At 65.1% G+C, this 57,671-nt stretch carries 48 protein-coding genes (1 of these 48 running past the window's edge); 35 read left to right on the top strand and 13 right to left on the bottom strand.

Annotation, left to right across the window (positions count from 1 at the left end; all coding sequences use genetic code 11):
* On the top strand, positions 1-219 hold the final stretch of the coding sequence (locus VN706_10055) for a hypothetical protein (GenBank protein ID HXT15959.1). The gene continues 276 nt to the left of window position 1, outside the view; only the last 219 of its 495 coding nucleotides appear in the window; its start codon lies beyond the left edge, outside the window; the stop codon is at positions 217-219.
* A 20-nt stretch (positions 220-239) separates the two neighbouring features.
* Here the strand turns inward: VN706_10055 and kaiC are convergent, their stop codons facing one another.
* Complete coding sequence (gene kaiC / locus VN706_10050; protein HXT15958.1) at positions 240-1,835, bottom strand: circadian clock protein KaiC; 1,596 nt, start codon at positions 1,833-1,835, stop codon at positions 240-242.
* Between the two features lie 9 nt (positions 1,836-1,844).
* Positions 1,845-2,237 (bottom strand): circadian clock protein KaiB, encoded by a 393-nt coding sequence (kaiB, locus tag VN706_10045; GenBank protein ID HXT15957.1) that lies wholly within the window; start codon positions 2,235-2,237, stop codon positions 1,845-1,847.
* 71 nt (positions 2,238-2,308) lie between these two features.
* On the opposite strand from kaiB, the gene VN706_10040 reads away from it, so the two are divergent.
* Both VN706_10040 and VN706_10035 read left to right on the top strand, forming a co-directional pair.
* Positions 2,309-4,009 (top strand): ATP-binding protein, encoded by a 1,701-nt coding sequence (locus VN706_10040; protein HXT15956.1) that lies wholly within the window; start codon positions 2,309-2,311, stop codon positions 4,007-4,009.
* A gap of 93 nt (positions 4,010-4,102) precedes the next feature.
* A complete protein-coding gene (locus VN706_10035; protein HXT15955.1) occupies positions 4,103-4,609 on the top strand; it encodes a YMGG-like glycine zipper-containing protein in 507 nt (168 codons plus the stop codon).
* 39 nt (positions 4,610-4,648) lie between these two features.
* On the opposite strand, the gene VN706_10030 is transcribed toward VN706_10035, so the two are convergent.
* Positions 4,649-5,011, bottom strand: a complete 363-nt coding sequence (locus VN706_10030; protein HXT15954.1) for a four helix bundle protein — start codon at positions 5,009-5,011, stop codon at positions 4,649-4,651.
* A gap of 154 nt (positions 5,012-5,165) precedes the next feature.
* On the opposite strand from VN706_10030, the gene infA reads away from it, so the two are divergent.
* On the top strand, positions 5,166-5,387 hold the full coding sequence (infA, locus tag VN706_10025) for a translation initiation factor IF-1 (protein ID HXT15953.1): 222 nt from the start codon (positions 5,166-5,168) through the stop codon (positions 5,385-5,387).
* 105 nt (positions 5,388-5,492) lie between these two features.
* Here infA and VN706_10020 read toward each other — a convergent pair whose 3' ends face one another.
* Complete coding sequence (locus tag VN706_10020; GenBank protein ID HXT15952.1) at positions 5,493-7,997, bottom strand: SMP-30/gluconolactonase/LRE family protein; 2,505 nt, start codon at positions 7,995-7,997, stop codon at positions 5,493-5,495.
* Between the two features lie 118 nt (positions 7,998-8,115).
* On the opposite strand from VN706_10020, the gene VN706_10015 reads away from it, so the two are divergent.
* The 5 genes from VN706_10015 to VN706_09995 all read left to right on the top strand — a co-directional run bounded on the left by VN706_10015 (position 8,116) and on the right by VN706_09995 (position 16,987).
* Positions 8,116-9,210, top strand: a complete 1,095-nt coding sequence (locus VN706_10015) for a porin (protein HXT15951.1) — start codon at positions 8,116-8,118, stop codon at positions 9,208-9,210.
* A 17-nt stretch (positions 9,211-9,227) separates the two neighbouring features.
* Entirely contained in the window at positions 9,228-10,145 is a 918-nt protein-coding gene (locus tag VN706_10010; GenBank protein ID HXT15950.1) for an ABC transporter ATP-binding protein, read from the top strand.
* A complete protein-coding gene (locus tag VN706_10005) occupies positions 10,142-13,867 on the top strand; it encodes a M1 family aminopeptidase (GenBank protein ID HXT15949.1) in 3,726 nt (1,241 codons plus the stop codon). The genes VN706_10010 and VN706_10005 overlap by 4 nt, the downstream gene beginning before the upstream one ends.
* A gap of 76 nt (positions 13,868-13,943) precedes the next feature.
* On the top strand, positions 13,944-14,306 hold the full coding sequence (locus VN706_10000) for a PadR family transcriptional regulator (GenBank protein ID HXT15948.1): 363 nt from the start codon (positions 13,944-13,946) through the stop codon (positions 14,304-14,306).
* Positions 14,303-16,987 carry an ABC transporter permease gene (locus VN706_09995; protein HXT15947.1) on the top strand — a complete coding sequence of 895 codons (2,685 nt, stop codon included), beginning with the start codon at positions 14,303-14,305 and terminating at the stop codon, positions 16,985-16,987. The genes VN706_10000 and VN706_09995 overlap by 4 nt, the downstream gene beginning before the upstream one ends.
* Positions 16,988-17,037: 50 nt before the next feature.
* Here the strand turns inward: VN706_09995 and VN706_09990 are convergent, their stop codons facing one another.
* On the bottom strand, positions 17,038-18,024 hold the full coding sequence (locus VN706_09990; protein ID HXT15946.1) for an L-threonylcarbamoyladenylate synthase: 987 nt from the start codon (positions 18,022-18,024) through the stop codon (positions 17,038-17,040).
* A gap of 176 nt (positions 18,025-18,200) precedes the next feature.
* Between VN706_09990 and VN706_09985 the strand changes: the two genes are divergently transcribed.
* Genes VN706_09985 through VN706_09975 form a run of 3 tightly spaced genes read left to right on the top strand, consistent with a single transcriptional unit; the run spans position 18,201 to position 21,105 of the window.
* A complete protein-coding gene (locus VN706_09985; GenBank protein ID HXT15945.1) occupies positions 18,201-19,937 on the top strand; it encodes a M28 family peptidase in 1,737 nt (578 codons plus the stop codon).
* Positions 19,934-20,551 (top strand): nicotinamide riboside transporter PnuC, encoded by a 618-nt coding sequence (gene pnuC, locus VN706_09980; GenBank protein HXT15944.1) that lies wholly within the window; start codon positions 19,934-19,936, stop codon positions 20,549-20,551. Before VN706_09985 ends, pnuC begins: the two co-directional genes overlap by 4 nt.
* On the top strand, positions 20,548-21,105 hold the full coding sequence (locus VN706_09975) for an ATP-binding protein (GenBank protein HXT15943.1): 558 nt from the start codon (positions 20,548-20,550) through the stop codon (positions 21,103-21,105). Before pnuC ends, VN706_09975 begins: the two co-directional genes overlap by 4 nt.
* Positions 21,106-21,140: 35 nt before the next feature.
* Here VN706_09975 and VN706_09970 read toward each other — a convergent pair whose 3' ends face one another.
* Positions 21,141-22,532 carry an MATE family efflux transporter gene (locus VN706_09970; GenBank protein ID HXT15942.1) on the bottom strand — a complete coding sequence of 464 codons (1,392 nt, stop codon included), beginning with the start codon at positions 22,530-22,532 and terminating at the stop codon, positions 21,141-21,143.
* Between VN706_09970 and VN706_09965 the strand changes: the two genes are divergently transcribed.
* From VN706_09965 to VN706_09950, 4 genes are all read left to right on the top strand, one after another.
* Positions 22,531-23,817 (top strand): hypothetical protein, encoded by a 1,287-nt coding sequence (locus tag VN706_09965; GenBank protein HXT15941.1) that lies wholly within the window; start codon positions 22,531-22,533, stop codon positions 23,815-23,817. The genes VN706_09970 and VN706_09965 overlap by 2 nt on opposite strands.
* A gap of 5 nt (positions 23,818-23,822) precedes the next feature.
* A complete protein-coding gene (locus VN706_09960; GenBank protein HXT15940.1) occupies positions 23,823-25,031 on the top strand; it encodes a hypothetical protein in 1,209 nt (402 codons plus the stop codon).
* A gap of 197 nt (positions 25,032-25,228) precedes the next feature.
* The gene (locus tag VN706_09955) at positions 25,229-25,585 is read left to right on the top strand and encodes a hypothetical protein (protein ID HXT15939.1); all 357 of its coding nucleotides are present in this window, start codon (positions 25,229-25,231) and stop codon (positions 25,583-25,585) included.
* 17 nt (positions 25,586-25,602) lie between these two features.
* On the top strand, positions 25,603-27,183 hold the full coding sequence (locus VN706_09950) for a S41 family peptidase (protein HXT15938.1): 1,581 nt from the start codon (positions 25,603-25,605) through the stop codon (positions 27,181-27,183).
* A gap of 7 nt (positions 27,184-27,190) precedes the next feature.
* Here VN706_09950 and VN706_09945 read toward each other — a convergent pair whose 3' ends face one another.
* Genes VN706_09945 through VN706_09935 form a run of 3 tightly spaced genes read right to left on the bottom strand, consistent with a single transcriptional unit; the run spans position 27,191 to position 28,106 of the window.
* The gene (locus VN706_09945; GenBank protein ID HXT15937.1) at positions 27,191-27,457 is read right to left on the bottom strand and encodes a DUF5985 family protein; all 267 of its coding nucleotides are present in this window, start codon (positions 27,455-27,457) and stop codon (positions 27,191-27,193) included.
* Entirely contained in the window at positions 27,454-27,714 is a 261-nt protein-coding gene (locus VN706_09940; GenBank protein ID HXT15936.1) for a DUF5985 family protein, read from the bottom strand. The genes VN706_09945 and VN706_09940 overlap by 4 nt, the downstream gene beginning before the upstream one ends.
* Positions 27,711-28,106 carry a hypothetical protein gene (locus tag VN706_09935; protein ID HXT15935.1) on the bottom strand — a complete coding sequence of 132 codons (396 nt, stop codon included), beginning with the start codon at positions 28,104-28,106 and terminating at the stop codon, positions 27,711-27,713. Before VN706_09935 ends, VN706_09940 begins: the two co-directional genes overlap by 4 nt.
* Before the next feature lie 90 nt (positions 28,107-28,196).
* Between VN706_09935 and VN706_09930 the strand changes: the two genes are divergently transcribed.
* Complete coding sequence (locus tag VN706_09930) at positions 28,197-28,901, top strand: hypothetical protein (GenBank protein HXT15934.1); 705 nt, start codon at positions 28,197-28,199, stop codon at positions 28,899-28,901.
* On the opposite strand, the gene VN706_09925 is transcribed toward VN706_09930, so the two are convergent.
* Positions 28,879-29,280 carry an RNA-binding S4 domain-containing protein gene (locus VN706_09925; GenBank protein HXT15933.1) on the bottom strand — a complete coding sequence of 134 codons (402 nt, stop codon included), beginning with the start codon at positions 29,278-29,280 and terminating at the stop codon, positions 28,879-28,881. The two genes, VN706_09930 and VN706_09925, sit on opposite strands and share 23 nt — an antisense overlap.
* Before the next feature lie 75 nt (positions 29,281-29,355).
* Between VN706_09925 and VN706_09920 the strand changes: the two genes are divergently transcribed.
* From VN706_09920 to VN706_09895, 6 genes are all read left to right on the top strand, one after another.
* Positions 29,356-30,801, top strand: a complete 1,446-nt coding sequence (locus VN706_09920; protein HXT15932.1) for a serine hydrolase domain-containing protein — start codon at positions 29,356-29,358, stop codon at positions 30,799-30,801.
* 98 nt (positions 30,802-30,899) lie between these two features.
* A complete protein-coding gene (locus VN706_09915; GenBank protein HXT15931.1) occupies positions 30,900-31,319 on the top strand; it encodes a hypothetical protein in 420 nt (139 codons plus the stop codon).
* Positions 31,320-31,540: 221 nt separating this feature from the next.
* A complete protein-coding gene (locus VN706_09910; GenBank protein HXT15930.1) occupies positions 31,541-32,242 on the top strand; it encodes a TetR/AcrR family transcriptional regulator in 702 nt (233 codons plus the stop codon).
* Entirely contained in the window at positions 32,239-33,630 is a 1,392-nt protein-coding gene (locus VN706_09905; protein ID HXT15929.1) for a TolC family protein, read from the top strand. The genes VN706_09910 and VN706_09905 overlap by 4 nt, the downstream gene beginning before the upstream one ends.
* A 30-nt stretch (positions 33,631-33,660) precedes the next feature.
* A complete protein-coding gene (locus VN706_09900) occupies positions 33,661-34,791 on the top strand; it encodes an HlyD family secretion protein (GenBank protein HXT15928.1) in 1,131 nt (376 codons plus the stop codon).
* Between the two features lie 40 nt (positions 34,792-34,831).
* Positions 34,832-36,481 carry a DHA2 family efflux MFS transporter permease subunit gene (locus VN706_09895; protein ID HXT15927.1) on the top strand — a complete coding sequence of 550 codons (1,650 nt, stop codon included), beginning with the start codon at positions 34,832-34,834 and terminating at the stop codon, positions 36,479-36,481.
* Between the two features lie 64 nt (positions 36,482-36,545).
* Here the strand turns inward: VN706_09895 and VN706_09890 are convergent, their stop codons facing one another.
* Complete coding sequence (locus tag VN706_09890) at positions 36,546-37,658, bottom strand: alanine racemase (protein HXT15926.1); 1,113 nt, start codon at positions 37,656-37,658, stop codon at positions 36,546-36,548.
* A 31-nt stretch (positions 37,659-37,689) separates the two neighbouring features.
* Between VN706_09890 and VN706_09885 the strand changes: the two genes are divergently transcribed.
* From VN706_09885 to VN706_09865, 5 genes are all read left to right on the top strand, one after another.
* Positions 37,690-38,091 (top strand): RidA family protein, encoded by a 402-nt coding sequence (locus VN706_09885; GenBank protein HXT15925.1) that lies wholly within the window; start codon positions 37,690-37,692, stop codon positions 38,089-38,091.
* A gap of 271 nt (positions 38,092-38,362) precedes the next feature.
* Positions 38,363-38,863: a Spy/CpxP family protein refolding chaperone gene (locus tag VN706_09880; protein HXT15924.1), complete on the top strand. Its 501-nt coding sequence runs from the start codon at positions 38,363-38,365 to the stop codon at positions 38,861-38,863.
* Positions 38,864-39,144: 281 nt separating this feature from the next.
* Complete coding sequence (locus tag VN706_09875) at positions 39,145-40,443, top strand: GGDEF domain-containing protein (GenBank protein HXT15923.1); 1,299 nt, start codon at positions 39,145-39,147, stop codon at positions 40,441-40,443.
* A 60-nt stretch (positions 40,444-40,503) separates the two neighbouring features.
* Positions 40,504-42,777 (top strand): S9 family peptidase, encoded by a 2,274-nt coding sequence (locus tag VN706_09870; GenBank protein HXT15922.1) that lies wholly within the window; start codon positions 40,504-40,506, stop codon positions 42,775-42,777.
* 273 nt (positions 42,778-43,050) lie between these two features.
* On the top strand, positions 43,051-45,333 hold the full coding sequence (locus tag VN706_09865) for a transglycosylase SLT domain-containing protein (GenBank protein ID HXT15921.1): 2,283 nt from the start codon (positions 43,051-43,053) through the stop codon (positions 45,331-45,333).
* A 19-nt stretch (positions 45,334-45,352) separates the two neighbouring features.
* On the opposite strand, the gene VN706_09860 is transcribed toward VN706_09865, so the two are convergent.
* Positions 45,353-48,535: a hypothetical protein gene (locus VN706_09860; GenBank protein HXT15920.1), complete on the bottom strand. Its 3,183-nt coding sequence runs from the start codon at positions 48,533-48,535 to the stop codon at positions 45,353-45,355.
* Between the two features lie 276 nt (positions 48,536-48,811).
* Here VN706_09860 and VN706_09855 point away from each other — a divergent pair, with 276 nt between their 5' ends.
* Positions 48,812-49,471: a hypothetical protein gene (locus VN706_09855; protein HXT15919.1), complete on the top strand. Its 660-nt coding sequence runs from the start codon at positions 48,812-48,814 to the stop codon at positions 49,469-49,471.
* 27 nt (positions 49,472-49,498) lie between these two features.
* Here the strand turns inward: VN706_09855 and arfB are convergent, their stop codons facing one another.
* A complete protein-coding gene (gene arfB / locus VN706_09850; GenBank protein HXT15918.1) occupies positions 49,499-49,945 on the bottom strand; it encodes an alternative ribosome rescue aminoacyl-tRNA hydrolase ArfB in 447 nt (148 codons plus the stop codon).
* Positions 49,946-50,088: 143 nt separating this feature from the next.
* On the opposite strand from arfB, the gene VN706_09845 reads away from it, so the two are divergent.
* From VN706_09845 to VN706_09820, 6 genes are all read left to right on the top strand, one after another.
* Complete coding sequence (locus VN706_09845) at positions 50,089-51,786, top strand: ATP-binding protein (GenBank protein HXT15917.1); 1,698 nt, start codon at positions 50,089-50,091, stop codon at positions 51,784-51,786.
* Positions 51,783-53,156: a sigma-54 dependent transcriptional regulator gene (locus tag VN706_09840; GenBank protein ID HXT15916.1), complete on the top strand. Its 1,374-nt coding sequence runs from the start codon at positions 51,783-51,785 to the stop codon at positions 53,154-53,156. The genes VN706_09845 and VN706_09840 overlap by 4 nt, the downstream gene beginning before the upstream one ends.
* Positions 53,153-54,751 (top strand): hypothetical protein, encoded by a 1,599-nt coding sequence (locus VN706_09835; protein HXT15915.1) that lies wholly within the window; start codon positions 53,153-53,155, stop codon positions 54,749-54,751. The genes VN706_09840 and VN706_09835 overlap by 4 nt, the downstream gene beginning before the upstream one ends.
* Positions 54,748-55,533 carry a glycosyltransferase family 2 protein gene (locus tag VN706_09830; protein ID HXT15914.1) on the top strand — a complete coding sequence of 262 codons (786 nt, stop codon included), beginning with the start codon at positions 54,748-54,750 and terminating at the stop codon, positions 55,531-55,533. Before VN706_09835 ends, VN706_09830 begins: the two co-directional genes overlap by 4 nt.
* Positions 55,530-57,341 (top strand): tetratricopeptide repeat protein, encoded by a 1,812-nt coding sequence (locus VN706_09825; protein ID HXT15913.1) that lies wholly within the window; start codon positions 55,530-55,532, stop codon positions 57,339-57,341. Before VN706_09830 ends, VN706_09825 begins: the two co-directional genes overlap by 4 nt.
* A gap of 125 nt (positions 57,342-57,466) precedes the next feature.
* Positions 57,467-57,671: prepilin-type N-terminal cleavage/methylation domain-containing protein (locus VN706_09820; GenBank protein ID HXT15912.1), on the top strand; the 205-nt coding region annotated here is incomplete at its 3' end.

Genomic DNA, 57,671 nt, shown 5'->3' with positions numbered 1-57,671 from the left:
GTGGTCTTCGCCGTGTATCCTTCGACCGCGACGACCGAGCGTTCGCCGTTGCGCGAGCCATACACGAAGGGCTGGCTGGCCTTCGACTGCGGAATGGAGACGCGTCGCCTGGCGCCGATTCCGGAGGGCTGGTCCGAGTTGGCGGACGCGGAGCTCGTCGCGCTGTGCACGCGCGCCGAAGTCGCGCCGCGACGCAAAGGACGCGGCCCGACTACCTGACTACTCTGTGACGCGCGTTCTCAGGAGCGCGGGTTATCGCTTCGACGGCGGCGTGCGCCTGAATCGGGAGCGGGCTCGCCGCGCGGGCGGTCGGAAGCTTCTGCGTCGAACTGCGACCAGATTCGCTCGAGATCCCCGGGCGAGATGTGGACCGGTGTGCCCGCGAGAATGCCGGTGACGTTCCGGAACGGGCGGCCAAGGTGCATGCCGTTCCGGTCGATGTTGAACTCGCGAATGCCTTTGTCGTGCGCCGAGCCGCGCATCTTGAGGACCGTCAGGCCGCGGCGCATGTCGCCGAACATCTCGACGTAGCGAAGCAGGATGATCGAGTCGGTCAGCGTGGAGATGTGTCCTTCCGTGATCGACGCGCCGCCCATCAACGTCGGCGTCGTCGACGTGAAGAGGCCCGTGATCTCCTGATGCTTGATGAACGACGTCAAGCCGATGACGAATTCGCGATACGCTTTGATCGAGCCCACGCGCTCGAGAGCCGACAAGCTGTCGAGCGCCACGCGCTTCGGCTGGAATTGCTCGATGATGCCCTGGATGTTGAGCAGCCAATCCTCGAGCGTCGCCACCTCGGGGTAGTCGCACACGAGACGCAGCGACCCATCGCGCTCCATCTGCTCGAAGCTCACGCCCCAGCCGCGCGCGTTGCGGAACAACTGCTCGCGGCTTTCCTCGAACGCGAGCAGGAGACAGCGCTCACCGGCGTCGGCGCCGCCCTTGAGGAACTGCGTCACGGTGAGCGTCTTGCCGGTCCCGGTGGCGCCCGACACGAGAATCACGGAATCGCGGAAGAAGCCGCCGCCGCACATCTCGTCGAGCTCCGCGCTGCCCGACGAGATGCGCACGTCGGATGAGCGCTGCTTGAGCTGAATGGCCGACAGCGGGATGATGACCAACCCGACGCCCGGCACGATGGTGAATGGATATTCACCCTTTTGGTGGTCGGTGCCGCGGAACTTGAGAATCTCGATCGTGCGGCGGCGCGTTTCGTCTTCGAGGACGTTGCGGAGCACCATCACGTTGTCGGCGATGAACTCCTCGACGCCGAAGCGGGCGATCGGCCCGTAATCCGACGTGCGCTCCGCCGTCAGAATTGCCGTGACGCCCAGGGCCTTGAGCGCGGATGCGATGCGGAACAGCTCTCGCCGCACCATCGACTGATCAGAGAACTGTGTAAACACCGCGCCGATCGAATCGACGGCGACGCGCTTCGCGTTGACTTTGCGGACCGCATGCTCGACGCGCGCGAGCAGCGCGCCGAGATCGAACGCGCCACTCTCGACGATCTCGACGCCCGGATCGGGTGAGGCGTCAACGAACGCGAGGCGGCCCTGCCGCTCCCACTCGGCCAGGTCCCAACCGAAGCTCCGCATGTTCTTGCGAATGTCTTCAGCGGATTCCTCGAACGTCACGAAGACACCGGGCTCGTTCTGGTCGCGAATGCCCGACGCGAGAAACTGGACCGCGAACACCGTTTTGCCGCTGCCCGCGGTGCCGGCCACCAACGTGGTCCGGTTGATCGGGAGGCCGCCCTTCGCGATGATGTCGAAGCTGGGAATGCCGGTACGGAGCTTCTCGATCGGCTCCATGGAAATCGGATTGCTCATTCTGAATCGTCAGTCGTTGGCGGGGCCGTCGAGCGTCGGACGCACCTCGAGTCCGAGCAGCACTTTGTCCTTGTCGGACAGATCGCCGATCACGCGACGCAGCGGCGGCGGCAGCTGTTTGATCAGCGTGGGCGTCGCGAGGATCTTGTCATCCTCGGCGACCTGCGGATGCTCGAGCACATCGATGATCTCGAGCGCGTATTGGCCGTGCAGCTCGAATTCGCAAATGCGGCGCAGGTTGGCGATCGCCGTTTGTGCGCGGCTGCTCGATCCGCTGACATACAGCTTGAGAACGTATTGGTTCAGGAGGTCCCCCGATTGACGGCCGGCCGGGCCGGCGAGGGTACAAACTCGCCGCCGTCGAGCGGTGACGCCAGACCTCCGGCGCGAAATGCCGCGCAAAAACCGCCTCAAGCGTGGGGCACACTCTTTGAATTACTGGGCTCCGCGAACGTAGCCCAAGGTTCATCGGAATGGAGCAAGTGAACGAGCAGCGTCCGGCACCGGGTGCCCGTCGAGGAAGAAGGTCCGATCAGGAGCGCTTGCGTGAAATCGTCGAGCGCATCGCGGACGGGATCATCATTGTCGGTCTGGACGGAGTCATTTGTTTCGCCAACCCGGCGGCGGCCCGTCTCTTCGGACGTCCAACGGAGTCGCTCGAAGGCACGCCGTTCGGATTTCCCGCGGCGGCGGGTGAGACGGCGGAAATCGAAGTCGTTCAACCCGGCGGCGGCATCGTCGCGGCCGAGCTGCGCGTCGTCGACATTCAGTGGCAGGGGCAGCCGACGCGACTCCTGTCGCTGCGTGACATCACCGACCGCAAACGCGCCGAGGAAAAAGCGCAGCAACTCGAGCGGGAGCGGATCGCGCGTGCCGAAGCGGAAGCCGCGAGCCAGGCAAAATCCGAATTCCTCGCGGTGATGAGCCACGAGCTGCGTACGCCGCTCAACGCGGTGATCGGCTACTCGGATCTGCTCGAGCTTGGGATCTCGGGGCCGCTCAATGCCGACCAGCGCCAGCAGGTGTCGCGTATTCGAACGAGTGGCCGGCATCTCCTTGGACTGGTGAACGAGGTGCTCGATCTCTCGAAGGTCGAGGCCGGGCGTCTCTCGGTGCAACTGACGATCGCGCGCGTCGGGTCGACGGCCGACGCGGCCCTGTCGCTCATTCAGCCGGTCGCGGAATCGCGCGGGATTCGGCTGACGGCACAATGCCTTGGCGACGTGGACGCGATGTACGAGGGCGACGAGGATCGGGTCCGGCAGGTGCTCGTGAATCTGCTCAACAACGCCGTCAAATTCACGGAAGCCGGAGGCGCGATCACCGTGGAGTGCGGTGTGACCAAGCGTCCTGATTCCGAGGCGCGGCTCGTCGGCGGACCGTGGGTGTTTCTGCGCGTGACGGACACCGGCTGTGGCATTCCCCGCGACCACTTGCTCACGATCTTCGACCCGTTCGTGCAGGTCGAGTCGGGGCACACGCGGCAGAACGATGGATCTGGTTTGGGTCTCACGATCAGCCGCCGGCTCGCGCGGCTCATGAAGGGCGATCTCACCGTCAGAAGCGAAGTCGGCGTCGGCTCGACGTTCACCTTGTGGCTGCCGACGGCCTCGCAGTTGGCCCGTGACAAGTCGAAGCTCGTTGCTGAGACACCGGACAGTCCCGCCCGCCTTGCGGGTCTCGCCGAAATCGGCGAGGCGCTGGTGCGCGAGCTGGAGCCGTTGCTCAGCGCGTTCGTGAATCGGCTGCGCAACGAATCCTTCACGCCGCGGGTGTCGTCGCTTGGCTTCGCGCAGATCGCGGATCACATCGGCACGTACGTGGCGGACGTGGGTGCGCTGCTGATCGCGCTGGATGAAACGTCGGGGCAGCCGTCGACGCTGATCGCCGACGGCGGCGACATCCAGCGTCTGGTTGCCGAGCGGCACGGCGCACAGCGGGCGCGGCTGGGCTGGACGCACGAGATGCTCAAGCGGGAATGGAAGATTCTGAACGAGGAAATCGAACGCGCCATTCGGCGGCGCATGCACGCCGTACCGGACGCGACCGTGGTTGAAGCGCTGTCGATCGTGCAGCGGTTCATCGAGCAGTCCGAAGAGATCAGTTGCCGAGCGCTTGGCCGGACGCTGCAGGAAGCGAACGAGACCGTTGTTCGCGCCGTCGCGCGCGCCTGAGCTCGTCGAAGTGCTCTGTCTCGGTACAGTTGGCACGAGCCGTGCCTTCCAAAGGCACAATTGCACCTTCGTCCCACAAGGGGAGGCCCTCTCATGAACCGAAGTTTCTCGGCCATCGCGCTTGCCGTGCTGGTGACGGCCGCCGCGTGCGGCCGAAACAACAATCGTCCCGCGGACACCGCGCTGAACACCGACCTGTCGCTGGCGGCGCAGCAGAAGAATTTCCAGCCGTTGGACAGCATTTCGGCGGCGGAGCGCGCGCAGGGACTCGCGGCAGCGCCGGCAACCACCGCGCGCACGTCGAGCGGTGAGGTTTCCCGTGCGCCGGTCACGCATACCGCGACGCGTCATCGTTCCAGTGGTTCGTCGAGCAGCGGCAGCGTTGGATCGAGCAGCGGCAGCTATACGCCGGCACCGGCTCCGAGTCCGACGGTCGTGAAGCACACGCAGCGTGATGCGGCGATCGGCGCCGCGGCGGGCGCAGTGATCGGCGCGACGACGAGCCGCAGCAAGGTGAAGGGTGGCATCATCGGCGCCGCGGTTGGTGGTATTCTCGGCGGCGTGATCGGGAATAACGTCGACAAGACGAAGAAGCCGTAGCGCGTTGGGCGTTGGGCGTTGGGCGTTGGGCGTTGGGCGTCAGAGCGGACGGTCGCGGATGTTCCGTCGAAGATTGGTCAGCATGCCGCCGAGGTGGTCGGTCAATTCGAGTACGTCGTCGAGATCGCCGAGTTCGACGTACTCGAGTCGCACCGCCGCCTCGAGCTGTGTTTCAATTTCTGCGACGGAGCCGCGAGCGACGGTGAGGAAATGTCGCCGGTCCGCCGCCGTATCGCGCTCGGTGCCTTCGGCGATGCATGACGGAATCCGTAGCGCTGCTTTGCGAAGTTGAAACGTCAGGCAAAACAACTCTTCGCGCGGAAACCGACGAGTGAGGCGGTAGATCTCTGTGATGAGATCCATCCCTTTCTGCCACGCTTCGATCTTGCGGAAAGCCCGCATTCCACGTTGGCGAGGGCGCACGGATGATACTGCACGCGTCGTTGCGTCCGTGTGCTACCATTTCATTCCGCACGACATCACTAGCGCCCAACGCCCATCGCCCAACCCCCATCGCAGTCGCGCTAGCTCATCCTTGCGGGTATACTTCTCCCCCATGGCCAAGGAAGAACCAATTCAGCTCGAAGGGCAGGTCACGGAAGTGTTGCCCAATGCAACCTTCCGCGTTCAGCTCACCAATGGACACAATGTGCTCGCCACGCTCGGCGGCAACATGCGCCGGTTTCGCATTCGCGTGCTGCAAGGCGATCGCGTGACGATCGAAGTGTCGCCGTACGATTTGACGCGCGGGCGAATCATCTTCAGACACAAGACGTGAAGTAGTCTGTCATCCTGACGCTGAGCGCAGCGAAGTGAAAGGACCCCTTACCGCCACGGATAGGGGTCCTTCGTCGCTACGCTCCTCAGGATGACCTCAGGGGTCTTACGGACCCTTCAGCTCCTTCGCGCTCGCGCGCCGCGTGCCCGGATACGGCACATCCGGCCCCTTGATGGCCTTCCACAAAATCTGATTGAACTTCGCGTCGTCGACCGCGTCCTCGACGTGGAGGTCGAGATGCGCGGATTCCTTCGCACCCGGCGCATTGCGCTGATTCACCTCGTCGAGCGACTGCGCCGGCGTGAGCGCGACATACGGCCGCACATCCGGCGTGCTCGCCCACACGTCATGCAGCGGCCGGCCGAAGTAGTCGAAGTGCGACATCGATTGCAGGCCCAGGATCTCCTCGATCGTGCGCAGCACATCGGTGGTGTTCGTGAACCGATGCTCGACGCCCGGCCGGTTGTACGCCGACACGACGAAGAATGGCGAGCGGTGACCATCGACGTGATCGGGACCATTCTGCGCGTCGTCTTCCAGCACGAACACGACCGTGCTGCCCCAGAAGGGCGAGCGACTCAGCGCCTCGATCATGCGGCCGAGCGCCAGGTCGTTGTCGGCGAAGTGGGCGCGCGGCGTCGGCGCACCGACGGCGGCGCCCGACGTGTGATCGTTCGGCAGGCGGACGATCTCCAGCGCCGGCATCGAGTTGGTCTTCGCGTACTCCTGCAGCTCGGCAATCCAGATGTCGGCGCGGTGCTGGTCGCGAATGCTCAGATTGAAGTTTGGATATTGGGGATTCGACGTCGCCACGAGCGCGGGCTTGACGCCGCGATAGACCTGAGGTCCTCGCCCGTCGCCTTCCTCCCGCTCGGAACGCGCGCGCGTCTCCGGCTGCACGAACTCGCCGTAGTTCCGCAGCGTGATGCCTTTCTTGACCGCGAGATCCCACAGGTAGCCGGCGGCGGGCTCGTTGACGTCGTCGTTCGGAATGCTCGCCGTGCCGAATCCGTGATTGGTCCCTTCGTAATCGTACGTGCGGCCGCGCGCCGAGTAGTTCGACTGCACGGTCTTCTCGAGATAGTCCGTCGCGTACGCGGCCGTCGACCAGTTGTGGCCGTCGGCGCTCACTTCGGCGTTCACGAAGAAGCGATCGAACAACCCGAATCGATCGGCGAGCGCATGGTGGTTTGGCGACACGCTCGGACCGAAGAACATCAACGACGAATCGCCGTCGCCTTGCCGGTCGTCGCCAAGAATCTGATCGTAGGTGCGATTCTCTTTGATGATGTAGACGACGTGCTTGAACGGCGGGTACTGGAAGGTCTTCGCATGCGCGTTCCATCCATTCGCCTTCGTCACGCGCGCCGTGTACGACGCGAGCGCCGGACCAACCGTTTCGGCAAGCGGAACGCGCATGTAGCCACCGCGTAACGTGGCGAAGATGTGTGTCGATCCGCGTGCCTGATTCACCAGCGCGGACTGCGGCTGCGGTCCAGTCGGGTTGGGACCCGAGCCTTTGCCTTTCGCGCTGATCGCGACGAGCGCATCGCCAACCGGCATGACCGCGGTCGGATACCAGCCCGTTGGAATGCGGCCGGCGAGACGATCGTCGCCGTGCGCATTCGAAACACCCGAAGTGGCCGCGGAGAGATTGATGACGCCGATCGCGTTCGCGTCTCCTTCCGCGACGAAGAGACGCGTGCCGTCGGCCGACAACGAGAGCGCATTCGGCGTTGCCCCTTCATCCGGACCCGACGGTGGCGGATCCGCCAGCCGAGCGACCACCATTCTCGAGCGCGTGTCCACCACCGCGACTTGATCGGTGCTTCCCGAAACCACGAACAGCCGGGACGCATCGGCATTCAACAGCAGGGATGACGGATGCCGCGCGACAGTCATCATGCCTTTCGCCGCGAGCCAGCCGTTCGTCGTCGTGGAGAACTGCGCGACCGTATTGCCGCCCCACGTCGAGACGTACACGTTGCCGGCGGCATCGGCGACGACGTCGTACGGATAGGAGCCTGTCGGAAAACGCTGCACGACTTCGCCGCTCGACAGGTCGATCACCGCGAGCGAGTCCGCGAGATTCTCGGCGACGTACAGCATCGTTCCATGCGGATCGACGGCGATGCCGGCCGGATACCGTTTGCCCGGCGAGCGCGGATTCGGCTTGTGTGCCAACACGAGGCTGTCACGCAACGTCGCGGCGCCGTTCGCCCACGCGTAGCGATAGACGACGTCCTGATTGCCGCCCGAGGCGTACAGCGTCCGGCCATCCGGCGAGAAGGCAAGGCCGACGAACGCCGCGGGTTGCCGAAGGTCTTGCAACACGCGGCCGGATGCGACGTCCACGACTTGAATGCCTTGCTTCGCGTAGCCGCTCATCGACAGGACGACGCGATCGCGTTCCGGTGCCAGCCGCATGGTCAGGACCATCGGTCCGACTTCGGCGAGTGGCGCCGCGGGATCGAGGTGAACGCCCGTCGAAAGACGCGAGCCGAGTGTGGTGGACAGCGAGTCGGTGCCGGGCGCGGACTGGCCGGAGCGCTGGCAGGCGGGAAGGGCCGAAAGAGAGGCGAGCGCGAACGAAAGAGCCAACCGGCGCATTTCAACCAGGCGAGTCGAGAGTGTGATGGGTCGCGGTGAGAGCGTTTGCCTCGTAAGATACTCCTCGCCAGCCCGAGCGCACCCCGGTGCGCTCCCTTCAACGGAAATCAATTCGTTCATGATCATCTCGTTCATCCACGCGCCCATGCGATGGGCGCGCGTGTTGGCTCTTGGCGTATCGTGCAGTCTCGTGAACGCCGCGGCAGTCGCGGCGCAGGACTCGACGACGCTTCGCACGCTGCCCCCGTTTGAGAATCACGGCTTCATTCAGGTTTACTATCGCACCGGCGATCCGTTGACGAAGGACGGGTATCGACTGCGTAAAGTCGATTTCAAGTTCAACGGGATCCTCACGCCAAAGCTCCGCTGGCGCGTCACCTTCGACGCGGCCAAGGTGATTTCGCTCAACACGGCCACGGGCGACGTCGCGGACACCGCCGTCGTGACCAACGTCTCGGTCGATCAGAAATCGCGCATCCTGCAGGACGCGGCGCTCACCTACCTGGCGAATCGCTACCTGTCAGTCGACATCGGACAGCAGATCGTGCCGCTCGGACTCGAGGCGACGACCTCGGCGTCGTACCTCGAGACGATCGAGCGCGCGAACTTCGAGGCCGAGCGATCTCGTGCGGTCGGACTGGGCGACGTGCGCGACATCGGCGTCTCGGCGAACGTCGCGCTCCCGGCGGGATTCGAGGGGCACGTCGGCATGTTCAACGAGATGGGCGACGATCAAGGCAGCACCGATGCCAACGATCAAAAAGCACTGCTCGCGCGACTCGTCTATCACGTGCCGCTACTGCCGGGATTCCAGTTCGGTGGAACCGGCGGATTCGAGGGCGGCCCCGTTGCGCAAATGAAGCAGCGGGCGGCGACCGAAGTGCAATACCGCAATTCGCTCGTGACGCTACGCGCCGAAACGATGGCCGCGCGCGACGGCCTCCTGCGTCGCTTTGGGTGGTATTCACTCGGCGCATTGCGTCCGACGAAAGACGTGCAGCTCGTCGCACGCTACGATTCATGGGATCGAGATCGCACGGCTGAGACCACGCTCTCGAACGCGTTCGAGCGGCAGATCACGGTTGGCGCGAGTTATCTCGTCGAGAGCGGCCTGGCGAAGATATCGCTCAACGTCGTGCGCCAGACCTTTCCGAACATCACGACCGTTCCCGACGGGACCTTCGCTCTGCTCGCGTTTCAGGCGCTCTGGTAGCGCCGGGAGTTCGCACAATGGAATTGCGCATCGAGGGCCTGTCGAAGACGTACGAGAACGGCACGCGCGCTCTGAACAACGTGTCGTTGACGATTCCACCCGGCATGTTCGGGCTGCTCGGACCGAACGGTGCAGGGAAGTCGACGCTGATGCGCATTCTCGCGACGCTACAGGAAGCCGATGCGGGTTCGGCCCGCCTCGGCGACATCGATGTGTTGCGCGACAAGCAGGTGGTGCGCAGTCGCCTGGGCTACTTGCCGCAGGAATTCGGCGTGTACCCGAAGGTCACGGCCGAGGATCTGCTCGATCACTTCGCGGTGCTCAAGGGCATCACCGATCGTGCCGAGCGACGGCGCATCGTCGACGCGCTCTTCGAGCAGACGAATCTCGAAAGCGCGCGCCGGAAGCAGCTCGGGAGCTATTCCGGCGGCATGCGCCAACGGTTCGGTATCGCCGTCGCGCTGCTCGGCAACCCGAATCTGATCATCGTCGACGAGCCGACGGCCGGACTCGACCCCGCCGAACGCGTGCGCTTCCTGAATCTGCTCGCCGAGCTCGGCGAGAGCGCGGTGGTGATTCTCTCGACCCACATCGTGGACGACGTGAGCGATCTGTGTTCGCGCATGGCGATCATCGATCGCGGCGAGATTCGCCTGGAAGGCGAGCCCGCGGCGGCGATCGCGAACGTGCGGGGCAAGATCTGGGTGCGCGCCGTGCCGCGCGCCGAGTTGAACGACATGCAGCGCGACTACTCGGTGGTCTCGACGAAACTGGCAGGCGGCAAGACGGTGGTGCGCGTATTCGGTGAGTCGCAACCCGGGCCGGAATTCGAGCCGACGATGGCGACGCTCGAGGACGTGTACTTCGCGGCGCTGAGGCAGCAGTTGACGGCGGGGGCCGGCGCGGTCGCCGACAGCGCGCCGGGCGTGGCATGACCGCCTACCTCGCGATCGTCCGCTGGGAGGTTCGCTACTATCTGCGGCGAATCTCCACGTGGGTGTATTTCGGCATCTTCTTCGCGATCGCGTTCCTGTTCATGCTGATCGCCGGCGGGGCGTGGGACCAGTTCAACGTGGCCTTGGGCAGCGGCGGCAAGGTGCTGGCGAACGCGCCCTACGCGCTCGCGACGCTCATACCAATTCTCTCATTGTTCGGCGTCTCGATCACGGCGGCGCTCGCCGGCAACGCGTTGTACAAGGATTACGAGTACCGCATGGACCCGCTGTTCTATACGACGCCGGTGAGCAAGGCGGCGTTCTTCGGCGGGCGGTACACCGGCGCGCTGATCGTGAACATGCTCGTCGTATCGGGCATCGGCGTCGGATCGTTCGTCGCGTCGGTGTCGCCGTGGGTGCACGCGGACAAGATGGGACCGTTCCGCCTGATGTCGTACCTGCAGCCGTACTTCGGCGTCGTGCTGCCCAACGTCGTGCTGACGGCGGCGCTGTTCTTCGGCCTGGTGGCGCTGACCCGACAGATGCTGCCCAACTATGTCGGCGGCGCGCTGCTGCTGGTGGGATATCTGCTGGCGGGAAGTCTCCTCACCGACATTCAGAACAAGGATCTCGCGGCGCTGCTCGATCCATTCGGATTGCGCGCCACGAACCTGCTGACGCAGTACTGGTCGATCGCCGAAAAGAATTCGCGGCTCGTGCCGATCTCGGGGATTCTGCTCGAGAATCGCCTGCTCTGGATCGGCGTGGCGGCGGCATTGTTCATCGGCTCGTTCGCGGTGTTCCGATTCGCGCATGCGTTGGGCGACACGGCGCGTCCGCAGGAGATGCCGGCCGTCGACGAGCCGGCCGCAGTGGTCGAAGAGGAAGCGGTCGCGGAGCCCGTCGTCGCCCCGCTGCGCGTCACCGCGTTGCCGTCGGTGACGCAGCGATCCGATCTCGGCGCGCGCTGGGTCCAATTCCAATCCGTGTTCGCGCGATCGTTCTGGCGTATCGTGCGCAGCCGCTACTTCGGCGCGATCGTCGGCGGTGGTCTCCTGTATCTGATCGTCGCCGCACGCACGACGGGCAAGCTGTACGGCACGACGACGTGGCCGGTGACGTACCAGATGGAGAGCATCCTGAGCGGCTCGTTCGGGACGTTTATCCTCGTGATCATCGTCTTCTATTCCGGCGAATTGATCTGGGCCGAGCGCGACGTGAAGCTCAATCAGATCTACGACGCGACGCCGGTGACGAACGTCGTGTCGTTCCTGGCGAAATTCTCGGCGCTCGCGGCGGTGATTCTCGCGATGCTGGGCATGACGATGGTGGCGGGCATCGCGACGCAGGCGGCGCGCGGCTACTACCACTTCGAGATTCCACTGTACCTCGAGTCGCTGCTCGGCTTCCGGTTCATCGACTATCTGCTGATCGCGGTGCTGGCGATGGTGGTTCACGTGCTCGTGAATCACAAATACCTCGGCCACTTCCTGATCATTCTGCTGTTTTTCGGCATGGGATTGCTCGGCGCCCTGGGTGTCGAGAGCAACCTGTATCAGTACGCGTCGGACAGCGGCTCGGCGTACTCGGACATGAACGGCTGGGGGCCGTACGCGTGGCCGTATCTGTGGTGGAAGCTGTACTGGAGCGCGTTCGGGGTGCTGCTGCTGGTGCTGAGCACCGTGTACTGGGTGCGCGGCGAGGAGCGCTCGTTCGGCGTGCGGTCGCGGTTGGCACGGGCGCGCTTCCAGGGCAAGGCACGCACCACCGCGATCGGCGCCGGTGTCGCGTTTGCCGCCCTCGGCGGATTCATATATTATAATACTAATATTCTAAATACCTTGCGATCGAGCAAGGCCGAGCGGCACTTGCGGGCCCAGCGGGAGCTGTTGTACAAGCGGTTCGAGACCGCGCCGCAGCCGAGGATCGTCGGGATCACGCTCGCGGTCGATCTCTATCCGTCGAAGCGCGACGCGATCGTCACCGGACAGTACGTCCTCCGCAACAAGACCGCGTCGCCGATCGATTCGATCCACGTCGGCATCGACGAGGACCTGGAGATCCGCACGTTCGACTTCGACGGCGGCGCCACGCGCGTCGTCGCCGATGCCCCGCGCAACTATTACATCTGGCGGCTGGCGCATCCCCTCGCGCCCGGCGACTCGACGGTGCTGCACTTCGTCCTCGGCCGCGTGCATCACGGATTCACGAACGAGATCCGGGACAATGCGGTGACGGGCAACGGCACGTTTCTCGAGAACGTGCAGTTCATGCCGACGATCGGCTACGACGCCCGCGAGGAGATTCAGGACGAGGACGCGCGCAAGAAGGAGCACTTGCCGCCCCGCCCGCGCATGCGGCCGCCGACGGATCGCAGCACGTGGGCGAACAACTACATCAGTCACGACGCCGATTGGCTGAGCTACGACGCCACCGTGAGCACCGATCTCGACCAGACCGCGCTCACCTCGGGATATTTGCAGAAGGAATGGACGGCGAACGGCCGGCGGTATTTCCACTATAAGATGGACGCGCCCATTCTGAACCTGTGGGCGTTTCAGTCGGCGCGGTACGCGATCCGCCATGCGACGTGGCGGCCGGCGGACGCGCACGCCGCGGCGGGCGATTCGGTGGACATCGCCATTCTCTATCATCCCTCACACGCGTACAACGTGGACCGGATGCTGGATGCCGTGAAGAAATCGCTCGACTACTACACGACGAATTTCTCTCCGTACCAGTATCATCAACTTCGCATCGTGGAGTTTCCGCGCTACGCGACGTTCGCGCAGTCGCTGCCGAACACCATTCCGTTCTCCGAGGCGATCGGATTCATCGCGCGCGTCGAGAGCCCGGACGACGTCGATTACCCGTTCTACGTGACGGCGCACGAAGTGGCGCACCAGTGGTGGGCACATCAAGTCGTCGGTGCGGACGCGCAAGGCTCGACGATGCTCTCCGAGACGATGGCGCAGTATTCCGCGCTCATGGTCATGGAGAAGGAGTTCGGTCCCGCCAACATGCGCAAGTTTCTGGAGTACGAGCTGAATTCGTATCTCCTCGGCCGCGCGACGGAGCGGCGCAAGGAGTTGCCGCTCGAGCTCGGGGAGAATCAGCCGTACATCCATTACAACAAGGGCTCGCTCGTCACGTACGCGCTGCGCGATTATCTGGGCGAGGCGCGTATGAACGCCGCGGTGCGCGGCTTTCTGAACGCGACGAAGTTCAAGGGGCCGCCGTATCCGACGTCGCTCGAGCTCGTCGACTCGCTGCGCGCCGCGACGCCCGATTCCCTCAAGTATCTGATCGCCGATCTGTTCGAGAACATCACGCTGTACGAGCTCAAAACGGATTCCGTGAACGCGAGCGCCGCACCCGCGGGATCGCCGGGGAAGTATGCGGTCGATTTGTACGTCACGGCGAAGAAGGTGCGCGCCGACAGTCTCGGCAAAGAGACGCAGCAGGCGATGGACGACTGGATCGACATCGGCCTGTTCGCCAAGGCGCCGGCCAAGCCCGACCCGACGATCGACTCCAAGGTTGGCGTGCCGCTGTATCTCGTGAAGCACCGCATTCTGACCGGGCCGCAGAAGGTGACGGTGTTCGTGGATCAGATTCCGTATCGCGCGGGGATCGACCCGCTGCACAAGCTGATCGACCGCATCACGACCGACAACACGGTCGGCGTGCGCGACCGGACGCGGACCGCGGCGAAGAAATAATCGCCGGCCCCTTGACGGTCGCCAGATATGTAGACACCATACCTATCATATGTAGGCACTCTACATTCGGTGGGTCATGCCGCGAAAATTACCGGCGCCGTCCCGCGTCGAGGTCCTCCAGGGCACGCTCGACCTGATCGTGCTGCAAACGCTCCGCTGGGGCCCCGCCCACGGCTACGCGATCGTGCAATTGATCCGCGCCGGCTCGGGCAACATGCTGCAGGTGGAGACCGGATCACTCTATCCGGCGCTGCAGCGCCTCACGAGGCAGCGCGTGATCTCAACCGAATGGGGCGTATCCGACCAGGGGCGGCGCGTGCGGCTGTATCGCCTCACGCCGAAGGGGCGCGCGCGTCTCGCCGCCGAGGTGTCGAAGTGGGATCGGCTGAGCGACGCGATCGCGTCGCTCATGCGCCCGCCCAAAGGGTCCGAAGCATGAGTGCGTTCGACTGGCTGCCGTGGGTCCGCGCGCGCCAGACGCGCGAGCTTGCCGACGAGATGCGCGCGCACCTCGAGCATGCCCAGGCGGATTTCATCGCGCGCGGCGAGTCGCCGCGCGAGGCGGCGCTGCACGCGCGCCGGGAATTCGGCAACGTCGAGCTCGTGCGCGAAACCGCGCGCGACGAGTGGAGCCGCGGCGGCGCATGGCTCGAGGCGTTCGGCCACGACGTTCGATTTTCCTTGCGCATGATGCGGAAGTCGTGGGGCTTCACGACCGTTGCCGCGCTCACGATCGCGTTCGGTGTCGGCGCGACGACGGCCATCTTCGGCGTCGTCGACGCCACGTTGTTGCGCTCCCTGCCATATCCGCACGCCGAACAGCTCGTGCGAATTCAGGACGACCTGCTCGGCAGCGGTGCGAGCGATGTCGGAATGTCGACGCCGGAGTGGCACGATCTCGAGCGTTCGGGTGCGTTCGAGCAGGTCTCGCCGGTGTGGTTCGACGACAACAACCTGACCGGCGGCGGGTTGACCAGAGCCCAGCACGTCGGTTTGTCGATCGTTGCGCCGAACTACTTCGCGCTGCTCGGCGTGAAGCCGCAACTCGGCACGACGTTCGATCCGGCGGATCACACCGGCGGCTTCAACGGACAGGCGGTCATCAGCGACGCGGTGTGGACGCGCCTGTTCGGCCGCGACCCGTCGGCGCTCGGACGCATCGTGCAACTCGACTCCGATTCGTATCGCATCATCGGCATCATGCCGCCGACGTTCGAGGCGCCCGGTCGCTCGCGCGAAGAGCGCAGTACGGAGGTTTGGGTCGCGATGGGCTTTGCCGGCCCGCCGCTCACGAACTACACGCGGTCGGGAACACACTTTCCCGGTGTGCTCGCACGCGTCGAGCGCGGCGTGTCGCTTGCCGAAGCGCAATCGCGAATCGACGCGCTCGTGCACACGCTACGTGCGCAGTATCCCAAGGATTATCCACCGCGCGCCGAGTGGACCCTTCGCATCGTGCCGCTCAAGGACATCGTGGTTGGAAATGTGCGACAGTCGCTGCTGTTCTTGTTCGGTGCGGTGTCCCTCGTGCTGCTGATCGGCTGTGCGAATGTCGCCAACTTGCTGCTGGCACGGGCCAGCAGTCGTAGCCGAGAGTTGGCGGTGCGCGAAGCGATCGGTGCGTCGACTGGGCGGCTGATCGCGCAGCTCCTCACGGAGAGCGTTGCGATCTCGGTGCTCGGCGGTCTTGTCGGCTTGGTGATCCTTTTCATCGCCCGCGCCGAGATCCGGAGCCTCGTACCCGCGGAATTGCCGCGCGCGAGCGAGATCGGCATCGGGTGGGCCACGTTCAGCTTCGCATTCGGTGTATCGATCGCCGCCGGTGTGGTCTTCGGCTTGGCCTCGGCGCTGTTCGTGCGCCGGCTCGACGTCAATCGCACGCTGAAGCAGGAAGGACGCGCGTCGACCGCCTCACGCGAGCAGGCGCGAACACGCCGGTTCCTCGTCGTCGGGCAGATCGCGCTCTCGACGGTGTTGCTGGTCGCCGCGGGATTGTTGGTGCGAAGCTTCATGCAGCTGACGCGTGCGCCGCTTGGCTTCGACGCGCACGGCGTGACCGTGGTACGAACGCGGCTGCCATATCCGAACGAGGACAAGGAAGACTTGTACCCGACGCCGGCGGCCGAGGCGCCGTTCGTTCGCGAGGTGCGGCGTCGCGTGCTCACACTTCCAGGTGTGGAGGCCGCGGCGCTTGGCGCAAGCGCCTCTATTCCGCTCGATCACCCGGAGCAGGATCAGAACGTCATGAGTGTCATCGTCGAGGGGCACGCTGGCGAGCCGCCGGCGTTGGTGACCGGCGCCGTCGTGTCGCCCGAGTATTTCGACGTGCTGCACCTTCCGCTCCGAAGCGGCCGGCTGTTCACCGACTTCGACCGCGACAAATCGCCGCTCGTCGCGGTCGTGAACGAATCGATGGCCGAGCGGTTCTGGCCGCACGAGAGCGCGCTCGGGAAGCGCATCAAGCTGTCACCGGGCGCGCTGGTATGGGCGACGGTCGTCGGTATCGTCGCCGACGCGCGAACGGAAGCGATCGAAACCGCGCGCGAGCCTGTGCTCTACGCGAGCCTCTATCAACGGAGCGCAAAGCATCTCGCGATCTTTTTGCGAGGGCGATCCGTGGACGAGTCGATCGCCGACGCGGTCCGCGGCGAAGTGCAGAGTGTGAATCAGGCACTGCCGGTCTTCGGAGCGGAGTCGTTGGAGCGCGTGGTGGCGGATTCTCTCGCGGCGCGCCGCTTCGTGCTCCGTATGATGGCGCTGTTCGCACTCACGGCGTTGGTGCTCGCGGGACTCGGCCTCTATGGCGTGGTTTCGCACGCCGTCGCGGAACGCACGCATGAAATTGGCTTGCGCGTGGCGCTCGGCGCACAAGGGGGAGACGTGACGCGCTTGGTGTTGCGGCAAGGCATGAAGCTGTGCGCGACGGGCGCGGTGCTCGGTCTCGTCGGCGCCGCGGGGCTCGCGTACGAGATGTCGAGCCGGTTGTACGGCGTGCGTGCCGCGGATCCACTGTCGTTCGGCGTCGTGACGGCCGTGATGTTTTTCATCGCGGGCGTGGCGTGCTATTTACCACTCCGCCGCGCCGTTCGCGTCGATCCGCTGACGGCACTGCGAAGTTGACGGCGTGGCGCGTGAGGATCTACACGCGCTAGGCGCGCGAGATCGCTGCGTCAACCTGCCGCGCGTTCGAGCCGGTCGCGGACGCCCAACCACTCCGGCCCGTCGGGCACCCGCTCGATGACGATCACGTCGCAGCCCATGTCGTCGAGCACGTGCAGGGTGTTGTACAGTTGCGATGCGTACGCGGCGGCACTCGCCGGCATGCGAACGGTGGTCCGCGCCGGCTCGACGTCCGCGCGCAGAATCATCGCGCCGGCCCGCTGCACCTTCGCGCGTTCGTGCTCGAGGCGCACGCCGACGTCGTCCGCATCCACCAGCAGTACGCGTGCGCGCGGCGCGTAGTGTTTGTCGAGCATGCCGGGCGACCGTCGCGCTTCGCTTCCGGCGTGCGCGGTCGCGATCAGCATCGGCCCGACGATCGCCTCGAGCTCGGGGAGCGAGATCGTACCCGGTCGCAATAGCGTTGGCGTATCGCCGGTGAGGTCAACCACCGTCGACTCGATGCCAACCGGCGTCGAACCGGCGTCCAGGATGAGTCCCTGCGCGTCCGCCAACGATTTCTCGACGTGCGCGCCAGTCGTCGGCGAAACCTGCATCGAACGATTCGCGCTCGGAGCCGCCACAGGAATCTCCGCGGCGACGAGCAGCGCGTGCGCTACCGGATGTCGGGGGACGCGAACGCCGACCGACGTCAAACCGGCGGTGACGGCATCAGGCACGGTCTCGCGCTTCGGCAGCACGAGCGTCAGCGGTCCGGGCCAGAACGCGCGCGCCAAAGTCTCCGCTGCTTGCGGCCATGCGGCCACGACTGCTTGCGCCTCTTCAGCGCGCGCGAGATGCACGATCAATGGGTTGTAGCTCGGCCGACCCTTCGCGGCGTAAATCCGATCGACCGCGCCGGCGTCGAGCGCGTTGGCGCCCAGCCCGTAGACCGTCTCGGTGGGAAATGCCACGAGCTCACCGCGCCGCAACGCCGCCGCGGCGTCGCGAATGATCGCCTCATCCGGGCGGAGCGGATCGACCTCGATGCGTCGCATGCGGTCAAAAGCTAGCGCTATGCGTCACAGCGCCATGTCATCCCGAGCCGAGGGCGAGGGATGTTTCATCCAGGTAGATGGACCGGTCCCTCGGTCAGGACGTTAGGTCCCTCCTCGCTGCGCTCGTCGGGATGACCGCTAGTTTCCCATGCACCCTCCACGCATCGGAGCACCTCGTGTCGTTCTTTTGCCGGTTGGCGGTCGTCGCGACGCTCGGCGCATCGGTCTCGTTGGCGCAGCGGCCGGAGTCGCCCGCGGCGGTGAAGCGGTATTTCGCGCTCGTTCGCCCCGCCTTCTCCGGTCAGCGCGCGTACGACCAGACGGCGTTCATGGACCAATATTTCCGCTGGCCTGGCAACACGGGCTTCAATGCCAGTATCCACCGTGTTGAGCAAACTCTAAAAGCCGCTGGATACGTCGAGGAAGCGGCAGCCAAGCCGGGTGCCGTATTGACGTATCGGATCGAGCATCGGCCGCTATCGGCGCCGGCGTGGGATCCGGAGGATGCCGAAGTGACGATCGTCGGCGAGCGCACGCCTGTGCTCGCGTTCGCGACGAACCGGAACATGTTGGCGATCAACTCATTCTCGACGCCCGATTCCGGCGTGCTCGCGCCGCTCGTGGACGTCGGGAAGGGAACCGGGGCCGATTACGACCGCGCGTCCGTTGCCGGCAAGATCGTCCTTGTCGAAGCGAACGTCGGGCGTGCGTTCCCAGAGGCTGTGCAACGTCGCGGCGCGGTCGGCGTGCTCGCGTACAACATGCCGGCGTACACACAACCCGGCGTGCACACCCACTCGATTCAGTTCGGCTCAATTCCGTACGACTCGGTGAAGCGTGCATGGGGCATGCCGATCTCGCGCGACGCGCTGACCCGGCTGCGTGAGGCGATGGCGAAAGGTCCCGTCATGCTTCGCGTGCGCACGAAGACGAAGCAGTTTCCCTCTGATGAGCTGACGCTGGTCGCCGAGGTGCACGGAAGCGACGCGCCCGGCGAGCGCTACGTCTTGAGCGCGCACGTGCAGGAGCCCGGCGCCAACGACAACGCGTCGGGCGTCGGCGATCTGAGCGAAATGGCCCGCGTGCTCGGCACGCTGGTGCGGAACGGATCCGTTCGGCCGAAGCGCACGATCACGATGCTGTTCGGTCTCGAGATCGCGCAGACGCGCAACTTCCTCGCGGCCGACTCGACGCGTACGCGTGGCGTGCGCTGGGGCTTGAGCCTGGACATGACCGGCGAGGACGCGAGCAAGACGGGCGGCACGTTTCTGATCGAGAAGATGCCCGACCCCTCGGCGATCTGGACGCGCGGCGACGACAAGCACAGCGAGTGGGGCGGCCGTCCGCTGACGAAACAGGATCTCGTTCCGTATTACTACAACGATTATTTGCTGGCGCGCTGTCTCGACGAAGCCGCCGGCACGGATTGGGTGGTGCGAACCAATCCATTCGAGGGCGGCAGCGATCACACGCCGTTTCTCGACTTCAAGAAACCGGGTGCGCTCTTCTGGCATTTCACCGACGTGTACTACCACACCGACGGCGATCGGATCGACAAGGTCTCGATCCCCGAGTTGACGCATGTGGGACATGCGGCGCTCGTGTCCGTGTTGACGCTGGCATCCGCCGACGGCCAAACGGCGCGCGATCTCATCGCCGAGCAGCAGCGTGCGGCGATCGCGCGCTTGAATCGCGAAGTGACGCTGAGCCGTGCGGCGATCGCGGCGAGCGGTGACCGCGCCAAGGAAGAAGACATTCTCCGCACGTGGACGGACTATTACGTCGCGGCAATTCGTGCGATGGCCGACATCGAAGTCGGCGGTTCTTCCGCCGCGACTCGATCGGCGATCGATAATGCTGCAGCGGCGGTCAAGACGGCCGGCGACGAATCGCTGCGGCAGATTCGCCAGTGAGCGTTCTCTGCACATGGCTCACCGCGCACGGCATGAGCTGTCTCGAGCTCGTCGCCGCGACGATCGGATTGATCAGTGTGTTCCTGGCGATTCCCGAGAGTGTTTGGAACTGGCCGACTGGAATCGTCAACGTCGCCATGTACGCGTTCCTCTTCGTGAAGCAAGGGTACTACGCGAACGCGGGATTGCAGATCGTCTATCTCGTGCTGTCGATCTACGGCTGGTACGAATGGCTGCATGGTGGCCGAGCACGTAGCGAGTTGCACGTGTCGCGTGCCTCGCGTCGTGCGTGGATGGTGTCGATCGCGGTCGGTGTCGCGACGTGGGTGCTGCTGTTCACCGTCACGCGTCGGCTCCCGGGCGACGCGTTCTCGTACACGGATGCTGCAACAGTTGCTGCGAGTCTCGTGGCGGAGTGGATGTTGGCGAAGAAGCTCATCGACAACTGGGCGCTGTGGATCGTCGTCGACGCGGTGTACGTCGCGATGTTCATCGCCGGGCGAAACTACCTGACGGCGGTCAACTACATCGGCTACTTCGTGCTCGCGGTGATGGGCTACGTCGCGTGGCGGCGCGTCCTCGCGGCGCAGACCCAAACCGCGACGCCCGCATGATTCGCGTCGTACTGACCGGATCGGAGTCGACGGGAAAGACAACGCTCGCCGCACGATTGGCCGAGCACTATGGTGCGGAGCTCGTGCCAGAGTTTGTACGTGAGTTCGCGACGCGAAAGGGCGGCGCCATCGACTTTGCGGATCATGGCCCCATCGCCCGCGGCCAGATGGCGCTCGAGGACGAGCACATCGCGCGGGCGACGCAACTCGTAGTGCAGGACACGGATCTGCTGAGTACCGTCGTCTACTGCGAGCATTACTTCGGCCGCTGTCCGCCGTGGATCGTGGAAGCGGCGAAAGTGCGCGCGCCGAATCTTTACCTACTGTGCGAGACCGACATGGAGTGGGTCGCCGACGGCGTCCGCGATCGTGGACACATGCGCGAGGAGATGCAGGAGCTCTTTCGCCGCGCTGTCGTGGCGAGCGGAGTGCCGTTTGTCGGGATCAGCGGCGATGCGGAGAAAAGATTCGCCCGCGCGACGGCCGCTATCGATGCGACGCTGTCGCGCGAAGACGAAAAAAAAGGCACCACGACCAAATCTGACAACGTCTGACAGCATCTGAAAAAAAGATCGGTAAACGGATCTTGTCAGATCTGGTCAGACCTTGTCGTAGTGCGCGGTTGAACCTCGACCGAGACTCTCTCCACGGCACGCCCAAACACCACACGAATACGTACGAACAGAAACAGCGCCACCGCCGCCAGCGAACAGACGAAACCCCACCATAGCCCCGCGGGCCCCATGCTCGTCCGAAATCCGAGATACGCGCTCACTGGAACACCGAGCAGCCAGTACGCGGCGAGCATGACCAGCAACGGTGCCGTCGTATCGCCGGCGCCGCGCAACACCCCGGCGCCCACAGCCTGACCGCCGTCGAACACCTGAAAGAAGCCCGCGATGGGAATGAGCGTCGACGCGAGCGCGATCACACGTGCATCGCCCGTGAACGCGGCCGCGAGCAGATGCGGCAGTGTGAGAAACGCGATCGCCGTCAGCGTCATGAAGCCGACGCCGCAGAGGTAGGCCGCACGAATCGCGGCGCGCGCACGCGGCTCATCGCCGGCGCCGATGGCGTGACCGACTCGAACCGCGGCCGCCGAGCCGACACCGAGCGGTACCATGAACGTGAACGCCGCGAGCGTGATCGCGATTTGATGCGCCGCCACCGCGACCGTGCCGATGAGACCCATCAACAATCCGATCGCTCCGAATGCGCCAGCTTCGAGCGCCTGCTGTCCGCCGATCGGCATGCCGATCCGCAACATGGTCGACAGCGGAGCCCAGTTGGCGATGCCGCGGCGAATCGGCACGAGATGCGGCCGGAGCTCGCGCCAGGCGCCCGCGAGAAGAAACAGGAGCATGAGCCAACGTCCGATCGCCGTCGCGACCGCGCTGCCGGCGACGCCCATCGCCGGGCTGCCGAGATGCCCGTACACGAATACCCAGTTGAATCCGGCGTTCGCGAGGTTGGCGGCGACCACGGTCCACACGATCGGCGCGACGTGGTGCATCGCCTGAAGACTCTGTCGCAACACGACGAACGCGAGATACGGCGCCACGCCGGCGATCGAGATGCGCAGGTACTGCCCGGCGTCGGGAATGATTTCAGCAGGTTGTCGCAGTGCGGTCAGAACCTGCGGTGCCGGAATCAGCGGCACGATGGTCAGCACACTCAGCCCGAGCGAGAGCAGCAATCCACGCTGGGCCGAGCGCGCGACGGTCTCGTCGTCCCCCGCGCCGACGGCCTGCGCGATGATCGGATCGAGCGCCATCAGGGTGCCCGACGCGAAGATGGTCACATTGAAGAAGTAGAGATTGCCGATGGCGACCGCCGCGAGCGCGCGCGCCGACAAACGCCCAACCATCAGCGTATCCACGACGCCCATCGCCATGAAGCCGAGCTGCACGAGCACCACGGGTACCGCCAGCGCGACCGTCGCCCGCAACTCCGAGTGTTCGCCGCTAATTTTTGAACGCATGCGCATAAGTCTGGTTGTGACGGTAGCGATGCTCGTCTTCGCGCGCGACTCCGCCGCGCAGAACGTCTCGGTGATGGCGCAAGCCATCCCCACGATCACATCGGCGCGGCCGACCGCGACGCGCGGCAACCTCACCGAGGCGTATCTCACACAGCCCGCGATCATGGTGCATGCTTCGTGGGCCGGGTTCACCGGCATCGGTACGCTCAATCTCGAGGGGCTCACGCTCGAGCGCGGCGAGCTGACGACCGGCGCGTACGGCGAAGGCTACGTCGACCGCCGGCATCCGCACGCGTACGTGCACGAGCTGCTTGCCGGGCGCGACGTCACCGCGACGCGCGATTTTTCATTCTCGGTGTTCGGCGGGCGCGGCTTCGCCCCGTTCGGCAGCGACGATCCGATGGTGCGGCCGATCGAGAAGTATCCGGTCAACCATCATCTGTCGCAGGTGCTCGAGCGGATTGTCGGCGTCGGCGCCCTTCGCTACCGAAAAACCATGCTCGAAGTTGGCACCTTCAACGGCGACGAGCCGCTTGGTCCCGGCGCTCCGCCAAATCTCGCGCGCTTCGGCGACTCGTGGTCCACGCGATTGACCGTGCTGCCGTTGAATGCGCTCGAAGTGAGCGGAAGCCTGGCGAGCGTACGCTCTCCAGAAGTCCGCGCGGGTGGCGGGCTCGATCAGTGGAAGCACAGCGTCACGGCGCGTTACGAGCGGGTCTCGGGCGACAACGGTGTGTACGGAATGGCGGAGTGGTCGCACACCGACGAGCGCGACCGCGGCGTTACCGTCAACCGCCTCGGCAGCGTGCTCGGCGAAGGATCGGTCTGTCGCGCCGGGGCGATTCTCTCGGGACGTTGGGAGCGGACGGATCGTCCTGAAGAGGAGCCGACGCTCGATCCGTTTCGAACGCCGCGGCCGCCGTCGGACTTGTCGAACCTTGGCGAGTCGCGATGGACTATTCTCACGGGGGCCGTGTCGTCGCCCGCATTGCGTTCGGGTTGGTTGAGCGGCCGTCCATTCGTGGAGGTGGCGTACATCACGGCGGCGCGTGGGCATCCGGGCGGACTATTCGATCCGGTGGCGCGTTACGGGACATCGCACCTCTGGATGCTGTCGGCTGGCGTGCGACTGCACGCCGGGGCGAGCGGGATGCACGACCGGATGGGCCGGTACGGCGTGGCGCTCCCGGTCGCGATGGCGATGCAAGGCATGGCGGGAATGCAAGACATGAGCGGAATGCAGCACACTCAACCATCGATGGGCAGTGACCGATGCCGTCTGTAGGTAATATGAGAATTCTAATTGCCGGCGTGCTGGTGCTCGCGGCCGGGTGCTCGAGCGACAACGTGACGGTGCCGCGCACCGGAACCTCCCCGACCGCGTTGGACGCGCCCCTGAAAGTCCTCGGCATGGGCTCGGAGACCGCACGATACACGGCCGAGATCGCGGTGAAGGGCTCGACGGCCTATACCACGACGTGGGGTTCGCGGCCCACGCTGGGCAACAAGGTCGACATTTGGGACGTGAGCGGCGCGACGCCGATCCTCACCGACTCGCTGATCGTCGCCGGCGCATCCACGCTCGGCGACGTACAGGTGAGCGACGACAGCACGCTGCTGATGGTCGCGACCGAGCGTACCGGCGGCGCGATCGTGCTGTATGACATCTCGAATCCTCGCAAGCCGGTGCAGGTGGCCCGCTACAGCACGGCGAACACGAATCCCGGCGTGCATACGGCGAAGTTCGGCCGTGTGAACGGCAAGCTGTACGGCTTTCTGTCGATCGATCCGTTGAACCTGACGCCGGCGCGACTGGTGATCGTCGATCTGAGCGATCCGGCGAATCCGCGTGAGATCTTCACGCGCGTGATCGGCAACCCGTACGTGCATGACACGTTCATTCGCGACGGCATACTCTTTCTCGCGCTGTGGAACGACGGTCTCGATATCTGGGATATCGGCGGCGGCGGCCAGGGCGGCACGCCGGACAATCCGAAAGTGCTCGGCAACGTGCGCACGGTCGGCGGCGAGGTGCACAACGTCTGGTGGTTCCACGACGCCCAGGGCGGGAAGCGCTTTGCGTTCGTCGGCGAGGAAGGACCGGGCAGCATTGGCAGCTCTTCGATCGGCGACATTCACGTCGTCGATGTGAGCAGCTTTGCATCGCCCAAGGAGATCGGCTTCTACCACGTCGACGGTGCGGGCACGCACAACTTTTCGATCGACGAGAAGAATGCGGTGCTGTATGCCGCGTATTACAACGGCGGCGTGCGCGCGATCGACGTCCACGGCGATTTGAGCAGCTGTCCGGGCGCGTCGAACTTCAACGTGCAGGCGAACATTACGCGGTGCGATCTCAAGGCCATGGGCCGCGAGCTCGCGGTCGGCCTCCTGGAACAGAATCGCGGCGTCTACGTATGGGGAGTCGAGTGGACGGGCGGGAACGTTTACGCGTCCGACATGGTTAACGGCATCTGGAAGATGACGCCGGCGAAATAGTTGTTCGCTTTTCGTAAAGTTCGTGATGACAAGGCGTTACGCTGTGACGAACCGTCGGTAGCAGACCAGTTATTTCGTTGACAAGCGTGTCGACGATTCTTAGTCTGTATACAGTAGTTCTCGATATAGCCGTACATGCAGCATTCCGAGCGGAAGCGCGTCCAAGCCGACGCACGGAACCATGGGGAGTGTGGCTCATGATCGGAACGATCGAACGCCTTCGGCGACAGATGCGGCGCACGCAACTGCTCGCCGTCGCGCCGATGATGCTGATCGTCGTCGGCCCGACCCATCCCGATCCCATCAAGCATGGTCCGGGGAAGGGCGGCGTCCTCCCCATTCCCTCGGCGCCAGTCGCGCCGACGAGCGCGGCGCGCATGGATTCATTGCTGAACGGCCGCCGTGGCGCGCGTCTCGAGCGCGGGCGAATCCTCTACGCGCCCGGCCACGCGCCGCGCGATACCGCCGCCGCGTCGCACACGCACAAGCGCGTGTGTCCGCATGCGGAACGCGTCGTGGCCCAGACCGCGTCGGCGGCCGGACCGAATTCCTGACTATTTAGAAAACCCTCATGCCTCGTTTTCGCACCGCCGCGGTGGCGACGTTGCTCGTCGTCCCGATCGTCGCGGGCGGCTTCCTGCTGCAGGAAGCCCCGGCACGCTCCAACGCCGTTCTCTTCGACCAGGTGCTGTCGCTCGTGCGCAACACCTACGTCGACACCCTGCCGGCCGGCCTGGCCTATGAAAAGGCGGCCAAGGGGTTGGTGCGCGAGCTGAACGATCCCTACAGCGAGCTCCTGCCGCCGAAGGAATCAGAGAACTTCAATCGCCAGACGGGCGGCCGCTACGGCGGCACCGGCATGCTGCTCGGCAACCCGTCGCCCGGCGTGATCGTGGTCGATCGCGTCTTTCCGAACACGCCCGCGGAAGAAGCCGGCGTGCGCGAGGGCGATCACGTGCTGCAAGTCGATACGACGCACACCGCCGGCATTTCGTTCGAGGCGGTCTCCGACCTGCTGCGCGGGACCCCAGGCTCGAAGGTCGCCGTGACGTACGGGCGACCCGGCGTCGCCGAGCCGATCAAGCTGCAATTCACCCGGCGCGTGGTGCATGTGCCGGCGGTCAACTTCGCGACGATCATCTCCAATCACGTCGGCTACATCCCGCTGCAAACATTCAACGAGAACGCGGCGGACGAAGTCGCCAACGCCGTCGACTCGCTCGTCAAGCAGGGCGCGACGAGCCTCGTCCTCGACATGCGGGACAACGGCGGCGGCATCGTCGATCAGGCGCTCAGCACGGCCAGCCTGTTCCTGCGCGAAGGGCAGGATATCGTCAGCGTGCGGGCGCGCAATCAGCCCACGGAAACCGCTCGATCGAATGGCCGCCATCTCTCCGACAAGATTCCGCTCGTCGTGTTGATCGACGGCGGCTCGGCGTCGGCGACGGAGATCGTCGCGGGCGCGCTGCAGGATCACGATCGCGCCCTCGTACTCGGCACGACGTCGTTCGGCAAAGGCCTGGTGCAGTCCGTGTACTCGCTGCAGAACGGCTATCAGCTCAAGCTCACCACCGGAAAGTGGTATACGCCGAGCGGCCGGTCGATTCACCGCGAGCGCAAGCTGCTTCCCTCGGGCGAGTTCGTCGAAGTGCATCCGGATTCGCTCGCCGCCGCGAACATGACGCGGCCGATGTTCAAGTCGGACGCCGGGCGCGTGGTATTCGGCGGTGGTGGTATTCGACCGGACATCGTCGTCGCCGACGACACGCTCCCCGCCGTCGAACGCGACTTCCTGCGCGCCGCGGCACCACAAGGGCAGGCCATCAACACGGTCGTGCAGAACTACGCGCTGGAGCTCAAGGGAACGGTGCCGAAAAACTTCACGACGCCCGACGCATGGTCGACGGAGCTGATGCGTCGCCTGGGCGCGGCCGGCGTCAAGCTCGACGCACGCTACGATGCGGGCGAGCGCGAGTTCCTGACCCGCGACCTCACGCAGCGGGTGGCGCGCATGTCCTTCGGCGACGCGGTCGCCAAGCAGCGCACGCTGAACGAAGATCATCAGTTGCTGAAGGCCGTCGAGCTGCTGCAGAAGAGCACCACGCAGGCACAGCTCCTCGCCGCGGCGCCGGAACCGAAAGGCGCGAAATAAGAGTTCTCTAGTTCGCGCTTTTTCGGTTCTTGTCGATGATGCCGACGAGCAACAGCACAAAGGCCGCCAGTCGCACCAGATAGAGGTACGCGACGTTCTCGCCGCTGATTCCGGGTGTGCGGAGCGCGAGCAAGATCCGCTGCACGCACAGCAACCAGAACGACGTGGCGAAGATCGCGAAGAGCCGGTCGTGCGTGTCGCGCCAGAAACGCAGAAAGAACAGGCCCGCCGCCGCGTAGCCGGCGATGATCACGCCGGACAGGACCTGATTCATTTGACCTCCCAGATCAGGCCATAGAGCAACAAGCCGAGCGCGATGACGACGGGAATCGTTCGCAGAAGCGACAAGTCGACCTGCGTCATCACCTCGACGTCGACGTACAGCAGCACGTTGTTCAGACACAGGAACGTGAAGCACAGACCGCTCCACAGGAGCAGCCGCGCACGCGAGCGAACGAAGCCGCGAAGCAGCAGCACCGCGCACGCGAGGCTCGTGAGCGCGCAGAGGATGTAAATTGCCCGCGCGATCATGTCGAATCTCCCTTGGCGCGGATGCGGAATGCGTCGGCGAACGCGCGCACCTCATTTGCCGCCGGCGCCGGCGCGTAGATCGCGCTGATCACCGCCGTCGGACGCTCGGACAACTCGACACTCAACTCACGAACGAGCGGATCATACGCTCCCTCGTACCAATAGAGGAGCGCATCCTCGTCGCTTCGCGCCGACAGGAGTCCGCCGAGATGCAGGTCGCTCAGCCGCCGAGCCGCCGATACGGCGTCCACGCGCAGCTCGCGACCGACCTTCACGGCATTCCATTCGCGCGGCGACGTGCGAAACAGGAGCAGGAGAATCTCCGCCTGCTCGACGGATTTCACGTATTCGTGCAGAAACGCCCGAAGGTCGGCTGAGACGGGCGATGTCATGAGGCTCCCATATAAACATATCTTAACGCAGTGTATCGAAAGCTCCAGATACACGGCAGTCGAACGAAGCTGGGACGCTATCTTGTGGCGATGAGCGGTCCACGCGCCGTGCATCCGCACGTCCATCACGTCCGCGTTCAGCGCACGGCGCGATACTACACGCTGGGTGCCGAGCGCGGCGGTTTCGCCGCCGTGTGGTTCCTGCTGCACGGGTACGGACAGCTGGCAGGCGAGTTCATCCGCTACTTCGCCGATCTTGGCGGAGACGACGTTCTCCTGGTCGCGCCCGAGGCGATGAATCGCTTCTACCTCGTCAGTCCGAGCAAGGCGCCGGCGGCCGAACGGCCCGTCGGCGCGACGTGGATGACGCGCGAGGACCGGGAGTCCGAAGTCGCGGACTATGTCGAGTATCTCGACGCCCTGGCTGAAGAGATCGCGCCAATGCTTGCGCCGGACGCGGCCATCAACGTGCTCGGATTTTCACAGGGCACGGCGACGGCCACGCGCTGGGTGACGCACGGTCGCGTGCGCGCCGCGCGGCTGGTGGTGTGGGGCGGCCTCTTGCCACCCGACAGCGACCTCACGCACGGCCACTCGGCGCTTCGTCACGTCCCGCTGACCATTGTCCTCGGGACGCGCGACCAGTACGTGAACGAGGATATGCTGACGGCTGAGCTCGCGCGGCTCGACGCGGCGGGCATTCCGCGCGAGATCATTCGCTTCGACGGCGGGCACGCGATCAGCCGCGGCGTGTTCGCGGAGCTGGTGCCGGTCAGCCGCGGCGGCGGTCGATGAAGCGCGACAGATCGCGGCGATCCTTCTTCGTCGGCCGGCCCTTCTCCTCGTAGACGAAACCGCCGGGCGCCATCTTGAGCTGCGCCGAGAGTTTGTCGCGCGCCTCGCGGCTGGCCGGCGTCTCTTCGTACAGTGACTGCGCCACCGACGCGGGGCCGCGGCGCTCGCCGAGCGCGCGGACTATTAGAATATGCTCATAGGGACCGACGCGAAGGCGGATCTCATCGCCGGGCTTGACACTCTTCGCGGCTTTGGCGCGCTCGCCATTCACTTCCACCTTGCCGCCCGCGACCGCGTCGGTCGCCAGCGACCGCGTCTTGAAGAACCGGGCGGCCCACAGCCACTTGTCGATGCGAACGGCGGTGAGGTCGTCGGCCATGCACGAATTCTAGCGAGTGGATTGCGTCCGGCGAGCATTCGTGAGACAATCGAGCACGCCAACGCCGAGTGGGAAATGTTTCGCCGTGCCATCGTGATGCTCTGTGCCGCCGCGTTCACCGCGAGCGCGCAATCGACGTTGCCGGATTCAGCCGGGTCGAAGATCGATGCCGTCTTCAGCCGCTACGCGCGCGCCGACGCACCGGGGTGCGCGGTCGGCGTGTACCAGAATGGGCGCATCGCCTTCGAGAAAGGCTACGGCTCGGCCAACATCGAATACGGCGTGCCGATCACGCCGACGTCGCCGTTCATCATGGGCTCGGTGTCGAAGCAGTTCACCGCGGCGGCGATCGCGCTGCTCGTCGAGCAAGGCAAGCTGCGCCTGGACGACGAGGTGCACACATACGTCCCCGAGCTGCGCGACTACGGCAAGCCGATCACGATCGACCAGCTCGTGCACCACACGAGCGGGGTGCGCGACTTCTGGACGCTGGTGCAGACGGCCGACATGCGCAACGACGATGGGTACACGGTGGACGACATTCTCCGTCTCGCCTCGCGGCAGCGGCACTTGAACTTCGATCCGGGCGCCGAATACAACTACAGCAACACGGGGTACGTGCTGCTGGGCGTCGTGGTGCAGCGGGTCACGGGGCAGTCGCTCCGCCAGTTTGCGGCCGAGCAGCTCTTCGGGCCGTTGGGCATGACGCACTCGCAGTTTCATGACGATCACAACGAGCCTGTTCCGGGGCGCGTGATCGCCTACGCGCCGGTACGGGGCGGTGGGTGGAAAATGGATGTGTGGGCGAACGACATCGTCGGGCAGGGTGGATTGATGACGACGATCGAGGATTTACAGAAGTGGGATGAGAATTTTTATGCAGGGCGCGTGGGCGGGCCCGGGTTCCTGGCGCGCCAGCTGCAACGGGGTGTGCTGAACGACGGCACGACGCTGCCGTACGCGTTCGGGCTCGAGGTGAAGGCGTATCGCGGGCTCACCCTCGTCGAGCATTCGGGAAGCACCGGCGGATATCGCACCGACATCGCGCGCTTTCCCGCGCAGCACACGAGCGTCGCCACGATGTGCAACGTCAGCACGGCCGACGCCGCGGGCTTGGCGCTGAGCGTCGCCGACGTGGTACTGGCCGGCGCGTTCACCGCGCCGAAGCCTGCACCGCGCGCCGCGGGGACGCGCGCCGGTGCGGCACAGCAGGCGTTGCCGGCGATCGGTGCGGCGGAGCTTGATGAGCTTACGGGCCGCTACTACTCCGACGAGCTCGATGCGACGTTCCGCCTCGAGCGCGCGGGCAGCACGCTCGTGTTGCGCCGGGCGCGCTCGGCGCCGGATACGCTTCGCGCGACCGACCGGCAAACGTTTCGCGCCGCCGGAATGACGCTGCACTTCGACGCAGGCGCGCATCCGCCGTCGATCACTTCGATCACTTCGATCACTTCGTTCACGGTCGACGCGGGTCGCGCGCGCGGCATCGAGTTCACTCGTGTGACGCCCGACGGCCGCTAGGGGTTCAAACACGACGGTTCGCCGCGGCGGGAACTTCGCGGCTCGCCGCTTGCCTTATCCCGAACACAACGGCGGGTGCCGAGGGGAGGGGTGGTCGAATGCGGCGGATCTTGTTGAGCCTCGCGGTGGCGAGTGTGTTCGCCTGCGCGAAGGACGCACCTATGGCGCCCAATGCGGTGATTGCACCCGACGCGGTGATCGGCCAATACAACATCGCGACCGTCGACGGATTCAACCTTCCCATGCAGATCGGCCAGCAAGGGTCGACTGGTGTCGACGTACTCGCCGGCGCGTTGGAGCTCGAGGAAGATGCATCGTTCCGCGACATCGTGACGATTCGCACCCGCGGCGCGGGCGGAGTCAAGGTCTACGTCGACACGGTCGTCGGAAGCTTCCTGCACTTCCAGAACACGCTGCTGCTGACGCCGCGCGACGGGAGCAGTCCAACGTTCCTGGATGTCACTGACGACAAGACGCTGACGTCGTGGGACTTTGATGTGATTGTGTATCGAAGGTAGGCGGGCGTATGGGGGTGTAGGGGCATGGGCGTATGGGCGCCGGACGCGGTAGCGACGAGCGACTGCTCGTCGCTTTTTTGTTGCTTTCCATGCGCCCATACGCCCATACGCCTATGCGCCCATGCGTCCCGCCCCCATTGCATCTCCCGCCAAAATCCCTATATTACTGACCCGTCAGTTATTTTCGTCCGATTTCCCCCGACGGCCGCTCTCCCTCATCCATGGCAGCTCAGCCCGTTCAAACCGAGCCACGTTGGCGCCGACTCCCCGAGGAGCGGCCGCGGCAGATCCTTGCCGCCGCCCTCGAGGTCTTTGGCGAACACGGACTCGCGAACGCGCGCCTGGATGACATCGCCAAGCGGGCCGGACTCTCCAAGGGCACCATCTATCTCTACTTCCCCAACAAGGAAGAGCTGTTTCGGGAGATGGTGCGCCAACTGATCGTCACGCAGCTCGAGGAAGGCGAGCGTGAGTTCGGCGCCGGGAACAAGTCGCCGACCGAAGCACTCACCGAATTCATGCGGAAGTACTGGGCGTTCATCCGCTCGGCGCAGTTCGCGCCGCTCTTCCGTCTCATTCACGCCGAGATCCGTAGTTTTCCAGATCTCGCGCGTTTCTACGCGGAAGAAGTGATCTCGCGCGGGCACAAGCTCATCGCGTCGATCATTCAGCGCGGCACCGAAGCCGGTGAGTTTCGCGACGTGGATCCGTTCGTTGCCGCTCGTATGCTCATGGCGCCGTTCGTCATGCACGGCGTGTGGTGCGGACATCGTGAATGCTTCGCGCCCGTCGCGGCGAAGACCGACGACCAGGTGCTCGACGAAATGATGCAGTTCTACCTCTACGCGATTCGTCCGCACGGGCCGGCCAGCAGTTCGCCGGCGACCGAGCGGCGCTCGACCAACGGCCCGACTTCACGATGAACATCAACTGCTTTCCGAAAGTCGTACGACTGGGTGCATTCCTCTCGCTCATCGCGGCGCTGCTTGCGTTTGCGGTGCGCATCGCCGAAGCGCAGACCGGCGCCGAACAGATGCCGCCGCCGCGCCGCTTGACGCTCGGTGACGCCGCGCGATTGGCCGCGGCGCAGACGGCAGGCGTGCAATCGGCCGAAGCGCGCGTCGAAGAAGCGCAAGCGCGTGTCGGTGAAGCGCGCGCGCAATTGATGCCGCAGATCGACGCCATTCCCAACTGGACGAGCCACACGCTCAACAGCGCGAGTTTCGGCTTCAACTTCCCGGCGCAGCCCGGTCAGCCGCCGCTGCTCAATCCCAACGGCCAGATCATCGGGCCGGTGAAGTTCTACGATTTCCGTGCACAGGCGTCGCAGACGCTGTTCAACCCCGCGGCGCGAGGGCAGGTGGTTGCAGCGCGAGCCAGCGCGACCGCGGCGGGTGCCGACGTGCAGACCGCGGCGCAGCAGGCGGCGACGAACGCCGCCGCCACGTACGTGCGTGTGGTTCGATCCGACGCCGCGCTGTCGGCGCGCATCGCCGACTCCACGCTGGCGTCCGATCTCTTGAGAATCGCCCGCGATCAGCTCACTGCCGGCGTGGGCGTGGCGCTCGACGTCACGCGCGCGCAATCGCAGCTTGCCTCGGCGCGCGCGCAGCTCATTGCGGCGCGCAACGATCGCGACCGTTCGCGGCTCGACTTGTTGCGGGCGCTGAATCTTCCGCTCGACACGCCGCTCATTCTCACGGACTCGCTGTCGTCGCTCGAGCTGCCCGGTGTAGTGAACGAAGCCGCCGCCGTCGATACGGCGATGCGTCTGCGGCCGGAGATTCGCGCCGCCGATTTGCAGCTCGCGGCCGCGCAGCAGCAGATCGCGGCGATTCGTGCGCGCGCGCTGCCGACCGTTGGTGTGTTCGGCAACGATGGGCCGACGGGACTCGGCTTCGCGCATTTGCTCAATACCTACACGTACGGCATTCAGGTGAACTGGTCGGTGTTCGAGGGCGGACGTCGCGAGGCGCAGACGCAGGAGCAAGAGGCCGTCGCGCGCGAGATCGACGTGCGTCGCCGCGATCTGCGCCAACAAGTGCAGGTCGACGTCCGCGGCGCGCTGCTCGACATCGCGTCGGCGCGCGAAGCGGTAGACGCGGCGCGCGAGCGCCAGCAGCTCGCCGAACAGGAAGTCGAGCAGGCGCGCGAACGCTTTCGTGCCGGCGTTGCCGGGAACGCGGACGTGATCACGGCATCGCTGACGCTCAACAACGCGCGCACCGGGTTGGTCGACGCGCTGACCGCATTTCAGAACGCCCGTGTCTCCCTGGCGCGAGCCGAGGGCACGGTCTCACAACTTCGATAAACCGCACTCCGACCTCACACGGTTCCGATCATGGCAACAGCACTCAAGCAAGACGTTGATTCCCGCGACATGCCCGGCGGCGCGCCGGACGCACCCGAACCGAAGAGCGGCAAGCGACGCATCGTTCTTCCGATCGTCCTCGTTCTCGTCGCGCTCGGACTGCTCTGGGCATTCAAGCAGTGGAGCTACGGCCGCAGCCACGAATCGACCGACGACGCGGCGGTCGACGGCCACATCGTGCCCGTGCTCGCGAAAGTCAGCGGCTACGTGCAGAAGGTGACCGTCAGCGACAACGACCACGTGCGCGCCGAGTCGCTGCTGGTGACGATCGATCCGTCGGAGTATCGCACGCGGCTCGCGCAGGCCGAGGCCGACCTGGCCGCGGCGCGCGCGTCGGCGGGCGGTGGTGGCGCCGCAGGTCAAGCTGAAGCAGCAGTGCAGCAGGCGTCGGGACAGCAGGCGTCGCTGAGCGCGCAGATCACCGCGGCGCGCGCGAATGCGACCAAGGCGCGACAGGATCTGGCGCGCATGGAGGATCTGGCGGCCAAGCAGGTCATCTCGAAGATGCAGCTCGATGCGGCGCGCGCGGCGTCTGAAGCGGCGAACGCGAACGTCGTTGCGATGGAACGCCAACAGGCCGCGGCCGGTGGAACGGTCGCGAGCGCGCAGGCGGGGGTGCGGTTGGCGAGTGCCCGTTTGCAGTCGGCGCAGGCCGCGCGCGACAATGCGGCGCTTCAGCTCAGCTACACCAATGTCCTCGCCCCGGTCGCGGGGATCGTCTCGCGCAAGCAGGTCGAGCCGGGACAGCTCGTGCAAGTCGGACAGCCGCTGCTCACCGTCGTTTCGGATACTGGCGCGTTCATCACGGCCAACTTCAAGGAGACGCAGCTCGCCGACATTCGCGTCGGCCAGCCGGTCGAGATCGAAGTCGACGCGTACAAGGGCACGGTGCTCGGCTGCGTCGAGAGTGTGAGCGCCGCGACGGGCTCGAAGTTCGCGCTGCTGCCGCCCGACAACGCGACGGGGAACTTCACGAAAGTCGTACAGCGCGTGCCGGTGCGCGTGAAGGTGACGAAGGATCTCGGTCCGTCGATGCCGCTGCGCCCCGGCATGTCGGTGAACATTCACGTCGATACGAAGCTGCCCGCCGGCAAGTGCTGATCGGCTAATGTGCTAACGTGAACCCTCGCGCACGATTGCCATGAGCGAGCTGTCTGATGGATCGAACGCGGTGATCACGGCGGGCCCTCGCGGCACCGCCGCGATCACCGCGCCGGTGTATGCGCCGCCGGATGCGACGGTGGGCGCCGACGACAAATACAAATACAAATATCTGATCGCGATCGCGGTGACGCTCGCGTCGGTGCTCGAGCTGATCGACACGTCGATCGTCAACGTCGCCATTCCCCACATGATGGGGAATCTCGGCGCAACGCTCGACGAGATCTCGTGGGTGTCGACCGGCTACATCATCGCCAACGTGATCGTGATCCCGATGTCGGGGTGGCTGAGCGCGTACTTCGGCCGCAAGAAGTATCTCGCGACGTCGATCATGTTGTTCGTCACCGCGTCGTTCTTCTGCGGCGCGGCGACCTCGCTGGGCGGTCTCGTGTTCTGGCGTGTCATTCAAGGGCTTGGCGGTGGCGCGCTGCTGTCGACGTCGCAGGCGACGCTCTTCGAAGCGTTCCCGCCGGAGGAGATCGGCATCGGCCAGGCGATGTTCGGCATCGGCGTCATGGTCGGTCCGACGATCGGCCCAACGCTCGGCGGCTACATCGTCGACAACTACAACTGGCCGTGGATCTTCTACATCAACGTCCCGCTCGGCATTCTGGCGGCGATCATGGTGATCACGTACGTGCACGACGCCGCGCACCAGGAACGGGCGCGTACGATCGACTTTCTCGGCTTCATCCTGCTCGCGGTCGGCGTGGGCTCGCTCCAGTTCATGCTGGAAAAGGGCGACCGCTACGATTGGTTCGACTCGCGGCTGGTCACGGGGCTGGCGGTCGCCTCCGTCGTCTCGTTCGTGGCGCTCGTCTGGCGCGAGTTGACGATCGACGAGCCGATCATAAACTTTAGAGTTCTCAAAAGCCGGCAGCTCGCCGCCGGTGTGAGCTTCGCCGCCGCGCTGGGCCTGGCGCTCTTCGGCTCGATCTTCGTGCTGCCCATCTTTCTTCAGGCGCTGCATGGGCTGTCGGCGAATCAGACCGGCCTCGTGATTCTGCCCGGTGCCATCGCGTCGGCGGTGACGATGGCGTTCGTCGGCAAGAACGCAAATCGCCTGGATGCGCGCGCGACGGTCACGGTCGGCGCGGTGCTGTTCTTCATCGCGATGTGGATGCTGGCGCGCATGACGCTCGTCAGCGGACCGGCGGAGACGTTCTGGCCGCTGATCATGCGCGGCGTGGGTATGGGGCTCATCTTCGTGCCGCTGACCAGCGCGACGATGGCCGAGCTCAAGGTCAGCGAGTTGGCGCAGGGCACGGGCATGTTCAATCTCACGCGCCAGCTCGGCGGATCGCTCGGCATCGCGATCATGGCGACGCTGCTGACGCGCTTCACCGTCGAGAAGAAGGCGTTGCTCACCGAGCACGTTACGACGATGGATCCGACGTCGCTCGGCCGGCTGTATCAGGTGACGCAAGGGCTCATCTCGCGCGGTGTGAATCCCATCATCGCGCGAACGGAGGCGTTGGCGGTCATCGACCGTCAGATCCAGGCCCAGGCGAGCGTGCTGGCGTTCTCCCGGATTTATTTGATCAGTGGGGCGATTCTCGTTGGCGCGTTGCCGCTGATGCTGCTGTTCAAGACGGGGAAGGGCAGAGGCTCGGGCGGCATGGCGCATTAGCGCCGCGACTCAAGCGCCCATCTCCGCTGCCGAACCGAAGATGCTTGCGCCTCATTCGCTGCGCCTATGTCTCGATGTGATAGCCGCGGCTGCGCGCCGCGACGGGCCATGTCGTTTCGACGGCGTCACCGCGAATGCCGGCGATGACGTCGTTGAGATGGACGACGATGCACACGTGATTGGGCACGATTCGGACCCTGTCGCCGACGGCGGGCCGCCAATTCGTCTGCGAGAGATCGAGAATGCCGTGCTCCTCGGACATGCTCTTGACCACGACGTCGGGGTGATCGAGCAGGGCGCCGAACCCGTCGGCGGTGTCGGTGCCGCGCATCGGTTCGCGGCCGAGTGATTTGGTCCCCGCGTCGACGACGGCTTGGTTGGGCACCGCGGTGCTGACGACCGTCGCGAGCACGGTGAGCGCGCAATCATCCCACGCGCACGCGCCGATCGCGGCGGTCGTGCGATCGTTGTAGACGTACGTGCCGGGACGGAACTCGGTCACGCCGCGCATCTCGTGCGTGTGCCAGAGCGTCGGCGTCGAGCCGCCGCTGACGACGCGCGGTCGCACGCCGGCGCGCTCGAACGCGTCGAGCGCGCCGGACAACGCGGAGCTCAAGTCGTCGAGCTTCGGTTGCTGGCGATCCACCGCCTCGCGCACATGGCCGGGATAGAAGGCAATGCCCGCGAAGTCGAGCGGCGGATGCGAGCACACGGTGCGCGCCAGAGCGATGGCCTCGTCCACGTTCGGCGTGCCGACGCGATGCATGCCGAGATCGAGCTCGACCAGCACGCCGATCGTGCGATCAGCCGCGCGCGCTGCCTCGGCGATGTCTTCGATGGCACGCGGCGAGTCGAGCGCCACGGTGAGCTGAACTGAAGTGGGCAGCGCCGCCAGTCGGGTCGCGCGCTGCTTGCCGACGGGCGGATACGCGACGAGAATGTCGGCGCACACCTCGCTCATCACTTCGGCCTCGAACGGCGTGGCGCACGTGACGCCGACCGCGCCGCGGCGAATCTGCTCCGCCGCGAGCCGCGGCGACTTGTGCGTCTTGATGTGCGGGCGCAGCGCCAGACCGTGCGCGGTTGCATATGCGGCCGCGCGGTCGAGATTTGTGGCGAGCCGATCGAGATCCACGACGGGAACCGGAGTCTCGAGTTCGGCGAGCGTCAACGACATGTGGATCCGACCTCTTTCAGTGGAGACGTAAATGACACAACGCGAGCGGCAGTGGCAACCGGTGCGACTCGGCGGAGACGTGCCGCCGCCGGCCGGTGCCTATTCCCCCGCAGCGAAGGCCGGGCCGTTCGTGTTCGTATCGGGCCAGGTGCCGCGCGATCCGGTGACGGGCGAGCTCGTTGGCAACGATGTGGAGTCGCAGACGCGCCAGGTGATCAAGAACGTCGAGCGGGCGCTGCAGGCGGCGGGCGCGGAGCTGTCGGACATTGTGTCGATCATCGTGTATCTCGCCGACATCGATGACTGGGGCCGTTTCAATGCGGCGTACAAGGAGTTGATGCCGGAGCCGTATCCGACGCGAACGGCGTTGGGAGCGAATCTGCGGGGGATCATGGTTGAGATCAGCGCCGTCGCGTATATGGCGTCGGTGTAGAGACAGCTTGGTCTCGCGAGACGAGATCCGAGAAGAGACAACAAGGAACAACGACGAGTTCTGACAAGATCTGACCAGATCGGAGCGAGCTCCTCTTGGCGTTCGGGATTTCCAGATTTCGTCAGATCCGGTCGGATCTGGTCTTTTTTTCTTGTTGATCTCGAAGCAGGCTCGCAGCGCCGGCCTCGGCCGTTGCCAGCAACCAGCCTTAACGCCACCGAGCCACCAGCGTCTACCCAGATGTAGTCCACAAACATCTGGAGAAGTAATCATGTCTCAGTTTCGTTCGACTCTGATCGCCGCGCTCGTCGCGTTGGGCGGAGCTGCGGTTGCAGGTGCGCAGGCTCCCACGCAGACGCCGGCGCAGGTTCCGCAACAGCACGCGCGCGCCGGAAAGGGCCATCGCGGCAAGTTCGCCAAGCGAGGCGATCGTCAGCTCTTCAAGAACATCAAGCTCAGCGACGCCGAGAAGGCGAACGTCAAGGCCGTCCGGCAGAAGTACGCGCCGCAGATGAAAGCGTTGCGCGCGCAGTTCAAGCCGCAGATCGAGCAGGCGCGCCAGGCGCGTCAGCGCGGCGACACCGCGGCGATGAAGAATCTGTGGGCGCAGTCCAGCGCGCAGCGCGGGCAGGCCAAGAAGCTCCGCGATGCCGAGCGTAACGATCTTCGCAACGCACTGTCGCCGGACAACCGCGCCAAGTTCGACGCGAACGTGACGAAGGTCGAACAGCGAGTCGCACAGCGCGCAGCGAAAGGCGGCCGCAAGGGGTAATTCCGCTCGCGAGAGTGAGCTCGGGCGTGCGGGTGGGCACGTCTCCTCCTCCGCGGCGATGAAAACAACGATCTGGAGCTTCGGCTTCAGGTCGTTGTTTTTTTTAGTATTCTCGAATCTCGAGGGTGCGGTGCACTCGCGATCGGTGAATACTGTATACGAAAATGCGCGCATATCGTAGCGGTGGATTGCGTTCTCGCTCGAGGATCACTCTGGACGAGCGTCGCGCACGGCGGCAAGTTAGGTCGCTGCTTCAATCCTCCCTCCGGCGCTGACGCCGCATGCAGCCACCGTCGCAGACATTTCCCGTGCTGTCGTTCCTCGGCGTCCTCGTGCAGTTTGGCGGCGCGCTGATGCTCGTCGCGCTGTTCGTGATGCTCCGGCGCTTCGTGCTGCGCCGCGCGTACTTCGGCGCGTGGATGTCGGCCTGGCTGGCGTTCTCGGTCGCGATCGCCGCATTGGCGATTCGACTGGTGGTCGTGCCGGCGATTGCCGGCAGCACGCTCGCGGAAACACATCCCGTCGTGCGCGCCTCATACTTCGTGTATCAGTTCGCGAAAGGGATGGGATTCATTCTCTTTCTGCGCGGCACGCTGATGTACGTCGCCGGAACGGGAAGCAGCGTCGCCACCACGCGACGGTTGTGGGTCATCGCGCTCGTGTTCGCGATCGCGTCGACCCTCGCATCGCGACACGGCCTGAACGAGATGGTGATCTGGCAAAGCGCGATCGCCGTCCCCGCGCTTGGATATTGTGCATCGGCGCTGCTGTGGCTTCCGCGTCGCCGGAAAACGTTCGGCAATTCAGCGACCGGAGCGTGCTTCGCGTTCCTTGGTTTGTTGTGGCTGATGTATGCGGGCGCCTTCGGCGTGGCGATTCGGAACAGCGACTCGATTCTCCCCCAAGCGGTGAGTGTCGTCGTCAGCTTCAACACCTACTTCGATCTCGCGGCCAACATCCTCCTCGGCTATTCGATGGTGTTGATCCTGATGGAGGACGCCAAGCGGCAGATGGATGACGCGCAAGCGGAGTTGCAGGTGACGCACGATCAGCTGCGCCGCGCGGCGCTCTACGATTCGCTCACCGATTCGATGAATCGCCGCGCATTCGCCGAGGGCGTCGGCCTCGACATGGTGCGCGCGACGTTCGGCACCGTGGTGCTCGCCGATCTGGATAATCTGAAAACTGTGAACGATGAACACGGCCATTCAGCGGGCGATCAGCTGTTGCGACGCTGCGCCGACGTGTTGCGATCGACACTGCGCCCTTACGACAAGTTGTATCGCTGGGGCGGCGACGAGTTTCTGCTCATCGTCCCGTCCGCGCACGCGAACGACGTCATCGAACGCATACGTAACGTCGTCGAGGCCGCGGAGCCCGTGCTTGCGGGTCCCACCGCGCAGCGGATTCGGCTCGCCGTCAGTCTGGGCGCCGCCGATTTTCCAAGCTCCGAGGAGCTCGCGCTGGCCATCGAGCACGCCGATCGCGCCATGTACGCCGACAAGAGCCGCCGCAAGAGCGATCCCCGCCACACAATCGCCGGCGCGTTACCGCCAACGTCTGTCACAGCGGTGCGTTAATACAAGACGGGGCCCGGGTCCCGTCCCCGTTCAAAATTCCCCACCCTCGGAGTCCCTCTGATGTCCCTCCGTTTCTCCACCGCCGCGACGGTGGCACTGCTGCCCGCGACCGCTTTCGCGCAACAAGTGCAACAAGTACAACAGGCACGACACGCGTTCACTCCCGCGGACTGGTACAAGGTCACGACAGTTGCCGCGCCGGCCCTTTCGCCCGACGGCGGCAAGATCGCTTTTACCGTGACGACTGTGCGCGAAGCGGAGAATCGCCGCCACTCGGAAGTCTGGGTGGTGCCAACGCAGGGCGGACCGGCGATGCGATACACTTCGCCGTCATTCGAGAGCAGCGCTCCGCGATTCTCCGACGACGGCAAGATTCTGTATTTCACCTCGGAGCGCCCGGAGACGCGCGGCACCAATTGGGCGTTGCGCATGGATCAGCCGTCGGGCGAAGCGTTTCAGCCTGAACGCGCGCCGCAGTTCGAGTCGGGCTCGCAGCCCGCGGACAAGAGCTTCTCGGTGCGCGTGACCGGCAATGGTGGTTTTGGTCGAGGTGGACGCGGCGGCGGAGGACGCGGTGGCGCCGCGCAGGACTCGACCAGCGATGCGCTGCCGAACGATCCTTTCGCTCATATGAAGCCGATCGCGCGTCCGCCCTACAACGCGATCACGAAGCCTGAGAATCCGGCGCGCTTCGATGGGCGGCAGATCGACGAGATGCTCTACAAGTCGAACGGCTTGCACGAATTCATTCCCGGTCCGCGCACGGCGCCGCGCGTCAATACGCCGCGTCCCGCGCAGATTGAAATCGTTCGCGCAGGCGGCGCGCCGAAGCAGATCACGAACACCAACTACTCGCACCGCGACGTCGTCGTGTCGCCTGACGGGAAGTGGATTGCGTTTACCGCCGACGCGAAGTTGCGTTCCGACTCCGCGGTGACGGCCGAGCGTGATTCGATCGCGAAGCTGGCACCGGATCGCAAACGCGACGAGATGCCCCGCAACGACACCGAGATCTTCGTGCTGCCCGTCGCGGCGTGCGAAGCACAGAGTGCCGAATGCGCGCCGCGAAAAATCGAGTACGCGGGCAACGAGACGAACCTCCAATGGTCGCCGGACTCGAAGCGCATTGCGTTCGTCGGTCAGCTGGGGCGCTTCAAGAACCAGCGCTTGTTCGTGGTCGACGCCGGCGGCGGCAAGCCGCAGGACGTTCTCGGCAGCTGGGGATACGAGCCTGGGCAGATTCGCTGGTTGAAGAATGGCGAGATCGCGATGATCACGTCGACCGGCGGAAGCCGCGGCGTGTACACCATCGATCCAGCGACGAAGAAAATCACGACCGTTCTCGGCGGCCGTCGCGTGATCAACAACGCGACGTACGATGCGGACGAGAAGCACATCGTCTTCGTCGCGACGGACCTCACGCATCCGACAGAGTTGTTCATCGCGAACGCCGACGGCAGCGGCGAGCGCAAGCTCACCGCGTTCAACGACAAGCTGAACTCGGAAGTCGAGTGGGCGGACGCCGAGCGTTTCGTCACGAAAGGCATCGGTGGTCTGGACGTCGAGTCGTGGCTCATGAAGCCACCCGGCTATACGGCGTCGAAGAAGTACCCTGTCGTGCTGTACATCCACGGTGGACCGCACTCGGACTACAACGAAGGGTGGTTCGACGAGTTCCAGAGTCTCGCCGGCGCCGGATTCATGGTGCTGTTCACGAATCCGCGCGGATCGAGCGGCACGAACACCGAGTTCACGTATGCGAGCCGCGGCGACTGGGGCGGCCGGGATTTCGATGATCTCATGCGCGCGGTCAACATCGTGGCCAAGCGTCCCGATGTGGACTCCACGCGTATGGGCGTGACGGGCGGCTCGTACGGCGGCTTCATGACGGCATGGGTGACGACGAAGACCAATCGGTTCAAGGCGGCGGAAGCCGATCGCATGATCAGCGAATGGACGTACTGGTACGGTGCGTCGGATGCGCAGGGCCTGACGGAGGGTGAGTTCTTCGGCAAGCCGTGGGAAAATCAGGTGATGTACGACACGCTCTCGCCAATTCGGTACGTGAAGAAGGTGAAGACGCCCACGCTGCTCGTGCAGAGCGAAGAGGATTTCCGCACACCGATCGGAAACGCGGAATTGTGGTTCATGGCGCTCAAGAAGCAGAATGTACCGGTGGAGTTCGTGCGGTATCCGCGGTCGAATCACGATCTGTCGCGGACGGGCGAGCCGTGGCTGCTCGTCGATCGTCTGAGCCGGCTCAGGCAGTGGTTCGACTACTGGCTGGTGGACAAGCCCAACGAGGCGGTGCAGGCAGGCACTGCCAAGAAGTAGCCGCAGAATCTCGGCCACGGACCTGAAACAGCGACGTTCACGGACAGGCACGGAGACGGCGTCAACGGCCGTGAACTGCCGCTGACAGCAAGTAAGAAAAATCCCTCGGCTCGCTTCAGCATTGAAGCGGCCGAGGGTTTTTCCTTTTCTTGCTTTGAAGACCACAAGCCCACTGCTGTCAACTGCACTTCACGCCCTCTCCGTGCCGATCCGTGAACGTCGCCGTCCCAGTTCCGTGGTCCCCGGTATGGTTCGTGATATTTTCCACGTACGATGATGCGTCTCTTCCTCGCCGCGTTCGTAGTCTTGTCGTCCTGCTCCTCGGAACACGAAGCGAGCGCGTCCGGCGACGTCTCTCACTCCTCGGCACAGAACGTCTCGAGCGATAGCGCGCTCCGCCCCGCGCAGGCCTTGATCGACAGCGGGCATCCGTGGCGCGCGACGCAGTTACTCGGTCCCGTGCTGAAGTCACCGGCGCGCCGCACACCGGCTACGCTGCTCGTTGCGGCGCGTGCCGCCGCGGGGTGGGACGGCTGGGTTGAGGTTGACAAACTGCTCGCGCACGAGACGTGGCTCGACACTGAGAACAACGGCGAAGGCCGCGAGCTTCTTGCACGCTCCGCGCTGGAGCGCGGCGTCGATACGCTCGCGCTGACGAATGCGGAAGCGGCGCTACGAGACGCGACGACGCCCGACACGCGCGCCGTCCGAAGCGTGTTGCTCGCGCGCGCGCTGGAGCGCGGCAACTACTTCGATAGCGCCGCCGTCATGTACGCGCGCGCGGCCGCGGCGCTACGGCCCCTGCATGATTGGCTCGCTCTGCGCGTCGCCGGCGTCGAGCGCGACTCGGCCGACCGCGCGAAATCGTATGCGAGTATCACGCTTCCGGCCGCGCGCGCTCGCGTACCGTGGACCGAAGCGCAAACGCGCGAACGCTACGAAGATGCCTTGGGCGCCGCGGCGCGCTATGCGGCGTTGGGTGCGACGGTCTCCGCGCTGCGGCTGAGGATGTCCGTGGCGCCCGACACCGTCAGACGCGCCGCCGTGCGCGACGAGTTGCTGTCGTTCATTCGAATGCACCCTGGCAGCGCCGACGCCAAGGCCGCGGTCGATGTACTCGACAAGGCGTTTTCGTCGCTCTCGCCGCCGCAGGAGCTTGTGATCGCTCGCAGCGCCGCCGTGTCCGGACCGCCGGCGCGCGCGGTCGCCGCGTTCGAGCACGCGCTCTCGCAACCCGCGCTCACCACGCCGAACGACCGCATGCTCTATGCGCAGGTGCTCGCGCGTGTGAATCGCTCGCGTGATGCGCTCGCGCAGTTGGCGCTCGTTGAAGGGCCACTCGCCGGGCAGGCCGACTATCAGCGCGCACGAGTGCTGCTCACGTCCGGAACGGCGGATGCGACTCGCGCGGCCCTGCGCGACGTCATCGCCAAATTTCCGAACGATACGGGCGCGGCGAGCTCCGCACTCTATCTCCTTGCCGATCTCGCCACTGATGACGGCAACGATCAACAGGCACGCGCATACTATCAGCAGTTGTACGTTCACTATCCGACGAGCAACCGCGCATCCAACGCGCGATTTGATGCGGCGCTGCTCGCGATGGTGCAGGGCAATGCACACGCGGCCGCCGCGGAATTCGATTCGGTCTGGACGCTCTCACCCAACGCGGATGATGCGACCGCCGCGCGCTACTGGAGCGGCCGCGCCTATGCCACGACGGGGAATTCAACGTTGGCCAATACGCGTTGGCGTGAAGTAATCGCACAATCGCCGACGTCCTACTACGCGTCCCTCGGCGCCGAGCGGCTGAAGCAAGCGGCGTGGACGCCGGCGGCGCGTGCGGATTCATTCGCCGCTTTTCCTGCGATCGACAGCGCGTTCAAGCGCATCGCGCTGCTCGAGCGGCTCGGCATGGACGTCGAGGCGCGATTCGAGTACGACGCGCTCGATGAAGCCGCGTCGTCGTCGCCCGAGCGGCTCGCGGCGACCGCGCACGCGTTTCTCTTGCACGGCCAACCGTCGCGCGCCATTCGGCTCGCGCAGAAGCTCATCGAATCGGGACAACGCGACGCGCGCGCGTACCGCCTGCTCTATCCGGTGCTCGACCGCGACGAACTGCTTCGCGACGCGAAGGCGCACGATCTCGATCCGTTACTCGTCGCGGGCCTCATTCGGCAGGAGTCGAACTTCAACGCGCATGCCGTGTCGGTCGCGGGCGCGCGCGGTCTCATGCAAGTGCTGCCGTCCGTTGGCGAAGACGTCGCGCACTCGCTCGGTTTCCCGGTTTGGTATCCAGCGCTGCTGTTCGATCCCGACGCCAACTTGCAACTCGGCACCGAGCATCTTGCCGGAGCGGTGAAGCAGTACGGAACGATCGCGCGCGTGCTGGCGGCGTACAACGCGGGCGGCTCGCGCGTCACGCGATGGGCGGCGAAGCCCGGAGTGGATGATGCGGAGATGTTCGCGGAGCGCATTCCGTTCGTCGAGACGCGCGATTACGTGCGTACCGTGCAGAGAAATCGCGCGCTGTATCGAGCATTGTACTCGTGGTAGGTGGTCGAGCGCGCGCCGACTACCATCCCGGCGCCAACTGGACTCCCCAAACCCAATTTTTCTTGGGTCTCTGGAACGGATGCGCCGCGTACGCTTCCATGATCGCGTACCCCATCAAGTTGAACCGGAACGACACGCCGGTGCTGAACACCGGAATGCGATCGGCGCAGGGATAGAACGACTGCGCCTGCGCCTGCGCGCTCGACGCGGCCACCGGACATGAGACCGGCTTGTCGCCCGACGACGAGAAGCGGAAGTCCGGACTCTGCGCATTCGTGTACGACACGCCGGCATCGAAGAACGGCGACACTTCAGTCGGCAGGAACGGGAAGTTCACGAGACCGAAGCCTTCGACGCCGAACAGCGGAATGCGGAACTCCGTGTTCACGACGGCGACCTTGCTGCCGAACAACCGCTCGAACGCCGGGCAACCCTGTGTGTTCGCGTTGTTCGCGGGCGTCCCGGCGGTGCTGCTGCTGCACTCGTCGCTCGTGAACGAGCCGTAGCCGTACCCGCGCATCAGCGTTTCTTCACCGAGATAAATCGGCCACGTCGTGTTCACGTCTTCGGCGCCGCTGCCGTATCGACCGAGCGACAGCCCGCGGAACGCGAGCGTGAACGGCCGGAAGAACAAGTATCGCCGATAGTCGGCCAACGCGGTTTGATAGGTCACCGACCCGAAGGTCGGCGTGTACTGCAATCGGAATCGTTCGCCCTGCACGGGCGACGTGAATGCGTCGAACGCGTTGTCACCGACCAGCGCCACCGACGGTTCGGCGAACAGCACCGGTTTGTACTGGTTCTGGAGCGTCGTCGTTCGCTCGTCGACGATCGTGTTGCCCACGAACACGGTTTGGAAGAGCTCCGTGTCGAAGCCGTAGTGCGTCACGTTCGCCGTGAACTCGAATCGTCGCGTCGTCGAGAAGGGATACTGCGTGAAGATCGCGGCTTGATCGATGTAAATGCGTTGCAGCAACTGGTTGACGTTGTACCCCGCGACGCTATTCCCTCCACCGGCATCGAGCGTCGTGTCCGTGAGATAGACGCCGCCCGTGAGATACGGAACGTGTTCGAGTCCGACGCCCCAGTTCCATCGCTTCTTCATGTTGTAGTACTGGAGCGCGCCGCCGATGTCCTTCACCGTGCCGTTCGCCTGAATGGCCGCAAAGATCTGCCGGTCGCTCAACTGATCGCCGAAGATCATCGACACGCCGCCCGCCACACCGGTGCCGAACGGACCACCGGCCACCACGCCCAGGCTCGGCTGGCCGATGGCGTCGAGCGAGAACGACGAGTGATACGGCTCGACGGTGAAGTCACTGCCACTCGGCAAACCGGACGTCGCGTCGGCGAGATAGCCAGTGACGAGACTGCGCGTGACCTGCGGCGGCGGCAGCATGGAGCCTTCAGCCACCGACGCCGCGACGACCGGCGTGCCGACCGTCTGCGAAGCGTCGAGCGCCCGAATCTCGTTGCCCTGATCGTAGAACGTGTTGAACAGCATGCGTCCCGTCGTCCGTGAGACGGAGAGACACGGGGAATACGTCGTCAATCCGTTGACGCCCGTTGCGACGTGCGTCACGCGGAAGACTTCCTTGGACTCGAGGTTCAACCGGTAGACGTCCGGGAACCCGTCCTGATCCGAGATGAAGAACAGGTCCTTTCCGTCGGGCGAGAACTGCGGATTGAGATGCTTGCCGTGCGCGAACGGCGAGAAGACCGAGATCCGCCCCGTCGCGAGGTCGTACGTCGCCAGCTGGAGCTGCGAATCCTGCAGCTTGTCGAAGTCGGTCTCCGGACCACGATCGGTCGAGAACGCGATCGTCTTGCCGTCCGGCGAGAACGTCGGCTGATAGTCGGCGTACTTGTCGTTCGTGAGCTGCCGCACCGTACCGGCATTTAAGTCCAATAAATAAAGATCGCTAATGCCGCCCGCCTGGCCGGTGAAGACGAGCGACTTGCCGTCCGGCGACCACGAGATGTGCATCACCGAGCCGATCCCCGGCAGCTTGATACGCCGCTCGACGTTCGTCGACTGCGTGTTCAGAATCGCGATCTCCTGATTGCCCTCCGCATACACGATGAACGCAAAGTGCTTGCTGTCCGGCGACCAGTCGCCGGCCGACTGCGTCCAGCTGATGGCGTCGAAGTGCGAGTCGCTCTGCGGCCCGCCCAACGTCTTGATGATCCGCCCGGTCTGCGCGTCGCCCACGAGCAGGTCGATGCCGAAGAGGTTCTTCTTGCTCGAGAAGAACGCGAACAACTTGCCGTCCGGGCTGATGGTCGGCGACAGGTTGTAGCCGGGCCCGCCCTTCGCGTTGCCGATCAGCGTCGTTCCCGTCGAATCCGGATGCGTGCGGCCCGCCAGCTGAGGCAGATACATCGCCTTGTTGGCCGCCGCCCAGTCCTTCGAAAGCGAATCCTGATTCTCGCCAAGCACGCGCACGAGCGCCTGATCCCAGCCCAGACGGAGCGCGGTCCGATACACCTCGACGATCGCGCGATCGCCCCAGCGTCCGCCCACATACGCCCACAACGCTTGCCCGTAGCGATACGGGAAGAAGCGCGGATCCGTCGTCAGCTGCTTGATCGTCGGGAACTTGTCGCGCATCACCGCGTCGCGCATCCACAGCGCGGTGAGCGGATCGTTGCGGCCGAGCGAGAAGTATTCGGCCATGCCCTCGATCAGCCAGAGCGGCAGCGCGTCCAGCCGCATCAAGCCGCCGCCCGGCGTGCCTTCCGCGATGTTGTACTGGAACACGTGCACCAGCTCGTGGCCGAGCACGTGATCCTCATCCTTGTAATAGCCCGTGAAGGGCATGATCACGCGCGTGCGATTCGACTCGGTGACGCCGCCCGTGCCTTCCTCGAGCTGCTCCGAGATGACGTTCGTTTGCTGGAAGTCCGGCTGATCCGCATAGAAGACGAGCTCCTTGCGATCGAACGCATGCCGGAACGTGTCCGAGTGACGCGAGTACCATCGCTCGGCCATCCGTCCCGCGTCGTGCACCATCACGGATTCCGCGGGATAGAAGAAGTTGTCGAAGTGCTCGGACTTGAGGATCTTCCAGTCGAAGTTCTCGTACTGGACCTTGTTGCGTCCGAAGTACCCTTGCGCGCCGACGCTCGTGGAAACGCCCAACAGCAGCAGCGGCGTGAGCGAAGCCAAGGCGGCTGCCCAGCGCAAACGAAGTCGAGCCATGTATTGTCCCGCGGCCCAAGCCGCAGCAAAAAGTCTTTCGGGTCCTTCGACCAGACTGGTCAGGACCGACCCTCGCTTGGCGGGCAAGGGACGTGCCCCTTCAAGATGAAGGACTAGCTAGCCCGAGAATCCCGTCAAGGTGCAGTTGGGTTCGCCGCATCTCGATACATTCGGCGGAATTAGCCGTCCTTCGTTCGATCGTGTCTCGCCGGTAACGCCGGACCGCCCGATCCTTAGCATTGACACGCCACCCCGCGACTTCCCTGCACCCGGACCATGGCTGAACCAAAGGAATACAAGCCGACGGTGATGGACCGATATGGGCCGGAAGGCGCAGCCCTCGTTCGCGTCGCCCCGTACTGCCTCATCTCATTTGGCCTCATCCTCGGCGTGCTGATGTACGAGGGCCTCGGCATGCTGATCGCCCTGCTCGCCGCGATCGTCGCGGGCATCGGCACCGGGTGGTTCGCGATTGGCCTGAGCAACGCCGCCGGCGACACCTACAAGCGCTTCATGGTCGACGGCACGAGCACGCCGTACGTGGAGCAGTACTCGTATCAGCAAGCACTCGTCATGCAAGGCAAGACCGACGAAGCGCTCGAGTCGTTCGAGGCGGTGATCGCCGAGAAGCCGGACGAGTTCGACCCGCGCGTGAAAGCGGCGGAGCTCTACGCGCGTGACAAGCGCAACTTCGTTCGCGCGGCCGAGCTGTTTCGCGAGGCGCAGCGCATTCCCGCCGTCACGGCCGGGCAGTTCGTGTACGTCACCAATCGCCTGACCGATCTCTATACCGGCCCGCTCAACGAACCCGGCAAGGCACTCGTCGAGCTACGGAAGCTGATCGACAAATATCCGGGCTCTCCGGCGGCCGAAAACGCGCGAGATGCGCTCGCGACGCTCAAGCAGCGGCACGTCGGAACAGATCTGTCATCCTGAGTGAAGCGAAGGAGCTCTCGGTTCCGACTAGTCCAGCTCGACCCGCCGGTTCTTCTTCTTCTCCGACAGCTTTTTCTTCTCGCTGATCCGCCGCTCCTTGGCGGCGCGCGTCGGCTTGGTCGGCTTCCGCTTCTTCGGAACGTGCAGCGCGTGCTTGATGAGCGCCGCCAGCCGCTCGTCGGCCGCCTGGCGATTCTGGCCCTGGCTCCGGCGATCGCTGGCCACCACGCGCACCATTCCGTCCGAATCGAGCCGCGCGGCCAGGCGGTGGCGGAGCCGCTCCCGCTCGTCGTCGGTCACCGCCCGCGACGCGTTCAGGTCCCACAGCAGCTCGATGCGCGTCGACGAAGTGTTCACATGCTGGCCTCCGGGCCCGCCCGCCCGCGACGCGCGGTATTGAAGCTCTGAGCGAGGAATGGCCAGCGCGGGGCTGACGTTCAGGAAGGTCGTCTCATCCATCGGCACGGTCTCCACGATCTGGGTCCGGTGCGAGGCACTGTCGCGATGATGTCCCGAGGCGTGACCGTGCTCCCCAGACCTCGTCCTTTTCCTAGCAGAATGCAAGACTCTTCGATGTCGCCGAGTTCTCGCAGTTTGCGACTCTCCCTACCTCTCTCGTGCGACTCCCTTCACGACCGTCGGCGCCCGCCCTGAAGGCAATTCTCGACCCGCGGCGTTTCCTCCGCTGGGTCTTCATCGGACGTCTGTGCCTCGCCAGCGCGATCTTCATCGCCGCGGTCGGGAACTGGACGGCTGTCGATGCCAGCCAGACGCTGGTCGCGTCGCTCGCCTTCGCGTTGTCCACGGTCATGACGGTAATCTCCGCGGGATACGCCGAAATATATCGAAAGCGGCTCGGCCCCACGTTCCTGTACGCCCAGGCGGCGTTCGACGTCCTGCTCGTGACCGCCGTGATTCACGTGACGGGCGGCAACACGTCGCCGTTCTCCGCGGTCTACATCCTCGTGATCGCCACCGCGTCGCTGCTGCTGCCCATGGGCGGCGGTCTCCTCATCGCGGCGCTGTCGCTCGTGCTGTACTTCGCCGACGTCGTGCTGTTTTTCCGCACGCCGCAGGGGGTCGAGCCCGCCGTCTGGCTTCAGCTCAGCGTGTTCGCCCTCGTCGCACTCGGCATCCGCTACCTGTCGGCGCAACTCAAGGAGAGCGGGGAAGGCAAGGACCTGCTCGTCGCCGCGCTCGAGCAGTCCGCGCTCCAGGCCGAAGACATTCTGCGCAACATTCGAAGCGGCGTCGTCACGGTGGACGTCGAAGGCCGGCTGCTCTACGCCAACCCGATGGCCGAGCACCTGCTGGGCGTCGATCTGATCGATCACTTCGGCGAGCCCATCGTTTCCACCATTGGGGGCGTCGCGCCGGAGCTGGCAGAAGCGGTCGTGCGTGCGGCGAAGACCAAGCAGCGAACGACGCGCGGCGAAGCGGTCATCTCGACGGTGTCAAAACGGTATCCGATCGGCGTTACAACGACCTATACGGAACACGACGATACGGGCGCGGGCCGCACCGCCACCGCGATCTTCCAGGACATCTCGGATCAAAAGCGCATGGACGCGCTGCGTCTCCGCGCCCAACGGCTGGAAGGCATCGCGGAGCTGAGCGCGTCGCTCGCGCACGAGATCAAGAATCCGCTGGCGTCCATTCGCAGCGCGGTGGAGCAGATCTCGCGCATGCCGAGCGTGGGCGACGATCAGAAAACGCTCACGGTGTTGGTGATGCGCGAATCCGATCGCCTGTCGCGCTTGTTGTCGGAGTTTCTCGATTTCGCGCGCGTGCACGTGGCGCGCGTGCGGCCGGTCGATCTCGCGTCCGTCGCGCAGGGTGCGGCGAGTCTCGTCTCGACCCATCCCGACCGCGACGCGTCCGTCACCGTGACGTGCGTCGTGCCGCAGGACGACCGGCTCGAGATCGAAGGCGATGAGGATCTGCTGCACCGCGCGGTGTTCAACCTCGCGCTGAACGCCGTGCAGGCCGCGCCGCCGCGCAGCGAAGTGCGCATCGAAGTGTCGCGCGGCAGCGCCGACTCGCTCACGCTCGCCAATCCGTTCGACGGCGATGCCGTCTCGCTCCGCGTCAGCGACGCGGGCTCCGGCATTCCGACGGACATTCGCGATCGCATGTTCGATCCGTTCTTCACCACGAAAGCAAACGGCAGCGGGCTGGGGCTCGCCGTCGTGCACCGCGCCATCGAGGCGCACCGCGGCCTGGTCTTCGTCGACAGCAGCGCGCGCGGCACCCGATTCACCGTGGTGCTGCCGCGTACGCAGCCCGCCGGCATTCCCGCAGGGAGCCTCTCATGACCGACGCCGTCAAACCGAGCGTGCTCGTCGTGGACGACGAGACGGGCATTCTCGATTCGCTCAACATTCTCCTGCGGAACGAGGGCTTCACACCGCATCTCGCGCATGGTGGACGCGCGGGCCTCGATCGTATTGGCGAGATTCGGCCCGACATCGTGCTCACCGACATCCGCATGCCGAACGTGACCGGGGTCGAGATCCTCGCCGCCGCGCGCTCCGCCGATCCCGACGTGCCGGTCATTCTCATGACGGCGCAAGCGACGCTGCAATCGGCCATGCAGGCGGTGAACGAAGGCGCCTTCTATTACATCCAGAAACCGTTCCGCAACGACGAGCTGGTCGCGATCCTCAAGCGCGCGTCGGAGCACCGCAAGCTTCGCGTCGAGAACAAGTCGCTCAAGCAGGCGATCAAGCGTGCCGAGCGAAACGGCCTGACTCGTCCCGTGGGGACGAGCAAGTCGTGGCTCGACATTCTGCGGCTCGTCGAGACCGTCGCGCCGACTGATTCGACCGTGCTCCTGCAAGGCGAGTCGGGCACTGGTAAGGAGGTGATCGCGCGCTACATCCACGAGCTGTCGGCGCGTTCCGAGGGGCCGTTTCTGTCGATCAACTGCGGCGCGCTTCCGGAGAGTCTGCTCGAGAGCGAATTGTTCGGCCACACCAAGGGCTCGTTCACGGGCGCGGTGCGCGACAAGATCGGTCTGTTCGGCGCGTCGTCGAAAGGCACTTTCTTCCTGGACGAAATCGGTGAAACGACGCCGGCGACGCAGGTGAAGCTGTTGCGCGCTCTGCAGCATCGGGAAGTGATTCCGGTCGGCTCGACGGAAGCGGTGCCGGTGGACACGCGCGTCGTCGCGGCGACGAACCGCGATCTGGACGAAGAGATTCGCGCCGGCAATTTCCGCAGCGATCTCTATTACCGGCTCAACGTCATCGCGCTGCATCTGCCGCCGCTGCGGCAGCGCCGGGACGACATTCCGCTCCTGGCCGAACATTTTCTGCACCGCATCGCGGCGGCGCGCAACGAGGCGCCGAAGCGGATCGCCGACGAGGCGCTGGAGCAGCTCGTCGAGTACGCGTGGCCGGGCAACGTCCGGGAATTAGAGAATGCTCTTGAGCGTTCTATAATCCTGACGCCGGAGGAGGAAATCCGCCCGTCCGCGCTGCCGGAGCGCATCACCGAGCGCCGCGCCGAGCCGCTGGTCTCGACGCGCACGCCGCCGAATCCGACGCTCGAGGCCGTGGAGCGGGCGTACATCATGTGGGTCCTCCAGAGCGAAAGCGGCAACAAATCGCGCGCCGCCGAAGTGCTGGGCATCGACCCGTCGACGCTCTACCGCAAGCTCTCGCGCTACGGAGTCGAGGCATGAGCGGTGTCGACGGCGTGAGCGGCGTCGCCGCGCCGCGACACGCGCTGACCGGCGAGCGGTTGGCCGACCGCGTCGCGGATTGGCCGGTGTTGCTGCCAGTCCTCACGGGCGCCCTGGTGCTGCTCGTTGGCGTGTTCGCCATGGACGGCGTGCCGGTCGGGGCCGTGCACGATGACGCGATGTACGTGCTGCTCGCCAAGGCGCTGGCAACCGGCCACGGCTATCGGTGGATCAACGTTCCCGGCGCGCCGGCGGCCACGCACTTTCCGCCGGGGTATCCGGCGCTCCTGGCGCTCGTGTGGCGCCTCGTGCCGTCGTTTCCGGAAAACGTCATCGCATTCAAGTTCGTGAATGCGTTGCTCCTCGCGCTGGCCGCGGCGACGCTCACCCATTTCGCGCGGCGGCGACTGAACTTTTCGGCGCGAGCCGCGTGCGCGGTGGTCCTCGCCGGCGCGCTCGCCGTTCCCACGCTGGTGCTCAGCACCGTCGTGATGTCGGAGATGTTCTTTCTGGCGCTCCTCATTCCCGCGCTCTGGCTGGCCGAGCGTGTCGTGGATGACGATTCGTCGACGCGCGACGCGGTCGTTGTCGGGCTGCTCGCGGGCATGCTCATGCTCGTGCGCTCGCACGGCGTGGCGTTCGTCGTCGGACTCGGTGCGGTCCTCGCGTGGCGCAGTCGGTGGCGCACGCTCGCGATCGTTGCGGCGACCTCACTCGCGACGGTATTGCCGTGGCAGCTGTGGGTTCGCGCGCATCGCGGCGGCGTTCCCGTCGCCATGCGCGGCGACTATGAATCGTACGCCGGCTGGTTGAGCGCCGGGGCGCACGACGGATGGTTCGCGCTCGCCGCACGAACGGTGGCCGGAACGAGCCGCGAATTGTTCGCGATGATCGCCGGCGTGAGCGCCGCGGGATTGCCGGCGATCGCGTTGCGCGTCGCCGTTGCCACGGTCGTGGTTGTCGCGTTCGCCTTCGGACTGTGGCGGTTGCGCCGGAGCTCGCCCGTGCTCGTCGCGTTCATCGCCGCGTACCTATCGATCGTGCTGCTCTGGCCCTTCACACCCGCGCGCTTCGTGTGGGGCGTGTGGCCGTTGATCGTGTTGGTCGTCGCATGCGCCGCGCGCGACGCGTGGTCGCTGCCGCGCGCGCGGCTCGGCGTTGCGTCGGCCGGGATCATCGTCTTGGCGGGCTACGCGACGTACAACGTCCGCGGCTACCGCGGCCGCTGGTGGTCCGCGATTCCGCGCCAAACCGCGGGGCTCGTGGGACCGAGCCTGATGTGGGTCCAAGCCTACACCAAGCCCTCCGACGTTGTCTCGAGCAATGCGGAGGCGACCATCTACCTGTACACCGGCCGGGCCGCGGTGCCGGCCACGAGCTTCTCGGTGGCGGACTACTTTACGCCCGCCACGGCACGCTCGGCCGAGGCGGCGCTGCGGTCGATACTTGTCGCGTATCCCGTGGGCGTCGTCGCGATCGTCGCGAACGATTCGCTCGAGGCAGCGGCGCGCGCCATGGCCGCCGCCGCACCGCCGGTGCTGGCGAAACGGGACAGTGTGCCGCACGGCCTGATTTACTCGTCGCTCGTTCGATGACCTCGTCCTCCATGCCGCCGAACCGTTCTCCGCTCGACGATCCCGCGCGCTCGCGGCTTCGTCCGCGCACGCCGATGGACCCCAACAACATCCGCCTCTCGGTGTTGATTCCGGTCTACAACGAGCGTGACACGATCGATCTGATCGTCGACCAGGTGCGCGATACGCCCCTGCACCTCGAGATCATTTGCGTCGACGATTTTTCGACGGACGGCACGCAACAGATTCTCGAGACGCTGCTCGCGCAGAGGCGAATCGACAAGCTTCATCGCCAGCCGGAGAATCGCGGGAAGGGCGCGGCCATTCGCCAGGCGCTCTCGATGAGCACCGGCGACATCGTCATCGTGCAGGACGCCGATCTCGAGTACGATCCCGATGATTGGCCCGTGCTGCTCGAGCCCATCCTCGACGGACGCGCCGACGCCTGCTTCGGCTCGCGCTTCCTCGGCGGACCACACCGCGTGCTGTACTACTGGCACTCGGTCGGCAATTCCTGGTTGACGACCTACAGCAACATGCTGACGAATCTCAACCTCACCGATATGGAAACGTGCTACAAGGCCATGCGCGGTGAGCTGGCGCGCTCGCTCCTCCCGAAGCTCACCGCCAATCGATTCGGCTTCGAGCCGGAGATCACCGCGCGGTTGGCGCACGCGGGCGCGCGGATCTTCGAGGTGCCGATCAGCTACTCCGGCCGCACGTACGCCGAGGGGAAGAAGATCGGCTGGAAGGACGGGATCGCCGCGTTCTGGCACATCACGAAGTTCAATCTTTTCTCATGATGAATCTGGCGACGGGTCGACGGGGTGTCGGAGCGCCGGGACGGGCGGGCATCGCGATCGCGCTGCTCGCGATGGCGTCGTCGGCGATCGGCGTCGTGAACTTCTTCACCTACGACGACCGCTACATCATCGAGTTGAATCCGTTCTCGCACGGGCTGCACCAGTGGTGGCGCGTGTTCGCCTCGTCGTACTGGCCCAAGGACTGGGGCGGCGACGGCTATCGTCCGTTGACCATTCTGATGTTCAAGCTCGAGTCGGCGATCGGCCACGGAATTCCCCTGCCGTTTCACGTGGCGAACATTTTGTTATACGCCGCGGTCTCGGTGATGGTGTTGTGGCTCGCGCGGCAGCTCCTGCCGGGATGGGCGGCGTGGGTCGCGGCGGCGCTGTTCGCAGTGCATCCGGTGCACGTCGAGGCGGTAGGGAATGTCGTCGGTCAGAGCGAGCTGCTCGTCGCGCTGTTCACCATTCCCGCCATCGTGATCTACATCCGCGATCGGCAGCGCGGCGCGCTGCGCACGCGCACGGCCTTCGCGGTCATCGCGCTGTATCTCGGCGCATGCTTCTCCAAGGAGAATGGCGTGGTGCTGCCGGCGATACTTGGGCTGGCGGAGCTCACCGTGATCGCGGAGCGTCGCCCGTGGCGCGAGCGCGTCGCGGCGCTTCGGCCGTTCTATCTCGCGATGACGGCGTTCGCCCTCGCCTACATCGGCATTCGCGCGCACGTGCTGTCCGATCACGACCTGTCGGGATTCCAGCCGTTCATGCCGTTCGCCACGCTGCACACCACGGCGTTTCAGCGAGTGCTCACGGCGATCGGCGTCGTCCCGGAGTGGGTGCGGTTGTTCTATTGGCCGGCGCATCTCTCCTCCGAGTACGGGCCGCCGGAGATCGACATCGCGCAGGGCGTGAGCATCACGCAGCTGCCGGGGCTCCTGCTGCTCGTTGGAATTCTCGCATTGGCCGTCATGCTGCACCGGCGGCGTCCCGCAATTTCATTCGGCATTGGTGTCATCTGCGCCGCGCTCTTGCCGGCCAGCAACTTCATTCTGCCCGCGGGTATCGTGCTCGCCGAGCGCACGCTGTTTCTGCCGAGCGTGGGCGCGATGCTCGCGCTGGGTGGCGTGCTGGTGGCGGTACGGGAACGTCTCATCGCGACGAACAGGTTCGACGTGCGCGTCGTGCGCGCCGCGCAGCTTGCGCTCGTCGCGGCGATTGTGGCGGGCGGCGTTCGCAGCACGCTGCGCACGCGCGTGTGGTACAACAACGAGACGCTCTTCAACCACGCGGTGCAGGATTCGCCTCGATCGTACCGCGCGCACTACATGCTCGCGGCGTGGGATTTCGAGCAGAAGCGAAAGCGGCTTGGCGAGCAGGAATATCGCAAGGCGATCGCGCTGTTCCCGTTGGATCCTTTCCTGTCGTACAACCTGGCGGAGCAGTATCGCCAGGTCGGCGCGTGCGAGCCGGCGATCCCGTTATACCAGTTTGCTCAAAAAATCCAACCGACCTTTCCGTTGGGCCACACCGCGCTCGCCGTGTGCTTGCTGAACGTGGGCCGCTACGACGACGCGAAGGCGGCGTCGTGGGACGTCATCAAGGCGGGGGGCAGCGTGAAGGCCGCCGAGTCGATCCGTCATCTTGCGGATTCGTCGAAGGCCGCGGAGGCCAGGGGCGGGGCGGAGCACAAAGGGATTGCGAACAACGGGGTGGCGAATCGTCCGCTGACATTAGTCGGTGTCCCTAGCAAAGTGCCACAGACAGTGCAAAAGGCGGTATCGAATCCGTCCAATTCCGGCCAGCGCTGACACTGTAAGTCCTTGTTGCATTGCTAGTTATGATGTTTAGTGCAGTTCGGTCCGGGCGTTGCCTTAATGGCGGCCGATACTTCCCACCAACGCCCCTTTCTCCCCTACTTCACGGGACTCCACACATGCTCAAGCTCCGCAAGGGTTTCACGCTCATCGAGCTCCTGATCGTCGTCGTGATCATCGGCATTCTGGCCGCGATCGCGATCCCGAAGTTCGCGAACACGAAGTCGAAGGCGTACATCACCGCCATGAAGTCGGATCTGCGTAACCTCGTGACGGCCGAAGAGGCGTTCTTCTCGGATTCGTCGAAGTACACGGCGACGATCA

This window comes from Gemmatimonadaceae bacterium, from assembly GCA_035606695.1.
In the GTDB taxonomy this organism is placed as follows: domain Bacteria; phylum Gemmatimonadota; class Gemmatimonadetes; order Gemmatimonadales; family Gemmatimonadaceae; genus JAQBQB01.
This window is presented reverse-complemented; position numbering and strand designations above follow the sequence as displayed.

Bases quoted from the DNA above. Each gene is read 5' to 3' on its own strand.
- VN706_09940 (HXT15936.1), bottom strand. From the start codon at position 27,714: ATGATCGCGCGGGCAATTTACATCCTCTGCGCGCTCACGAGCCTCGCG.
- VN706_09995 (HXT15947.1), top strand. From the start codon at position 14,303: ATGAGTGCGTTCGACTGGCTGCCGTGGGTCCGCGCGCGCCAGACGCGC.
- VN706_10015 (HXT15951.1), top strand. From the start codon at position 8,116: ATGATCATCTCGTTCATCCACGCGCCCATGCGATGGGCGCGCGTGTTG.
- VN706_09945 (HXT15937.1), bottom strand. From the start codon at position 27,457: ATGAATCAGGTCCTGTCCGGCGTGATCATCGCCGGCTACGCGGCGGCG.
- VN706_10000 (HXT15948.1), top strand. From the start codon at position 13,944: ATGCCGCGAAAATTACCGGCGCCGTCCCGCGTCGAGGTCCTCCAGGGC.
- VN706_09930 (HXT15934.1), top strand. From the start codon at position 28,197: ATGAGCGGTCCACGCGCCGTGCATCCGCACGTCCATCACGTCCGCGTT.
- VN706_09900 (HXT15928.1), top strand. From the start codon at position 33,661: ATGGCAACAGCACTCAAGCAAGACGTTGATTCCCGCGACATGCCCGGC.
- VN706_09890 (HXT15926.1), bottom strand. From the start codon at position 37,658: ATGTCGTTGACGCTCGCCGAACTCGAGACTCCGGTTCCCGTCGTGGAT.
- VN706_09870 (HXT15922.1), top strand. From the start codon at position 40,504: ATGTCCCTCCGTTTCTCCACCGCCGCGACGGTGGCACTGCTGCCCGCG.
- VN706_09880 (HXT15924.1), top strand. From the start codon at position 38,363: ATGTCTCAGTTTCGTTCGACTCTGATCGCCGCGCTCGTCGCGTTGGGC.
- VN706_09950 (HXT15938.1), top strand. From the start codon at position 25,603: ATGCCTCGTTTTCGCACCGCCGCGGTGGCGACGTTGCTCGTCGTCCCG.
- VN706_09960 (HXT15940.1), top strand. From the start codon at position 23,823: ATGAGAATTCTAATTGCCGGCGTGCTGGTGCTCGCGGCCGGGTGCTCG.
- VN706_09895 (HXT15927.1), top strand. From the start codon at position 34,832: ATGAGCGAGCTGTCTGATGGATCGAACGCGGTGATCACGGCGGGCCCT.
- VN706_10035 (HXT15955.1), top strand. From the start codon at position 4,103: ATGAACCGAAGTTTCTCGGCCATCGCGCTTGCCGTGCTGGTGACGGCC.
- VN706_09825 (HXT15913.1), top strand. From the start codon at position 55,530: ATGATGAATCTGGCGACGGGTCGACGGGGTGTCGGAGCGCCGGGACGG.
- VN706_10030 (HXT15954.1), bottom strand. From the start codon at position 5,011: ATGCGGGCTTTCCGCAAGATCGAAGCGTGGCAGAAAGGGATGGATCTC.
- VN706_09855 (HXT15919.1), top strand. From the start codon at position 48,812: ATGGCTGAACCAAAGGAATACAAGCCGACGGTGATGGACCGATATGGG.
- VN706_09935 (HXT15935.1), bottom strand. From the start codon at position 28,106: ATGACATCGCCCGTCTCAGCCGACCTTCGGGCGTTTCTGCACGAATAC.
- infA (HXT15953.1), top strand. From the start codon at position 5,166: ATGGCCAAGGAAGAACCAATTCAGCTCGAAGGGCAGGTCACGGAAGTG.
- VN706_09965 (HXT15941.1), top strand. From the start codon at position 22,531: ATGCGCATAAGTCTGGTTGTGACGGTAGCGATGCTCGTCTTCGCGCGC.
- VN706_09875 (HXT15923.1), top strand. From the start codon at position 39,145: ATGCAGCCACCGTCGCAGACATTTCCCGTGCTGTCGTTCCTCGGCGTC.
- VN706_10005 (HXT15949.1), top strand. From the start codon at position 10,142: ATGACCGCCTACCTCGCGATCGTCCGCTGGGAGGTTCGCTACTATCTG.
- VN706_09885 (HXT15925.1), top strand. From the start codon at position 37,690: ATGACACAACGCGAGCGGCAGTGGCAACCGGTGCGACTCGGCGGAGAC.
- VN706_09955 (HXT15939.1), top strand. From the start codon at position 25,229: ATGATCGGAACGATCGAACGCCTTCGGCGACAGATGCGGCGCACGCAA.
- VN706_09975 (HXT15943.1), top strand. From the start codon at position 20,548: ATGATTCGCGTCGTACTGACCGGATCGGAGTCGACGGGAAAGACAACG.
- VN706_09835 (HXT15915.1), top strand. From the start codon at position 53,153: ATGAGCGGTGTCGACGGCGTGAGCGGCGTCGCCGCGCCGCGACACGCG.
- VN706_09840 (HXT15916.1), top strand. From the start codon at position 51,783: ATGACCGACGCCGTCAAACCGAGCGTGCTCGTCGTGGACGACGAGACG.
- VN706_09920 (HXT15932.1), top strand. From the start codon at position 29,356: ATGTTTCGCCGTGCCATCGTGATGCTCTGTGCCGCCGCGTTCACCGCG.
- VN706_09865 (HXT15921.1), top strand. From the start codon at position 43,051: ATGATGCGTCTCTTCCTCGCCGCGTTCGTAGTCTTGTCGTCCTGCTCC.
- VN706_10020 (HXT15952.1), bottom strand. From the start codon at position 7,997: ATGCGCCGGTTGGCTCTTTCGTTCGCGCTCGCCTCTCTTTCGGCCCTT.
- VN706_09905 (HXT15929.1), top strand. From the start codon at position 32,239: ATGAACATCAACTGCTTTCCGAAAGTCGTACGACTGGGTGCATTCCTC.
- VN706_09910 (HXT15930.1), top strand. From the start codon at position 31,541: ATGGCAGCTCAGCCCGTTCAAACCGAGCCACGTTGGCGCCGACTCCCC.
- VN706_10040 (HXT15956.1), top strand. From the start codon at position 2,309: ATGGAGCAAGTGAACGAGCAGCGTCCGGCACCGGGTGCCCGTCGAGGA.
- VN706_09860 (HXT15920.1), bottom strand. From the start codon at position 48,535: ATGGCTCGACTTCGTTTGCGCTGGGCAGCCGCCTTGGCTTCGCTCACG.
- VN706_09990 (HXT15946.1), bottom strand. From the start codon at position 18,024: ATGCGACGCATCGAGGTCGATCCGCTCCGCCCGGATGAGGCGATCATT.
- VN706_09970 (HXT15942.1), bottom strand. From the start codon at position 22,532: ATGCGTTCAAAAATTAGCGGCGAACACTCGGAGTTGCGGGCGACGGTC.
- kaiC (HXT15958.1), bottom strand. From the start codon at position 1,835: ATGAGCAATCCGATTTCCATGGAGCCGATCGAGAAGCTCCGTACCGGC.
- VN706_09915 (HXT15931.1), top strand. From the start codon at position 30,900: ATGCGGCGGATCTTGTTGAGCCTCGCGGTGGCGAGTGTGTTCGCCTGC.
- VN706_09830 (HXT15914.1), top strand. From the start codon at position 54,748: ATGACCTCGTCCTCCATGCCGCCGAACCGTTCTCCGCTCGACGATCCC.
- VN706_10010 (HXT15950.1), top strand. From the start codon at position 9,228: ATGGAATTGCGCATCGAGGGCCTGTCGAAGACGTACGAGAACGGCACG.
- VN706_09925 (HXT15933.1), bottom strand. From the start codon at position 29,280: ATGGCCGACGACCTCACCGCCGTTCGCATCGACAAGTGGCTGTGGGCC.